Annotated in this window: 44 protein-coding genes and 2 tRNA genes (1 of these 46 only partly in view); 23 read left to right on the forward strand and 23 right to left on the reverse strand. The window is 69.9% G+C overall.

All coding sequences use genetic code 11. The features are described 5' to 3' along the window. Positions 1-99 precede the first annotated feature (99 nt). Together NXI30_21455 and NXI30_21460 are read left to right on the forward strand one after the other, a co-directional pair. Positions 100-2,544: a bifunctional aminotransferase class I/II-fold pyridoxal phosphate-dependent enzyme/GNAT family N-acetyltransferase gene (locus tag NXI30_21455; protein MCR9096797.1), complete on the forward strand. Its 2,445-nt coding sequence runs from the start codon at positions 100-102 to the stop codon at positions 2,542-2,544. Continuing rightward, on the forward strand, positions 2,541-3,518 hold the full coding sequence (locus tag NXI30_21460) for a c-type cytochrome (protein MCR9096798.1): 978 nt from the start codon (positions 2,541-2,543) through the stop codon (positions 3,516-3,518). The genes NXI30_21455 and NXI30_21460 overlap by 4 nt, the downstream gene beginning before the upstream one ends. Positions 3,519-3,842: 324 nt before the next feature. Here NXI30_21460 and NXI30_21465 read toward each other — a convergent pair. The 4 genes from NXI30_21465 to NXI30_21480 all read right to left on the reverse strand — a co-directional run bounded on the left by NXI30_21465 (position 3,843) and on the right by NXI30_21480 (position 6,509). Continuing rightward, a tRNA-Leu gene (locus tag NXI30_21465) sits at positions 3,843-3,929 on the reverse strand. Positions 3,930-4,038: 109 nt separating this feature from the next. Continuing rightward, a complete protein-coding gene (secG, locus tag NXI30_21470) occupies positions 4,039-4,449 on the reverse strand; it encodes a preprotein translocase subunit SecG (protein MCR9096799.1) in 411 nt (136 codons plus the stop codon). A gap of 78 nt (positions 4,450-4,527) precedes the next feature. Further along, entirely contained in the window at positions 4,528-5,322 is a 795-nt protein-coding gene (gene tpiA, locus NXI30_21475; protein ID MCR9096800.1) for a triose-phosphate isomerase, read from the reverse strand. Further along, positions 5,319-6,509, reverse strand: coding sequence for a phosphoglycerate kinase (locus NXI30_21480; GenBank protein MCR9096801.1), 1,191 nt, complete (start codon positions 6,507-6,509; stop codon positions 5,319-5,321). Before NXI30_21480 ends, tpiA begins: the two co-directional genes overlap by 4 nt. A gap of 255 nt (positions 6,510-6,764) precedes the next feature. Here NXI30_21480 and NXI30_21485 point away from each other — a divergent pair, with 255 nt between their 5' ends. From NXI30_21485 to NXI30_21510, 6 genes are all read left to right on the forward strand, one after another. Further along, positions 6,765-9,278 carry a penicillin acylase family protein gene (locus NXI30_21485; GenBank protein ID MCR9096802.1) on the forward strand — a complete coding sequence of 838 codons (2,514 nt, stop codon included), beginning with the start codon at positions 6,765-6,767 and terminating at the stop codon, positions 9,276-9,278. Continuing rightward, positions 9,278-10,345: a hypothetical protein gene (locus NXI30_21490; GenBank protein MCR9096803.1), complete on the forward strand. Its 1,068-nt coding sequence runs from the start codon at positions 9,278-9,280 to the stop codon at positions 10,343-10,345. Before NXI30_21485 ends, NXI30_21490 begins: the two co-directional genes overlap by 1 nt. Before the next feature lie 139 nt (positions 10,346-10,484). Next, the gene (locus NXI30_21495; protein MCR9096804.1) at positions 10,485-10,841 is read left to right on the forward strand and encodes a PilZ domain-containing protein; all 357 of its coding nucleotides are present in this window, start codon (positions 10,485-10,487) and stop codon (positions 10,839-10,841) included. 167 nt (positions 10,842-11,008) lie between these two features. Beyond that, positions 11,009-12,244: a glycosyl transferase gene (locus NXI30_21500; GenBank protein ID MCR9096805.1), complete on the forward strand. Its 1,236-nt coding sequence runs from the start codon at positions 11,009-11,011 to the stop codon at positions 12,242-12,244. A 128-nt stretch (positions 12,245-12,372) separates the two neighbouring features. Then, complete coding sequence (locus NXI30_21505; protein ID MCR9096806.1) at positions 12,373-13,836, forward strand: hypothetical protein; 1,464 nt, start codon at positions 12,373-12,375, stop codon at positions 13,834-13,836. A gap of 127 nt (positions 13,837-13,963) precedes the next feature. Further along, positions 13,964-15,346: an undecaprenyl-phosphate glucose phosphotransferase gene (locus tag NXI30_21510; GenBank protein ID MCR9096807.1), complete on the forward strand. Its 1,383-nt coding sequence runs from the start codon at positions 13,964-13,966 to the stop codon at positions 15,344-15,346. Positions 15,347-15,400: 54 nt separating this feature from the next. Here the strand turns inward: NXI30_21510 and NXI30_21515 are convergent, their stop codons facing one another. The 3 genes from NXI30_21515 to lon form a co-directional block, all read right to left on the reverse strand. Continuing rightward, positions 15,401-16,567: a DegT/DnrJ/EryC1/StrS family aminotransferase gene (locus NXI30_21515; GenBank protein MCR9096808.1), complete on the reverse strand. Its 1,167-nt coding sequence runs from the start codon at positions 16,565-16,567 to the stop codon at positions 15,401-15,403. Beyond that, positions 16,567-17,733, reverse strand: a complete 1,167-nt coding sequence (locus tag NXI30_21520) for a glycosyltransferase (protein ID MCR9096809.1) — start codon at positions 17,731-17,733, stop codon at positions 16,567-16,569. The genes NXI30_21515 and NXI30_21520 overlap by 1 nt, the downstream gene beginning before the upstream one ends. A gap of 120 nt (positions 17,734-17,853) precedes the next feature. Further along, positions 17,854-20,310 carry an endopeptidase La gene (lon, locus tag NXI30_21525; protein MCR9096810.1) on the reverse strand — a complete coding sequence of 819 codons (2,457 nt, stop codon included), beginning with the start codon at positions 20,308-20,310 and terminating at the stop codon, positions 17,854-17,856. A gap of 222 nt (positions 20,311-20,532) precedes the next feature. Here lon and NXI30_21530 point away from each other — a divergent pair, with 222 nt between their 5' ends. Continuing rightward, complete coding sequence (locus tag NXI30_21530) at positions 20,533-21,423, forward strand: aldo/keto reductase (protein ID MCR9096811.1); 891 nt, start codon at positions 20,533-20,535, stop codon at positions 21,421-21,423. A gap of 47 nt (positions 21,424-21,470) precedes the next feature. Here NXI30_21530 and NXI30_21535 read toward each other — a convergent pair whose 3' ends face one another. Continuing rightward, the gene (locus NXI30_21535; GenBank protein MCR9096812.1) at positions 21,471-22,298 is read right to left on the reverse strand and encodes an enoyl-CoA hydratase-related protein; all 828 of its coding nucleotides are present in this window, start codon (positions 22,296-22,298) and stop codon (positions 21,471-21,473) included. 274 nt (positions 22,299-22,572) lie between these two features. Further along, positions 22,573-22,659 (reverse strand) — tRNA-Leu (locus tag NXI30_21540). A 63-nt stretch (positions 22,660-22,722) separates the two neighbouring features. On the opposite strand from NXI30_21540, the gene NXI30_21545 reads away from it, so the two are divergent. After that, positions 22,723-24,927 carry a VacB/RNase II family 3'-5' exoribonuclease gene (locus tag NXI30_21545; protein ID MCR9096813.1) on the forward strand — a complete coding sequence of 735 codons (2,205 nt, stop codon included), beginning with the start codon at positions 22,723-22,725 and terminating at the stop codon, positions 24,925-24,927. On the opposite strand, the gene NXI30_21550 is transcribed toward NXI30_21545, so the two are convergent. Continuing rightward, positions 24,924-26,891, reverse strand: coding sequence for an ABC-F family ATP-binding cassette domain-containing protein (locus tag NXI30_21550; protein MCR9096814.1), 1,968 nt, complete (start codon positions 26,889-26,891; stop codon positions 24,924-24,926). The genes NXI30_21545 and NXI30_21550 overlap by 4 nt on opposite strands. 117 nt (positions 26,892-27,008) lie before the next feature. On the opposite strand from NXI30_21550, the gene NXI30_21555 reads away from it, so the two are divergent. The 9 genes from NXI30_21555 (at position 27,009) to NXI30_21595 (ending at position 36,128) form a co-directional block, all read left to right on the forward strand. After that, on the forward strand, positions 27,009-27,473 hold the full coding sequence (locus NXI30_21555) for an Rrf2 family transcriptional regulator (GenBank protein MCR9096815.1): 465 nt from the start codon (positions 27,009-27,011) through the stop codon (positions 27,471-27,473). Positions 27,474-27,580: 107 nt separating this feature from the next. Then, positions 27,581-28,090: a M67 family metallopeptidase gene (locus NXI30_21560; protein MCR9096816.1), complete on the forward strand. Its 510-nt coding sequence runs from the start codon at positions 27,581-27,583 to the stop codon at positions 28,088-28,090. Further along, positions 28,087-29,169 (forward strand): hypothetical protein, encoded by a 1,083-nt coding sequence (locus NXI30_21565; GenBank protein MCR9096817.1) that lies wholly within the window; start codon positions 28,087-28,089, stop codon positions 29,167-29,169. The genes NXI30_21560 and NXI30_21565 overlap by 4 nt, the downstream gene beginning before the upstream one ends. 95 nt (positions 29,170-29,264) lie before the next feature. Continuing rightward, positions 29,265-30,521, forward strand: a complete 1,257-nt coding sequence (locus NXI30_21570) for a sulfate adenylyltransferase (GenBank protein MCR9096818.1) — start codon at positions 29,265-29,267, stop codon at positions 30,519-30,521. A 160-nt stretch (positions 30,522-30,681) separates the two neighbouring features. Beyond that, entirely contained in the window at positions 30,682-31,794 is a 1,113-nt protein-coding gene (locus tag NXI30_21575) for a dimethylsulfonioproprionate lyase family protein (protein MCR9096819.1), read from the forward strand. Positions 31,795-32,120: 326 nt separating this feature from the next. After that, positions 32,121-33,554: a wax ester/triacylglycerol synthase family O-acyltransferase gene (locus NXI30_21580; protein ID MCR9096820.1), complete on the forward strand. Its 1,434-nt coding sequence runs from the start codon at positions 32,121-32,123 to the stop codon at positions 33,552-33,554. A gap of 5 nt (positions 33,555-33,559) precedes the next feature. After that, positions 33,560-34,207, forward strand: coding sequence for a TetR/AcrR family transcriptional regulator (locus NXI30_21585; GenBank protein ID MCR9096821.1), 648 nt, complete (start codon positions 33,560-33,562; stop codon positions 34,205-34,207). 27 nt (positions 34,208-34,234) lie between these two features. Then, positions 34,235-35,710: a wax ester/triacylglycerol synthase family O-acyltransferase gene (locus NXI30_21590; protein ID MCR9096822.1), complete on the forward strand. Its 1,476-nt coding sequence runs from the start codon at positions 34,235-34,237 to the stop codon at positions 35,708-35,710. A gap of 37 nt (positions 35,711-35,747) precedes the next feature. After that, positions 35,748-36,128, forward strand: coding sequence for a hypothetical protein (locus tag NXI30_21595; GenBank protein MCR9096823.1), 381 nt, complete (start codon positions 35,748-35,750; stop codon positions 36,126-36,128). 19 nt (positions 36,129-36,147) lie between these two features. Here NXI30_21595 and NXI30_21600 read toward each other — a convergent pair whose 3' ends face one another. From NXI30_21600 to NXI30_21630, 7 genes are all read right to left on the reverse strand, one after another. Then, a complete protein-coding gene (locus NXI30_21600) occupies positions 36,148-38,448 on the reverse strand; it encodes a GAF domain-containing protein (protein MCR9096824.1) in 2,301 nt (766 codons plus the stop codon). Beyond that, complete coding sequence (locus NXI30_21605; GenBank protein MCR9096825.1) at positions 38,448-39,503, reverse strand: ADP-ribosylation factor-like protein; 1,056 nt, start codon at positions 39,501-39,503, stop codon at positions 38,448-38,450. The genes NXI30_21600 and NXI30_21605 overlap by 1 nt, the downstream gene beginning before the upstream one ends. Positions 39,504-39,505: 2 nt before the next feature. Beyond that, positions 39,506-40,579, reverse strand: coding sequence for a hypothetical protein (locus NXI30_21610; protein ID MCR9096826.1), 1,074 nt, complete (start codon positions 40,577-40,579; stop codon positions 39,506-39,508). A gap of 124 nt (positions 40,580-40,703) precedes the next feature. Then, on the reverse strand, positions 40,704-41,504 hold the full coding sequence (locus NXI30_21615) for a type III pantothenate kinase (GenBank protein MCR9096827.1): 801 nt from the start codon (positions 41,502-41,504) through the stop codon (positions 40,704-40,706). A gap of 135 nt (positions 41,505-41,639) precedes the next feature. Then, on the reverse strand, positions 41,640-42,662 hold the full coding sequence (locus tag NXI30_21620; protein MCR9096828.1) for a biotin--[acetyl-CoA-carboxylase] ligase: 1,023 nt from the start codon (positions 42,660-42,662) through the stop codon (positions 41,640-41,642). After that, positions 42,659-43,555 carry a carboxylating nicotinate-nucleotide diphosphorylase gene (nadC, locus tag NXI30_21625; GenBank protein MCR9096829.1) on the reverse strand — a complete coding sequence of 299 codons (897 nt, stop codon included), beginning with the start codon at positions 43,553-43,555 and terminating at the stop codon, positions 42,659-42,661. The genes NXI30_21620 and nadC overlap by 4 nt, the downstream gene beginning before the upstream one ends. Positions 43,556-43,768: 213 nt before the next feature. Beyond that, the gene (locus NXI30_21630) at positions 43,769-45,997 is read right to left on the reverse strand and encodes a response regulator (GenBank protein ID MCR9096830.1); all 2,229 of its coding nucleotides are present in this window, start codon (positions 45,995-45,997) and stop codon (positions 43,769-43,771) included. 252 nt (positions 45,998-46,249) lie between these two features. On the opposite strand from NXI30_21630, the gene NXI30_21635 reads away from it, so the two are divergent. Beyond that, positions 46,250-46,981 (forward strand): Stp1/IreP family PP2C-type Ser/Thr phosphatase, encoded by a 732-nt coding sequence (locus NXI30_21635; GenBank protein ID MCR9096831.1) that lies wholly within the window; start codon positions 46,250-46,252, stop codon positions 46,979-46,981. A gap of 401 nt (positions 46,982-47,382) precedes the next feature. On the opposite strand, the gene NXI30_21640 is transcribed toward NXI30_21635, so the two are convergent. Together NXI30_21640 and NXI30_21645 are read right to left on the reverse strand one after the other, a co-directional pair. Continuing rightward, positions 47,383-48,177: a FliA/WhiG family RNA polymerase sigma factor gene (locus tag NXI30_21640; GenBank protein ID MCR9096832.1), complete on the reverse strand. Its 795-nt coding sequence runs from the start codon at positions 48,175-48,177 to the stop codon at positions 47,383-47,385. 624 nt (positions 48,178-48,801) lie between these two features. Beyond that, on the reverse strand, positions 48,802-50,250 hold the full coding sequence (locus NXI30_21645) for a sigma-54 dependent transcriptional regulator (GenBank protein ID MCR9096833.1): 1,449 nt from the start codon (positions 50,248-50,250) through the stop codon (positions 48,802-48,804). 202 nt (positions 50,251-50,452) lie between these two features. Between NXI30_21645 and NXI30_21650 the strand changes: the two genes are divergently transcribed. Then, positions 50,453-52,513, forward strand: coding sequence for an ATP-binding protein (locus tag NXI30_21650; protein ID MCR9096834.1), 2,061 nt, complete (start codon positions 50,453-50,455; stop codon positions 52,511-52,513). Next, on the forward strand, positions 52,510-52,887 hold the full coding sequence (locus NXI30_21655; GenBank protein ID MCR9096835.1) for a response regulator: 378 nt from the start codon (positions 52,510-52,512) through the stop codon (positions 52,885-52,887). The genes NXI30_21650 and NXI30_21655 overlap by 4 nt, the downstream gene beginning before the upstream one ends. A gap of 6 nt (positions 52,888-52,893) precedes the next feature. Here NXI30_21655 and NXI30_21660 read toward each other — a convergent pair whose 3' ends face one another. Beyond that, a complete protein-coding gene (locus NXI30_21660; protein ID MCR9096836.1) occupies positions 52,894-54,192 on the reverse strand; it encodes a hypothetical protein in 1,299 nt (432 codons plus the stop codon). 78 nt (positions 54,193-54,270) lie between these two features. Here NXI30_21660 and NXI30_21665 point away from each other — a divergent pair, with 78 nt between their 5' ends. Next, entirely contained in the window at positions 54,271-55,071 is an 801-nt protein-coding gene (locus NXI30_21665; GenBank protein ID MCR9096837.1) for a methyltransferase domain-containing protein, read from the forward strand. Here the strand turns inward: NXI30_21665 and NXI30_21670 are convergent. The 3 genes in view from NXI30_21670 to NXI30_21680 are tightly spaced (at most 10 nt apart) and all read right to left on the reverse strand, a layout consistent with a single transcriptional unit that may run on beyond the window. Beyond that, positions 55,068-56,357: a glycosyltransferase family 4 protein gene (locus NXI30_21670; GenBank protein ID MCR9096838.1), complete on the reverse strand. Its 1,290-nt coding sequence runs from the start codon at positions 56,355-56,357 to the stop codon at positions 55,068-55,070. The two genes, NXI30_21665 and NXI30_21670, sit on opposite strands and share 4 nt — an antisense overlap. A 10-nt stretch (positions 56,358-56,367) precedes the next feature. After that, complete coding sequence (locus NXI30_21675) at positions 56,368-57,129, reverse strand: class I SAM-dependent methyltransferase (GenBank protein ID MCR9096839.1); 762 nt, start codon at positions 57,127-57,129, stop codon at positions 56,368-56,370. Continuing rightward, positions 57,098-57,671 carry the 3' portion of a glycosyltransferase family 4 protein gene (locus NXI30_21680; GenBank protein ID MCR9096840.1) on the reverse strand. Its footprint extends 719 nt past the window's final position, so 574 of the gene's 1,293 nt are visible here — the last part of the coding sequence; its start codon lies beyond the right edge, outside the window; it ends in the stop codon at positions 57,098-57,100. Before NXI30_21680 ends, NXI30_21675 begins: the two co-directional genes overlap by 32 nt.

The raw sequence follows: 57,671 nt of genomic DNA on the forward strand, positions 1-57,671 counted from the left end.
TTTCACTCAAGAGATTTCTGTCACCTCCGATGAGGCTGACGAAGGCTCCGCGGCCCCTGATCCCGCGATCCGGAGATTCGACGCAAGGGGGTGAACGTCATGCGCCAGAACGGCGACCGCTTCGAGTTCCTGGACCGGCTGGTGGGCGAAGCCTATTCGGCCGGCGTCGCCGGGTGTCGCTCGGAGGACGAAAAGACCGACGGCCGGGAGGTCACGATCTCGGGCCGTCGGCTCGTGAACTTCGCTTCCTGCAGCTACCTCGGGTTGGAGCTCGACGAACGCCTCAAGCAGGCGGCGGTCGACGCGATTCACGCCCACGGAATCCAGGTGAGCGCGTCGCGCGCCTACCTCTCGTCGTCGCTCTATCTCGAGTTCGAAACGCGAATGGCGCAGATCTTCGACGGGCCGCTCGTCGTGGCGCCGACCACGACCCTCGGTCACCTCGCGGCCATCCCGACGCTGGTCGATCCCGAAGACGCGATCCTGCTCGACCATCACGCGCACTCGAGCCTCCAGATGGCCTGCAAGGTCGTGGCGGCCGACGGCGTACCGGTCGAGCTGGTGCCGCACAACGATCTCGAGCGGGTCGCCGACCGAACGACGACGCTCTCCGAGAAGCACCGTCGTGTGTGGTACGTCGCCGACGGCGTGAACAGCATGACCGGGCACCTCGCGCCGAACGCCGAGATCGCCCGCACGCTCGACGCCCACCCGGATCTGCGGCTCTACGTGGATGATGCCCACGGCATGAGCTGGTGCGGCACCCACGGCTCGGGCAGTGTGAAGGACGACCTCGGCGGCCATCCGCAGGTTGTGCTGACCACGGGGCTGGCGAAGGGCTTCGGCACGGGCGGTGGGATCATCGTGCTGCCCGACCAGCGCACGCGGGAACGGGTGCAGCGCTACGGCCCGACCATGGTTTTCGGGGGGCCGCTCCAGCCGGCGATCCTGGGGGCGGCGCTCGCCTCGGCGCAGATCCATCTGAGCGACGAGATCGAGCAGCTCCAGGCGGACCTGCGTCTGCGTATGGCGCACCGGAACGCGGTCGCTGCGGCGCAGGGTGTCGTGATGACGTCGTCGCCCGAGACGCCGGTCGGGCTCGTCGCCCTCGGTCCCGTGCGGGCGGCCCACGCGCTCTGCCGCCGATTGATCGACGAGGGCTTCTACATCAATCCGGCGCAGTTTCCGGCCCTTCCGGTGCGTCGCAGCGGTGGCCGCTTCCTGCTCACCCGCCACCACACCCTCGACGACATCGAATGCCTGATGACCGCGATCGCCGCCCACTGGGAAGCGGCGGTCCGCGAGGGCGGCTCGAGCCCCGAAGAGGTCTCGCAGACCTTCGGCCTCGAGATCCCGGAGCGCGCGCGCAGGCGGCGGCCCCGCGAGACACCGGCCGAAGAGGAGGGCGAGGGTGCGCTTCGTCTCGAAGTCGCCGACACGGTCGACAAGCTCGACCTGCGGGAGTGGGACCGGCTGATGAGCGATCGCGGCTGTCTGACGTCGGCCGCGATGCGCTGCTTCGAGAAGGCTTTCGCCGGCGCCGGCAAGCCCGAGGAGCGCTGGGAGTTCCGCTACTACCTGGTGCGGGACGCTGCCGGGGAGCCCGTCCTCGCGACGTGCTTCACCAAGGCGCTCTGGAAGGCCGACATCCTTTCGAGTGCCGAGGTCTCCGAGGAGGTCGAGCGGCGTCGCGCCGAGGATCCCTACCACTTGACCCAGTGGGTCTACGCGATGGGTCATCTCCTGTCCGAAGGCGAGCACCTGTGGCTGCGGGACGACGTGACGTCGCCCGCGTCCCGAGAGGCGCTGCGCCTCCTGTTCAAGACCGTCCGGGAGGACGCCAAGGTCCTCGGCTGCGAGATGCGCGTCCTGCGCGACTTCTGCGAAGTCGATGAGGAGACGACGAGCGTACTCGAGGAAGAGGGCTGGCTCCGGATGTCCGGGCCGGATTCGTGGGTCCTCGAGGAGCCACCGGCGGACGACGAAGCGCTCCTCGCGCGTCTGAGTGCGAAGGGGCGGCTGCACCAGCGGCGCGCGGTCCAGCCCTTCGACGAGACCTACGAAGTCGAGGTCCTGACGGGGGAGGCCGCGAAAGCGGTCGACCTCGATCGTCTTCACGCGCTCTACGACAACGTGCGCCGACGTTCGCTCGAGATCAACACGTTCCCGATCCCGCGCGCGCTCTTCGAGGCGCTGGTGGGGGCGCCCGACTTCGAGCTGTCGATCTTCCGCCCCCGCGGCGTTCCCGAAGCCGAGATCGTGGGCTTCGGGTTCGGATACACGGGGCAGTCGGTCTACGTGCCGCTCTTCCTGGGCATGGACTACGACTATGTGGCGGATCGCGGTCTGTATCGTCAGATGCTGCGCGACGTGGTTCGCTGTGCGAGCGCTTCGGGCAAGTCGGCGGTGCACTTCGGCTATGGCGCGGGGCTCGAGAAGCGTCGCTTCGGGGCCCGTCGGGTCGAGACGACGATGTACGTCGAGCTCGACGATCACTTCGCGACCGATGCGGTGGCGCAGGTCTCGATTCGCGCGGCGTCGTGACGGCCCGCCGCGTTCGGCGAGGGATCGCGATCGCTGCGGTCGTCCTCGTTGGCTTGGCGGCCGGCATCCGTTGGGCGAGCGATCGCGCACTCGGGCGCCGCTACGACCTCGACGCGGTCGAGTCCACGCTCGGGCGCCGCTACGACCTCGAAGTGGTCGAGCCCACGCTCGGGCGCGCGGACGCGAACGATCCTCGCGCCCGCGGTCGTCATCTCGTCACGGCCGTCGCCCAGTGTCCGTTCTGTCACGGGACCGACCTCGGCGGCCGCGAGATCGCGGACGATCCGCTGCTCGGGCGGATCGACTCCGCCAACCTGACCCCCGGGCGGGGCGGGATCGTCGGCCGCTATTCCCGTGCCGACTGGGTGCGGGCGATGCGGCACGGCATTCGCCCCGACGGCAGCTCGCTCGTGCTCATGCCCGCCATCGGCCTGTCCCAGGCCACCGACGAAGACCTCCTCGCGATCATCGACTATCTCGCGGAGGTCCCGCCGATCGACCGCACGCCGCGGGCAACCCGGTTCGGTTGGATGACTCGGCTGATCGTCGCGCTCGGTGCCGCCGACGACATCTTCGCGGCAGAGGAATCCCGCGCGAGCCACCGCCTGAACGGTCCACCCGGAGTGTCGGTCCACGCCTCGCCGACCGCCGAGTACGGCGCCTATCTCGTCGCGCTCGGAAACTGCCGCGTCTGCCACAAGGCGGATCTCCGGGGTGGCCTGCATCCCCTCGCGCTGCCCGAGGAGCCGCCGCCGCCGCCGCTCGTCGGGGAAGACGCGATGGAGGGGTGGGGCGAGATGGACTTCGCCCGGGCCATGCGCGAAGGGACGACGCCCGACGGCCGCGCGCTGGATCGCGACTACATGCCCTGGCCCGGCTTCGCCGCCCTCACGGACCTCGAGACCCGCGCCCTCTGGCGCTACCTCCGCTCGGAACGCGAGCCCTCACGAGCCGCCGCCGTCGCGTCCCGCTGAGACCACCAGGCGAGATGCGAAACCAAGGCGCCTCGGACAAGGGGTAAACGCAGCGCCCGGGTCATCACATCCAGGCAGGCGATGCGCTCCCTCGCTCCGCAAGGCGCTGGGAAACCAAGGCGCCTCGTACAAGGGGCTAACGCATCGCCCGGGTCAGCACACCCAGGCAGGCGATGCGCTCCCTCGTCCCGCACGGCGCTGGAAAACCAAGACGCCTCGGACAAGGGGCTAACGCAGCGCCCGGGCCAGCACATCCAGGTAGGCGATGCGCTCCCTCGTCCCGCACGGCGCCGGCGAACCAAGGCGCCACGGACAAGGGGTAAATGGTGCGGCGAAGAAGACTCGAACTTCCACGGGCCGAAGCCCACCAGCCCCTCAAGCTGGCGCGTCTACCAATTCCGCCACCGCCGCACCGGGGGCGCGCATCATACCGAAGGTTCGCAGACGCGCACAGGGTTCCGGGACCGGAAATCCGGGCGCGCAAGCCACCGGCAACGCGCGGGATTCGGGCCCCTGGGATCTACTCGGACGGAACTTCCGCCGCCGGGATTTCCTGGAGGCCGCCGGTCTCGGCGGGGATCTCCTGGAGCCCCCCGGTCTCCGCCGGAATCTCCTCGAGTCCGCCTGCTTCCTCGATTGCGGCGTCGGTCGGGACTTCCACGTCGAAGGGCTGGGTCTCGTCGAAGAGCCGGACGTCGGAGCTCTGGTAGCCGAGGTAGGCGAGGGTCAGGCTCGTCCCCATGAAGACGATCGCGCTGGCGGTCGTGATCCGGGTCAGGAAGTTGCCGGCGCCGCGGCTGCCGAAGATCGTGTTCGCACCGCCGCCGCCGAGGCTCGCGCCCAGGTCGGCGCCCTTGCCGCGCTGGAGCAGGACGACGCCGATCAGCACGAGGCAGACGATGAAATGCAGGGCGTAGATGAAGGTCTCCACGGAAACTCCAATCGGGGGGCGATCTTGTCGGTTGGGCGCCGCGCCGTGCGAGGGGCGGCGTCGTCGAAAGGCTCGAGGTCAGGAAGCTCGGGGGATGGAAAGCGTGGCGAGGGCGATGTGGGCGAAGTCCTGGGGGTCCAGACTGGCTCCACCGACCAGGGCGCCGTCGATGTCGGGCTGCGAGAGTAGCTCGGCTGCGTTCGATGGCTTCACCGAACCGCCGTAGAGAAGGCGAATCCGGGTCCCGACGTCGCCGAGGCGCTCGACCAGGGCCGCGCGGAGGGCCGCGTGGACTTCCTGGGCGAGCTCGGGCGTCGCGGTCTTGCCGGTTCCGATCGCCCACACCGGCTCGTAGGCCACGACCAGCTCGTCCCCGAGCCCCGTCGCGCGATCCAGCGCGGCGCCGAGCTGGGTCTGGACGACGTCGAGGGTCTTGTCGTGTTCGCGCTCGTCGAGGGTCTCCCCGACGCAGAGGATCGGGCGGACGGAGGAGGCCTGGAGACGCTCGGCCTTGGCGGCGATTCCGGCGTCGCGCTCGCCGAAGAGCTGGCGGCGCTCGCTGTGTCCGATCAGCGCATAGCGGCAGCCGAGATCCTCGAGCATCGCGACCGAGACCTCCCCCGTGAACGCGCCGCTCTCGTCGGCGTGCACGTTCTGCGCGGCGAGGGCGATCGCGGATCCGGCGAGGGCCCGCCCCAGGCGGTCGAGGACCGGATGGGCCGGGGCGACCGCGATCTCGCAGGCCGCGTCGAGCTCCGCGCGGCGTGACTCGATCGCCGCCACGAAAGCACTCGCCCAGGCCTCCGCCTCGCTGGCGGTCTGGTTCATCTTCCAGTTCGCGCAGACCAGCGGCGTTCGCGAGTTCCCACTCATGCCGGTCGATCCAGCGCGGCGACGCCGGGGAGGGTCAGTCCCTGCACGAACTCGAGGCTCGCGCCGCCTCCGGTCGAGAGGTGGCTGATCCGGTCGCCGACGCCCGTCTTGTTCACGGCGGCGAGGGAGTCGCCGCCGCCCACGATGCTCCGCGCGTCCGAGTCGGCGACGGCATGGGCCACGCCTTCGGTTCCCTTCGCGAAGGCGTCGATCTCGAACACGCCCATCGGGCCGTTCCAGAGGATCGTCTTCGCGCCCGCGGCGGCTTCGGCGTAGCGGGCCGTGGTCGCGGGGCCGATGTCGACGCCGAGCAGGCCGTCGGGGATCGACTCGACGACCTTCGCCTCGGCGCCGTCCTCGACGCGATCGCTCACGACGTGGTCGGTCGGGAGGAGGAGGTCGCAGCCGCGCTCTTCGGCGCGGGCCATCATGCGTCGCGCATCGTCCTGGCGGTCGTCTTCGACGAGGGAGTTGCCGACGGGCTCGCCTTTCGCCTTGAGGAACGTGTAGGCCATCGCGCCGCCGACCCCGACCGTGTCCGCGCGCTCGATCAGGGCCTCGAGCACGCCGAGCTTGTCCGAGACCTTGGCACCGCCGAGGAAGCAGACGAAGGGGCGCTCGGGCTCGAGCGCGACGGCGAGGGCGTCGAGCTCCTTCTGGAGCAGGCCGCCGGCGACGGCGATGTCGACGTGCTCGACCATGCCGGCGGTGGACGCGTGGGCGCGGTGGGCGGTGCCGAAGGCGTCGTTCACGTAGACGTCGGCGAGGGCGCCCAGCGCAGCAGCGAAGTCCGGATCGTTGTCCGTCTCGGCCTTGTGGAAGCGCAGGTTCTCGAGAAGCGCGATCTCGCCGTCGCCGAGCCCCGCGGCGGCCTCCTCGGCGGGGGTGCCGACGCAGTCCGACGCGAACGCGACGCGCACGCCGAGCGCCTCGGCGATCGGCGCGGCGACGATCTCGAGGGAGAGCTCGGGCTTCCGCTCGCCCTTCGGGCGGCCGAGATGGGAGGCGAGCAGCACCTTCGCCCCCGCGTCGACGAGTCGCTTCAGGGTGGGGAGGGACGCGCGGATGCGGCTGTCGTCGGTGATCCGGCCGTCCTTGTGCGGGACGTTCAGGTCGGCGCGGACGAAGACGCGGCGGCCGGCGAGGGATTCGGTGGCGAGCAGGTCGTCGAGGGAACGGATCGGCAAGCGGGTCCACCTGGTGGCAGGGCGGGGCCGGCTCGGGGAGCGCCGACTCGCGGGCGAGGAAGGATAGGAGAGGAGCTTTCGGGGAGCGCCCGGGCCCCGGGCGCGCGCAATGTACCGGCCCTCCGTTATGCTCTCAAGTGCTCGACTTGACTTCTCTTTTTCCGGTTCTGGAGGGCCACGGACTCGATCGACGGGTCGGGTCCGCCGATGAGGACCGGGGGGCGTCGTCGCGGGCGTCATGGGGGGAGCGCAGGGATGTCGGTGGGCGAGGGGCCGCAGTCGGAGGGCGGTGAATCCGGGCTGCCCGGACTCGCGCTGCGCCTGCTTGCGGGCGCCCTGATGATCGTCGCGGTGGTGATCGTGACCCAGCAGTGGGGGGCGGGAGAGCGCGCGGCCCGGGAGCGCTTCGCGCCCTCGTCCGGGACGGTTCGGCTGGCGGATCTCGCGACCCCCGTCGAGATCCTGCGCGACGGGCGCGGGGTGCCGCACGTGATTGCCGAGGGCGAGGCGGAAGGCTGGTTCGCCCTGGGCTTCGCCCATGCCCAGGACCGTCTCGCTCAGATGGAGTTCCTGCGGCGGCGCGCGGCGGGACGAAGCGCCGAAGTCGAGGGGCGCGACGCCTTGCGCTGGGACCGGCTGGCGCGTCTGCTCGAGATCGGACGGACGGCGAGCCGCGTCGTCGAAGGCCTGCCCGAGTCGTCGCGCACGGTCCTCGAGGCCTACTCGGCGGGTGTGAACGCTCGGATCCGGCGGATTCGCGAGGGCCGGGTCGCGCCGCCCGCCGGCCTGGCCCAGGACTTCGACCGGGTCGGCGACTGGCAGCCCGCGGACTCGATCGCCGTCGTGAAGCTCCTCTCGTGGTGCATCGGCGGGACCCTCGAAACCACCCTCGTGCTCGACGACTTGATCCAACGCCTCGACAGCGTGCCGGCGCGTCCCTTCTTCCCCGGCCGCGCGAGTGTCGACTTCGGGGTCGCCCCGGAAGTCCCGCGGCATGCCGTTCCGTCCGCCACCGTCGCGGGACCCCTCGCCGACGCCGTGATGGGCTCGACCCGAGCGCTCTGCGAAGGCATCGGTGTGCCGACCGGCGGCGCGTGGGTCCTGGCTGGCGCCCGGACCGAGAGCCGCAAGCCGGCGGTGGTCGCGGATTGGCACTTCGAGCCGACGGTGCCGGGCCTGCTCTATCAGGCGCACGTTGCGGCCGGGGATCTCGATCTCGCGGGCGCGACGCTCCCGGGCTCGCCGATCTTCTGGGTCGGGCGGACCCCCGGCTTCGCGTGGGCCGCCGTCCCGGCGAGTGCGCCGGTCTCGGATCTCTTCATCGAGACGCTGCGCGAACGCCGTGGCCTGTACCAGAACGGGACGCTGTGGGTGCCGATCGAGGAGCGCGACGAAGTGCTCCGGTATCGCGATGCACGGGGGCTCCTGCAGGAGGACGAGTTCCACGTCCGGTCGACGCGGCACGGGCCGTTGATCGACTCGCTCTGGCACGATGGCGACGCGCGCCTACCCGCCTCGGAGGCGCCGCCGGCCCATCGCGCCGCGAGGGCGCTGTCCTGGACCGGGGCCCGCGACGGCGACGGTCTGACCTCGATGCTCGCCCTGGCGCGCGTCGAATCCGCGAGCGACGTGCCGGTGGTGCTCGAGAACCACCACGAGCCGGTGCTGGCGTTCGCGTACGCCGACGCGGCGGGGGAGGGAGGCATCCAGGTGGCGGGCTGGCTGCCGAGTCGGCCGCTGCCGACCGGTCTCGTGCCCGTCCAGGGGCGGCTGCGAAGCTTCGACTGGCGCGAGCCGGTGGCGATCGACGCCTTGCCAGGCCAGCAGATCGGCGAGCGGGGACGCCACTGGGCGCTCGCCCTCGACCAGCCGTGGCCGGGGCGCGGCGGACTCGACCAGACCGAGTGGCTGTGGCGGCCCGGGGATCGCGCGACGCGCCTCGAGCTCGTCCTGGACGAGCGTCTCGAACGGGGCCGCCTGGATCTGCGGGGCGCGGCGGATCTCCTGGCGGACGCGCAGGCGCCGCGGTCCACGCGGGTCGTCACCGCGATCGTCGGTCTCGCACGCCTCGGCGGCGACCTGCCGGTGGAGGCGGAGGAGATCGCCGGCCTGCTCGAACGCTGGGACGGAAAGCTGGCCGCCGACAGCGCGGGGGCCGCCGCCTACCATCTCGTGATCGAGCACCTGCTCGAACGGCTGCTCGCCGCCCCGCTCGGGGACGGACTCTTCGAGCGCTATCTCGAGGCCCCCCACGTCCGGCCCCAGAGCGCCGTCGAACGACTGGTGCTCCGGGCGGCGAAGCTCCGGCAGCCGGGAGGCTGGACCGACGAGGAAGAGGTCACCGCCGCCGCCCGGGCGAGCCTGCGTGACGCCTGGGTCAGCCTGAACCACCGACTCGGGCCGACCCGCGAACGCTGGGCCTGGGGCGAGCTCCACCGGATGCCGCTGCGTCGGTTGGGCGGGTCGGACGAAGTGTTGCGGCGGTTCGCCGTCGCCGGCAGCGGACAGACCCTGGCCTATACGCGCCACCGTCCCGGGGTCTCCTTCGACGTCGAGCGCGCCGCGCTCTACCGGGTCGCGATCGACCTGGGCGCGCCCGATCGTTTCCTCTCCAGTCTCGCGCCGGGGCAGAGCGAGCACGTCGGACACACCCACGAGGCCGACGGCCTCGGGCGCTGGCGCAACAACGATCTCGCGCTCCTGGCGACGAGTCGGCTCGTGATCGAGGAGGAGAACGCCGAGCGCCTGGTGCTGGAGCCGGCGCCCTGATGGGCCCCGCGACCCTTCCTCCCGTCGGCTTCGCCGAGGTGCCGGAGTTCCACGTCGCGGTCGCGCGCCGGGACCACCCCGCGCTCTCGGATCAGCCGGTCGTCGTCGGGGGCGATCCGGCCAAGCGGGGCAAGGTGGTGGCGGCGAGCAGGTCGCTCCGGGAGCGGGGGATCGTCGACGGGATGGGTGTCGCGGAGGCGCTCGACCGCGCGCCGGAAGCGCGCTGGGTCCGCACCGACATCCGCCGGGCCCGCGAGGTCTCCGGAGTGTTGCGGGCGGCGGTACGCCGCGAGGTCGAGGCGGTCGAGGTCGAGGGGCTGGCCGGGTTCTACATGCGCGCCCCCGACGCACGACCCGAGGCGCTCGCGTGGGCGGCGCGGCTCGAGGCGTCGGTGAAGGCCGCGACGGGGCTTCCGCTCCGGCTGGGCGTGGCGCCGGCGCGCTTCGCGGCCCGGCTCGCCGCGGAAGACGCAGGGGAGGCGGGGGCGACGATCGTCGATGCCGCGGCGTTCGAAGCCTACCTCCTGGCGCTTCCGATCGAGCGGTTGCCAGGGGTGGGGCCCAAGACCGCCTCGCGGTTGGCCGAGCTCGGTGCCGTGGACGTGCCGGGTCTCCGCGCGCTGGGGCTCGAACGGCTCGACGTCCTGCTCGGCAACCACGGACGGACCCTCTGGCAGCTGGCGGCGGGGGAAGACCCGAAGCCGCTGCGCACCCGGCGGCATCCCGCATCGCTCTCCCGCGAGGAGACCCTCGAGGTCGAGGGCGCGGACCGCGCGGCGCTCGAGTCGGCCCTGCTGCGACTCGCGGAGAGCCTCGAGGCGGCTCTGCGGCGGGACGGCCTCTCCGCCGGACGGCTCGCGCTGCGCCTGGCGGGCCCCGGCGAGCGGACCGTCACCCGGAGCTGCAGTCTGGGCGAGGCGGCCTCCGGCGCAGCGGCCCTGGCTCGGACGGCCCAGGGGCTCCTCGATCGGATCGAGCTGGAGGGGCATCGCTTCCGCCGCGCAGGTCTGATCCTGAAGGGGCTCGAGGCCGCGGGCGCAGAAGACCGGCAGCTCGACCTGTTCTGAACGCATCCCGGGAGCCCGACTGGAGGCGCTCCAGCGCGGCTGCAACCGCCGGGCCGAGCCCGGTGGGGCTCAAGCCACCCTGGCGCGGCGCCGAAACGCTGGCGTGGACACGGGGAACCCGTGTCCGCCGGAGGGACGGATGCCCGAAAGCCGCAGCGGCGCCGAGCGCCGAAAGTACCACCGGATCGCCACCGATCAGGTCATCTCCTTCGCCGAGGTCGACCGGTCGGAGCAGCTCGCCGTCTCGAAGAACCTCTCGACCGGCGGCATCAGCTTCGAGGCGGTCGGCATCGAGATCAACCTCGGCGACGTCCTCCGCGTCACCTTCAACGTGGGCGACCAGACCGTCGTCGCCACCGGGACGGTGGTCTGGGCGACCGATACGGATCCGATCACCCAGGAAGTCGGCATCGAGTTCCAGGAGATCGACCCGGAAGCGGTCCGCCTCCTCGAGGAGTTCATCGAGCCGGCCCTCGAGCCCGTCGGCCTCTTCTAGGCCGAGGGGGCGGCCCCCCGGATCGCCGTGGCGACCGCTCCGATCTCTCAGAGATCGCCGGAACGATCGGTCGAAAGCATCCGGATTGCGTGCGTTTTGCATGTGCCGGGAGTCTCGCAGCACGGCCTTGCTTGACCCTCGGGAGCCCGGATGCGACCGTCCCGGCCATGGCGGATTTCCACCAGACGGGCGTGATCACGTCGCTGCACCGGCTCGGCGCGCCCGACCTCGCGCGCCTTGAGCGGGAGCTGCTGTCCTTCGCCTCCGAGCGCCCGATCGCCCTCGTCCTGCCCTCGCTCTACTCGGAGATGCACGGCCCCGCGCTCAAGCGGATCGTCGAGGAGCTGTCGCAGGTTCCCTACCTGACCCAGTGCGTGCTGAGCCTCTCCGGGGACGCGGATCTCCGCCAGTACCAGGAGATGTGCGCGCTCTTCGAGCGGGTGCGCTGTCTCGACGGTTCGCCGGGGACGGTGATCTGGAATCAGGGACCGCGGATCCAGCAGCTCTTCGAGCGGCTGCGAAGCGAGGGACTCGATCCGGGCGACGAGGGCAAGGGCCGCGCCAACTGGCTGGCCTACGGCTACGTCCTGGCGACCCATCGCGCCCGCGTCGTCGCGACCCACGACTGCGACATCCTCGACTACCGCCGCGATCTGCTCGCGCGCCTCGTCTATCCGACCGCGAGCCCGAACATGGGATACGAGTTCGCGAAGGGGTACTACAGCCGCGTGTCCGACCGGATGCACGGCCGCGTGACGCGCCTCTTCATGACGCCCCTCATGCGCTCCATGAAGTCGGTGCTCGGGCCCGTGCCGCTGCTCGACTATCTCGAGTCGTTCCGGTATCCGCTGGCCGGCGAGTGCTCGATGACCATCGAGCTCGCGCGGGCGAATCGGATCCCGGCGGACTGGGGACTCGAGGTCGGCGTCCTCGCCGAGGTCTATCGCAACTGTTCCCTGAAGCGCATCTGTCAGGTCGAGCTGGTCGAGAACTACGACCACAAGCACCAGGCGCTCTCGGAACACGACGCGAACGCCGGGCTCCACCGGATGGTGCGCGACATCGCGGCCAGCTTGATCCGGAACCTCGCGAGCTACGGCGTCGAGTTCGACTCGGGCTTCCTCAACACGATGATCGCCGCGTACGTGCGGACCGCGCAGGATGCGATCGCACGGTACAGCGACGACGCCAAGCTCAATGGGCTGATCTTCGATCGGCACGAGGAGGAGGTCGCGGTCGAGACCTTCTCGGGGGCGCTGCGAGCCGCAGGACTCGACTTCGTGCGTGATCCGATGGGGGCGCCGCAGATCCCGAACTGGAGCCGCGTCGTCTCGGCCATGCCCGAGTTCCTGGACGATCTCGCCGAGGCGGTCCGGGACGACGCGTTGGAAGCGGCGGCCTGAGCGAGACCGCGACGCAGGCGGAGGGAGACGCGAGCGCAGCGGAGACGCCGGCTCGGGTCGTCCTGGCGTTCGGCGCCCTCGCGCTGCTCGCGGTCGCCGTGCGCGTGTGGGCGGCCGGTCGGACCCATGTGATCTTCAACGACGGGCCGGTCTTCCTTGCGCTCGCCGAAGCGATCACCGAAGGCCGGTGGGACGCGGTCCTCGCCCATCCGTTCCATCCGCTCTATCCGGCGACGATCGCCGGCGTGTCGCGGCTCTTCGGCGTCGGCTTCGAGGCCGCCGCGATCAGCGTCTCGATCGCCGGCGGAACGCTCTCCGTCCTCGGGGCGACTTGCGCTGCCCGACGGGCCTTCGACTCCGGGCTCGGCTGGCTCGTCGGGATCACCGTCGCGCTCCATCCCTGGGCGGTCGACTTCTCGAGCGACGTGATGAGCGACGGCCTGTACGCCGGGCTCTACCTGTCCGGGGTCGCGGTCCTCGCTGGCCTGGTCGCACGCCCGACGATCGGACAGGCCCTCGCGTGCGGCGCGCTCTCGGCGGGGGCCTATCTCGTGCGGCCGGAGGGCGTCGGGCTCGCGATCGTCGCCGTGTTCCTGCTGGTCGCGCGGGGAATGCGCGACCGCGCCTGGCTGCGCGCGTCGCTCGTTGCATGCGTGGCGCTCGCGCTGGCGACCGGGATGCTGATGGCGCCGCTGCTCGGCGCGCTGTCCGAGGCGCGCGGCACGTTCACGTTGACCCAGAAGAAGAGCGTGGTCGCGCTGGCGGCGGGGGAGTCCGGCGCCGTCGATGTCGCCTCGGACACGAGCTCGCCGGCGGTGCGGGCGGCACTCCCCCTGCCACGATCGTCGGAGCGCGTGGGCGGGCGGATCGAGCGGCCGCCGACCCGCGATCTCGCGGGGGTGCTCGACGCCTTGTCCCGGGCCGGTCGGACCTCCCTCGCGAGCTTTCGGTACGAGATGGCGGTCTTCGCTTGTCTCGGTGTCTTCGCGCTCCGGCGTCGCCTCGAGCCGGTGCGGGAGGCGACGTTCCTGCTGCCGGCGGCCGCCTACGTGGCGGTGCTCGTCCTGCTCGTCTGGGGTGCGGGCTACGTCGCACGACGCCACGCGCTCGCGCCGCTGCTCCCGCTGACCGTCTATGCCGCCTGGGGCTGGCGCGCGCTGCACGGATGGATCGTCGACCGGTTCGCGCCGGATCGTCCCGACCTGAAGCGCGGCGTCGTCGTCGGGCTGGTGCTCGCGCTGACGCTCTCCGCGGTCTGGGGCGCGCGCGACCTGCGAGATCGCCGGATCGATCGTGTGCCCGTCCGTCGTGCCGCCGAGTGGCTCGCGGAGACCGAGGGGAGCGGCCACTTCGTCGCTGCGCAGAAGCTTCGCGTCGCGTACTACGCGCGAGGTCGATTCGTTCCGTTGCCGTCCGGAAACGGTGCGCCGATTCGCGAGACCCTGCGCGCTCAGGGCACCGAATGGCTCGTGATCGACGAGGCGCGTCTCGATCAGCACGTCGGTCTCGCAGCCGGTCTGGGGGATTGGCTCCAGCTCGTCCACGTGGAAAGTGGCGCCGGGCGTAGGGCGTTGGTCCTCGCGGTTCGCTGAGCGTCCGGAAGGGCCGATTCCAGCCGCAGGAGGCCTTCACGGGGAACCGATTCGAAATCGGTTCCGGCGCTGCGATTCGAGTGAAGATGCGGCACCCTCCGGTCCCGGGATCGGGGGGACCGGGCGCATGCTCTACCGCTACAGCGAAGTCTTTCGGACGCTGATCGCCGTCGCGGATGGCGTGCTCGTGGCGTCCGCCTGGCTCGCGGCCTACTGGCTTCGCTTCGAGACCGGGATGCCGGTGCCCCTGGGTGTCCCCGAGATCGACGGTTACGTCTGGGCCCTCGCGGTCATCGTCCCGCTCTACTTCGTCCTGTTCCAGACCCACGGTCTCTACGAGGCGCGTCGGATGGATTCGCGGCTCGGCGAGACGTCGGCGGTCCTGCGCGCGACGTTCATGGGGCTGCTGCTGCTGACGGCGGCTTCGTTCTTCGCGCGGAACTATTCGTACTCCCGCGCGGTGCTCGGGCTCTTCGCGGTGCTCGCGCCGACCTTCGTGATCACGCTGCGCTCGTCGATCCGCTTCGTGCTCCGGCGGCTGCGCGAGCGGGGCTTGAATCTCCGCTTCGTCGTCGTCGTCGGAACCGGACCGCTCGCCGAGACGATCGTCGCGCGGATCGCGGGGCGACCGGATGCCGGTCTTCGCGTGCTCGGTGTCGTGTCGGAAGGGGGCCACGGCGGCACGGTGGCGGGGGCGCCGGTGATCGGTAGCGTGGCTGCTCTCAAGTCGATCCTGCACGGCCAGCGCGTCGATCAGCTGATCATCGCGCTCGGCCGAAACGAGTCCGAGACCTTCGAGAAGGTGACCGCCGAGCTCGCCGACGAGGTCGTGAACGTGAAGGTCGTTCCGGATCTGCTCCATGGCTTCAGCCTTCGCAGCACGGTCGAGAGCCTGGACGGCATCCCCGTGATCGGCCTCCAGGAGACGGCGCTCTCCGGCTGGGGAGTGGTGGCCAAGCGGACCTTCGACGTGGCGGCGAGCACGACGCTCCTCGCGCTGGGGTCTCCGGTCCTCGCTGCGATCGCCGCCGGCGTGTGGGCGAGCTCCGGGCGCCCGATCTTCTTCTCGCAGCAGCGCGTGGGGCACGACGGGCGCGTGTTCGAGATGTGGAAGTTCCGTTCGATGCGGCGGGGCGCGGACGCGGAGGGGCCGGCCTGGACGACCCGGGACGATCCGCGCCGCACGCGATTCGGTCGCTGGCTGCGGCGACACAGCCTGGACGAGCTGCCGCAGCTCTGGAACGTGCTCCGCGGCGACATGAGCCTGGTGGGACCGCGGCCGGAGCAGCCCGCCTACATCGAAGAATTCCGCCGTGAGGTCCCCGGCTACATGCTTCGCCACAAGGTGCGCGCGGGCATGACGGGCTGGGCGCAGGTCCACGGCTGGCGGGGGGACACGTCGATCCACGAGCGCGTCGAGCACGACCTCTACTACGTCCAGAAATGGTCGTTCTGGCTCGACCTGCGGATCCTCGCGATGACCCTGGTCCTGCGCGAACGCGGCGAATAGCCGTGGATCCGGCGCCGCGATTCCACCGCGGACGCGCGCCGAGACGAACGCGGCTCAGCCGCTCAGCACGCGCGTGGTGACCCCGACGACCCGCTCGATCGACTCGACCGGGAGTTCGGGATAGAGCGGTAGTGCGAGGACTTCGTTCGCGGCGCGTTCGGTCTCGACGAGCGGCGACGTGGGGGCGAATTCCGCGAGCGCCGGCTGCTCGTGGAGCCCGCGCGCGTAGTAGACCTCGGTCGCGATCCCTTCCTCGGCGAGGGCGGCGACGAGCTCGGCCCGGCGGGCTGCCTCCACGCGAATCACGTAGCGATGGTAGGTGTGGCGGCCGGGCTCGAGGAGCGGCGCGGGGGTCTGGAGGGGAAGGGGGCCTTCGCCCATCGGCACGCTCGCCGGGGTCGCGCCCCGCTCGGCGAAGAGGGCGTCGTAGTGGAGGGCGCGCTGTCTCCGCGCGCGGGTCCAGCGTACGAGGTGGCGCAGCTTGATCGACAGGGCGACCGCCTGGAGTGCGTCCATGCGCGAATTGAGACCGAGCGAGGTGTAGACCCCGGGCTCGGTCTCCCCGTGGACCCGGAGCGACGCGACCCGCCCGGCGAGCGAAGCATCGTTCGTCACGAGCGCGCCTGCGTCACCTAGGGCGCCGAGGTTCTTCGTCGGATAGAAGCTGAAGCAGGCGAGGCTCGCGCGCGCACCCACCGGGCGCCCGTCGGGGTCCACGGCGCCGATCGACTGGGCGGCATCTTCGATGATCGGCACGTCGTGCTGGAGGCACCAGTCCTCTAGCGGGCCCAGGTGGGCGATCCGACCGAAGAGATCGACGGTCAGCACCGCCCGTACGTTCGGCAACGCTTCGGCACGTCGGATCGCATCCTCGGGATCGAGGTTCAGCGTGACGGGGTCGATGTCCGTGAAGACGGGCGTGGCGCCCGCGCGAACCACCGCGGCCGCCGTCGCGAAGAACGAGAAGGCGGGACAGAGCACGGCGTCGCCCGGGCCGATCCCGAGCGCCTTCATGGCCAGCCAGAGCGCGTCGGTCCCTGAGTTGCAGGAGAGGGCGTGGCGGATCTCGCAGAGCTTCGCGAGCTCGGTCTCGAAGGCCGTGACCGGCTCGCCCAGGATGAAGCGCCCCGAGGCCATCACCTCGGCGAAGCCCTGCAGCAGCTCCTCCTCGATCTCCGCGTGCTGAGCGGCGAGGTCGATCATCGGGATGGCGGTTCGCATCACGCCTCCCCTCCGGAAGAGATCCGAGCGGAACTCGGGCGGGTCGCGCGGGACTCTCCGAGCGCGATCGCGAGCTCCGCATCGAAGGCGCGGTCGAAGCGCGCCGGCGAGAAGCGCTCGGCCCAGCGTCGCAAGGCGCGTGGGTCGAAGCGGGCCTCGAACTTCTCGAAGCGCTCGATCGCTTCACAGAGTGCCTCGGGAGTCTGCTCTTCGAAGTAGACGCCCGTGGCATCGACCGGTGAGGCGCCGTCCGAATCCGAGAGCGGCACCACCGTGTCGAGCAGTCCGCCGCGGCCGAATCCGATCACCGGCCGCCCGGCCGCCTGGGCTTCGACGGCGACCAGCCCGAAGTCCTCGTGCTGCGGATAGACGAGGGCGCGGGCGTCCCGGTAGAGCCGGGCCAGTTCCGCGTCGGGAACGCGGCCCACGAAGCGGACGTTGGGTGGGGCGTTTCGTTCGAGCTCGGCGCGTGCGGGACCCTCTCCTGCGACGACGAGCGGGCGACGATTGCGTCGGAAGGCCTCGATCACGAGGTCTTCGCGCTTGTAGGGGACGAAGCCGCCGACCAGCAGGTAGAAATCGCCGCCCGGTGCCTCGGCCGGCTCGATCCACGAGACGTCGACCGGGGGCGGGACGACCCGGGCGCTGCGGCCGTAGTGGCGGGCGATGCGGTCGGCGACGTCGGTCGAGATCGCGATGAATCGCGTCACGCGGTCGGGGCCGCTGGTTCGCACGTCGAAGTCGCGTAGGTGCCGCACCAGCGGGGATGCCATCGTCCGGCGTTTCCCTTCGCCGAGATAGGCATCGATCCGATCCCACACGTACCGCATCGGCGTGAAGCAGTAGTCGACGTGCGGTACGCCTTGCGGCACGCGCACGCTCTTGGCGACCGCGTGGCTCGTCGAGATCACGAGGTCGTAGCCCGCGAAGTCGAAGCGCTCGATCGCCCAGGGAAACAGGGGCAGGAGCTTGCGGTAGTGGCGTCCGCGTCCGGGGATCCGATCGAGCACGCTCGTATGGATCGTGCGGGCTTCGATCGAGTCCGGCACGCTTCCCGGTTCGTGGATCAGCGTGAAGAGGTCCGCCTGCGGATAGCGCCGGGCGAGATGAGCGAGCACGCGCTCCCCACCCCGATAGCCGGTCAGCCAGTCGTGTACGAGCGCCACTCTCAACGGCCGGATCCTAGCCCAACCGATCCGAGTCCGAGTGGCCGACGCGCCTGATCCTTCGTCGGAAGTGCGTGCTCTCGCTCACCGGCCCGGGGCGCGTGCACGCGTTGGGTCGGTTCAAGCGGAGGTGGGTGTCTCGCTCTCGGGCATTCCACCCAGGGTGAGCGCCAGGGCTTCGTCGATCGTGTCCACCAGATGGATGCCGAGCGTGTCGCGGACTTCTTCCGGCACCTCTTCGAGATCCTTCGCGTTTCGCTTCGGAATGACGACCGTGTCGATCCCCGCGCGACTCGCGGCGAGCAGCTTGCCCTTGATCCCGCCCACCGGCAGGACCCGACCGCGCAACGAGATCTCTCCGGTCATCGCGACGTTGCTCTTCGCACTCCGGTTCGAGAGCAGCGAGACGAGCGCCGTCACGAGGGCGACCCCCGCCGACGGTCCGTCCTTCGGGGTTGCGCCGGCGGGCACGTGCAGGTGGATCTCGCCGGGGGCGAGGGCGTCCTCGCCCAGCCCCAGCTCCTCCGCGTGAGCGCGGACCCAGGACAGCGCCGCCTCCGCGGACTCGCGCATCACGTCGCCGAGCTGGCCGGTGAGGCGGAGGCGGATGCCCTTGCCGCCGCGATTGCCGGCGGCCTCGACGAAGAGGATGTCGCCGCCGTGGGCGGTCACGGCCAGGCCGACCGCCACGCCCGGGATGGACGTTTCTTCCGCGGTCTCCGGCAGATGGGGCGGGGCGCCGAGGGCCTCGCCGACGAAGTCTGCGTCGACCCGGATCACCGCGTCGCGGTCCTCCGAGACCTTGCGCGCGCACTTCCGCATGAGCGTGGCGATGTTCCGTTCGAGGTTCCGCACGCCGGCCTCGCGGGTGTACTCGACGACGACCTTGTCGATCGCCGCCTCCTCGAACACCACCTGTTCCGCTTCGAGGCCATGCGCTTCGAGCTGGCGGGGCACGAGGAACTCCTCGGCGATCACGCGCTTCTCGTTCTCGGTGTATCCCGAGAGCTCGATGACCTCCATCCGGTCGAGGAGGGCCGGAGGGATCGTCGACAGGGTGTTCGCCGTCGCGATGAAGAGGACCCGGGAGAGGTCGAAGGAGGCTTCGATGTAGTGATCCGCGAAGGCGTGGTTCTGCTCGGGATCGAGCACCTCGAGCAGCGCCGACGACGGGTCGCCCCGGAAATCGGAACCGACCTTGTCGATCTCGTCGAGCAGGAAGACCGGGTTCTTCGAACCCGCGCGCTTCAGGCTCTGCAGGATCCGACCCGGCATCGAGCCCACGTAGGTCCGGCGATGGCCGCGGATCTCGGCTTCGTCGCGCACGCCGCCGAGACTCGCTCGGGTGAAGTTGCGGCCCATGCAGCGCGCGATCGACTTGCCGAGACTCGTCTTGCCGACCCCGGGCGGACCCACGAAGCACAGGATCGGCGCCTTGGCGTCCGGAGCGAGCTTGCGGACCGAGAGGAACTCGAGGATGCGGTCCTTGACCTGGCCGAGGCCGTGGTGATCGGCGTCGAGGATCTCGCGGGCCTGGTGGAGGTCGAGATCGTCGTCGGTCTCGATGTTCCAGGGAAGATCGGTCATCCAGTCGAGATAGGTGCGGATGAGATGACGGTCGGGCGCGTGCTGAGGGAGCGACGACAAGCGACGCAGCTCCCGGTCCGCGAGGATCTCCGCCTCTTCGGGCAGCTCGAGGGCGTCGAGCTTCTCGCGCAGCTCGTCGATCTCTCTCGCGCCGGCGTCGGTCTCGCCGATCTCCTTCTGGATCTCGCGCATCCGCTGGCGGAGCATCTTTTCGCGTCGCTTCGGGTCCGTCTCGCCGCCCGCCTCGTCTGCGAGGCTGCGCTGGGTCTCGGCGATCGTCACCTCCTTTTCGAGGTGTTCTTCGACCAGGGCCAGGCGGGCCTCCGGGTCGGGCTCGGCGAGGATGTCGATCTTCTGTTCGGCCGTGAGCGCGATGTTCGAGGCGACGAGGTCGGCCAGGATGCCCGGCGTGGGGATCCCCTGGATGAAGGCCTTCCACTCGTCCGGCATGTCCTCGCGGAGCTCGACGATCCGCTGGGCGAGCATCACGACGCGCCGCCAGGCCGCTTCGAGCTGGGGCGAGGCTTCCTCGGACTCGACCAGGGGCTGGACCTGGACGCGAAGGGTGGGCCGTACATCGACGGTCCGACTCACGACGGCGCGAGCGAGTCCGACGACGAGGGCCTGCTTGCCTTCGCGTCGGGCGTCGATGATCCGCATGACGCGAACGATCGTCCCCACCTCGTAGAGGTCGTCGAGGCCGGGGTCTTCGGTCATTGGGTCGCGCTGGGACAGGACGAGCAGGAACCCGTCCTGGCCGGCCTCCTCGAGGGCCGCGAGGGAGCGCTCGCGACCGATCGCGAGCGGCATCGTCACGCCGGGGTAGACCACGACGTCCCGCACGGGCAGGACCGGCAGCACGGCGGGGACCTCGACGATCTCCGATCCCGGCAGCTCGACCACGAGCTGGGCCACGTCGGAGGCGGATCCGCTCTCGGCCCAGGTGCCGGTCTCTTCGTTCTCGTCGTTGGAGCGGTCGTCGTCGGCCACGGATCTCCGATCAGGGGTGCGGGCCCGGCTCTACCGGCCGGGCGTGCAATTGGACGCCGCGCAACATAAGCATGCCCAGCGCCCGGTCAACCGGCGGTGTCGAGCGCGTGGGGGATTCCTCAGAGCTCCACTCGAATCGCGGAATTCGATGTAATCCGCTGAACTGAAAAGGGAATTCTGGTCGAGAACAGGGCTCATTCCTTGGCCCGCTAGAATCGGCGCATGATTTCCACCCTGCCTTTCGGATCGACCGGTTTTCACAGCACGCGGATCCTGTTCGGCGCGGCCGCCGTCGCCGGGATGAAGCCCGCCCGGGTCGAGCGGACCCTCGAGACCCTGGAGCGATTCGGCGTCAACCACATCGACACCGCGGCGCGCTACGGCGACTCGGAGCTCAACCTCGCCGGCTGGCTGCGCTCGAGGCGGGACGCGGTGTTCCTCGCGACCAAGACGGGGGACCGTGACGGTCCCGCGGCGCGGGCGAGTCTCGAGCGTTCCCTCGAGCGGATGGGCGTCGATCGGGTCGACTGCATCCAGCTGCACAACCTGACCGACGAAGCGGGGTGGCAGCAGGCGATGGGCAAGGGCGGGGCGCTCGAAGCGCTCATCCAGGCGCGGGACGAAGGGCTCTGCCGCTTCATCGGAGTGACCGGCCATGGCACCTTCGCCCCGGCGTTCCACCTCCGGAGCCTCGAGGAGTACGCGTTCGCCTCGGTGCTGGTGCCGTACAACTACTCGATGATGGCGCAGCCGGAATACGCCTCGGACTACGAAGCGCTCGAGCGCGTCTGCGCCGAGCGCGGGGTCGCGCTCCAGACGATCAAGTCCGTCGCGCGGCGGCGTTGGCGGGACGACGACGAATCGAAACGGTTCAGCTGGTACGAGCCGATCCGCGACATCGAGGCGCTCACCCGCGCCGTCCACTGGGTGCTCTCGCGCGAGGGCGTCTTCCTCAACACGTCGAGCGACGGCGGGATCCTCGAGGCCACCCTCGAGGCGGCGGTGTCCTTCGAAGGGAACGGCATCCAGCCGACGGATGCGATGATGCAGGCCGACGCGAGCGCGATGGCGATCGAGCCGCTCTTCGAGCGCGGCGTCAGCGACCAGATCTAGTCAGCGACCAGATCTAGTCAGCGGCCAGATCCAGTCCGCGACCCGGTCTAGTCGGCGTCGGGCCAGTCCGGCCAGTCGCGCGCGACGCGGCCCTTCCACTCGGGTGCGCGGCGCTGGACGTGGGAGACCGGGCCCTCGATCGCGTCCGGGTGGGGCATCACGACCTTGTGCAGCTCGGTCTCCTTGCGCTCGACCTGGGCCGCGGTCAGCTCCGTCGATTCCCAGAGCAGCTTCTTCGAGACCGCGATCGAGAGCGGCGCGGCATGGATCGCGGTGTCCCGCGCGATCGCGAGGGCCGTGTCGAGGACGTCGGCCGACGGCACGACCTCGTTCGCGACGCCGAGACGTTCGATCTCTTCGCCCGTGAACGTCTTGCCCGTCAGCATGATCTCGGCCGCCTTCGCGAGGCCGACCATGCGCACCATCGTCCAGTGCGAGTAGGCGTCGCCCATCACGCCGCGCCGGACCTGCACGATCCCGTACTTGCCTTCACGGGCGAAGATGCGGAGGTCGCACTGCATCGCGAGGGTCATCCCGAGCCCGATCGCGTGCCCGTTCACCGCCGCCACGACCAGCTTCCGGATCGAGAACGCCGGGACCGCGCAGCCGGCGGCGCTGAAGTCGTCGAAGCCGCCGCTCCCGGACACGTCGAAGGTCTTCTCGGCATCGCTCATGTCCGCGCCCGCGCAGAACGCGCGCCCCGCGCCGGTCACGACCACGGCACGGATGTCGTCGTCCTCGTCGCAGCGCCGATAGGCGTCGGCCAGTCCCTCGAGCAGCTCGCCCGAGCACGCGTTCATCACGTTCGGACGGTTCAGCGTGATCAACGCCACCCCGTCCGAATCCACCTCGAAGAGAAGGTCCGCTTCACTCATCGCGCGCCACTATAGCCACCGGCGCGGAGCACTCGGGCAGGATCCCGCCGTCGGGCAGAAGTGATCGATCGTGCGATCAGGGAGCCGACGGCGTGCGGACCGGGTCGGCATCCAAGTACGACAGAAGCACCGAGCGACTCGGCGTCGCTGAGCTGCAATCCGCTACGCAGGCGCTCAACGGGAACTTGTCGTAAAAAGTGGCGCCGATCGCGCTCGGCGTCGCTGCGTGCCCCTGCGCAGCGCAGGCGCTCAACGGAAACTTGTCGTAACAAAGTGGTGCCCGGGACTGGAGTCGAACCAGCACGTCCTTGCGAACACTGGATTCTGAGTCCAGCGCGTCTACCAATTCCGCCACCCGGGCAGCGCGCCGCAGGGTACGGTGGGTCTCGGATCGAGTCAAACCGGAATCGGGGGGTCGGAAGCGGTGGCGAAGGGCAGGGGGCGAAACGGCGGTCGGCCGCGCGGTCGCTCCGGGCGTGCACCGCGACCGGGACGACGGGAGCGGTCGGCGCCGAAGGCCGGGAACGGGGCCGGTCCGCGATCGCCGCGCGGGCGATCGTCCCGGCCCGCGCGCGACGAGGAAGGGCTCGTCCTGACGGCGGAGGACCCGACCTCGGCGGGCCAGTGGCTCGAGGTCGAGACCCGGGACGGCGGGCGCGTCCGCGTGGAGTGTCTCGGAGAGCCGGTCGCGGTCGGCGCGCGGATCGGATTCGTCCCGACCGGCGAGGGCCACACCCGCCAGGGTGTGCTCACGAGACTGATCTCCGGCGAGCGAACCACCTGGGTGGCGCGGGTCTTCCGGACCGGCCGGGGAGGCACGCTCCTGCTCGCGCCCTTCGCGGGGCTGGAGGCGCCGCGCTTCGAGCTCCACGAGCGGGATGCGAAGGGGGCGCGGCCCGGCGACCGGGTGCTGGTCGCGCCGCTCCCGAACGAGCGCGCCGGGAAGCGGGGTGGGCGCCGCGTGTCTCGCTCGCGTCGTCATCGGGGGCAGTCCGAATCGGGCCTGCGTGTCCGGGTCCTCGAAGTCTTGGGCCCGGCCGGGGCGCCCGATGCGGACCATCGCGCCCTGGTCTGGAAGCATCGCCTGCCCACCCAATTCTCGCGCCGAGCGCGCCTCGAAGCCGAGGAGCTCGACGAGGCGCCGCGGTCGGACGAGGCGAAGCATCGGATCGATCTCCGCCATCTTCCCTTCGTCACCATCGATCCGGCCCGGGCGCGGGACCACGACGACGCGGTCTTCGCCGAAGCGGCGCCGCCCGCGCCGGTGCAGCCGGTCGACGGTCCGGCGAAGCGACCCGCCTTTGCGACGCGACTCTGGGTGGCGATCGCCGACGTGGCGCATTTCGTCGAGGCGGGGGGCTTCCTCGACGCCGATGCGCGGCGCCGGGGGAACAGCTTCTACTTTCCGGATCGGGCGCTGCCGATGCTGCCCGAGCGGTTGTCGAGCGATCTCTGCTCGCTTCGGCCGGACGTCGACCGCCGCGCGATGGTCGTCGAGCTGAGGATCGATCGCGCGGGGCAGGTCGTGGACGCGCTCTTCCACGAGGCATGGATCCGGAGTCGCGCGCGGCTCGCGTACGAGGACGCGGCGGCCTGGCTCGACCGGGGCACCGCGGATGGAAAGGACGCGCCCGATTGGGGCCCGTCGCTCCGCCTGCTGGACGAGATCGCCCGGGATTTCTCGGCGGCCCGTCGCCGGGAGGGCGGGCTCGAGCTGCTGCTGCCGGAGGTGGAGCTCGTCGTCGACGACGAGGGGCGGCCGGTGGATGCGCGGCTTCGCGCGCGCAATCGGGCGCACGTCCTGATCGAGGAGGCGATGCTGGCGGCGAACCGTGCGGTGGCGCGTGCCCTCGTCCGGGCGGATCGTCCGGCGCCCCACCGCGTTCATCCCCCGCCTTCGGCACGCAAGCTCGATGAGCTCGCGCGACTGCTCGAGCGCTACGGGATCGAAGCGCCGGTCGACCTCGACGAGCCCGGTGCCCTGGCCCGGGTGCTCGAGGAGGCGGAGGGCGCCCCCTTCGAGGAGCGGCTGCACACGGCAGTGCTTCGGTCCATGAGTCAGGCGCGCTACGAGGCCGAGAGTCGCGGTCACTACGCGCTTCGCTTCGAGCACTATCTCCATTTCACCTCGCCGATCCGGCGCTATGCGGACCTCGAGGTCCATCGCGCGCTGCGTCGGCTCATGCGGGGACTGGAGCCGCCGCTCGAGCGGGCCGGCGAGGGCGGGGCCGTGGTCGCGCTCTCGGCGTGGCTCTCCGGACGTGAGCGGGTCGCACAGGAAGCGGAGCGGGACGCCGACGCGCTCGCGTCCTGTGCACTGATGGCCGGCCGGGTCGGGGACACCTTCGGCGCAGAGATCACCGGTGCCAGCGAGTTCGGCGTGTTCGTGCGACTCGATCGGCCGTCGGTGAGCGGGCTGGTGCCGATGCGACTGCTGGCCGGAGACTGGCGCTTCGACCCGGCGGAAGACGCGATCCTCCAAGGCGGCGGACGCGCACGCCTGGCGGCGGGCGAAACGATCCAGGTGCGGCTAGCCGACGTCGATCGCGATCGCGGACGACTCTCGTTCTCGATCGTCGGCCGCCTCGCCGCAGAAGACGGTCGGCGAGGGCGAACGCGCCGACGCTAGTCGGCTTCGAGCTCGGCCAGCTGCTCCGAGAGTCGTTCCCACTCCTCGTAGCCGGTCGCGATCTCGGCCTCGATCGAAGCCTCCTCCGCCTGGACCTCCTGCACGCGGGCCGGTTCGGCATAGACCTGCGGATCGGCCAGACGCGCGGTCACGGCTTCCTTGCGCGTCTCGTCCTCGGCGATGCGCTCTTCCAGCTTCGAGATCCGCCTCGCGACGCGGTCGCGCTCCTTGCGGCGCTCACGGTCCTGCATTCGGGCGGCCTTGTCGGGGCGGGGCCCGGAGTCCTCGGCCGGAATCGCGCGTGGGGTCGCCCGCGCGCCGTCCGCCGCGGTCGGATCGACGCCGTCGCGACGACGTTTGCGCTCGAGGTAGGCGTCGTAGTTCCCCAGGTGGTCTTCGAGGTGTCCGTGTTCGACCTCGACGACCCGGGTCGCCAGCGCGTTGATGAACGAGCGGTCGTGGGAAACGAAGAGCAGCGTCCCCTCGAACTGCTGGAAGGCGTCTTCGAGGACCTCGCAGGCCTCGATGTCGAGGTGGTTCGTCGGCTCGTCCAGGATCAACAGGTTGGCCGGACGCAGCAGCAGCTTCGCGAGGGCGACCCGCGCCTTCTCGCCGCCGGACAGGACGCTGATCTTCTTGTCGACGTCGTCGCCGGTGAAGAGCAGGGCGCCGAGCAGTCCGCGCAGGCGGGGCACGTCTTCGGTCCGCGCATCCTTCGCCACTTCTTCATGGACCGAGAGCGAGGCGTCGAGGGATTCGAGCTGGTGCTGGGCGAAGAAGGCCGCCTCGACGTTGTGGCCCAGGCCGCGCTCGCCCTCGTCGAAGTCGAGGGCGCCTGCCGCGATCCGCAGGAGCGTCGACTTGCCCGCGCCGTTCGGGCCGGCGAGGGCGACCTTCTCGCCGCGCTGGACGTGGAAGTCGATGCCTTCGTAGACCGGATCGTCGCCGTAGCGCTTGTGGATGCCCGCGAGGGTGAGGACCCGTTCGCCGGAGCGCGGCGGCTCGGGAAGGGCCAGGCGCATCGCTCTGCGTCCCTCCGGCTCGATCTCGATCCGCTCCATCTTCTCGAGGGCCTTGATCCGGCTCTGGGCCTGACGCGCCTTCGTCGCCTTGTAGCGGAATCGCTCGATGAAGCGTTCCTGCTCCGCGATCACACGGTCCTGGTTTGCCTTGCGCGCAAGGAGCTCTTCGCGGCGCAGCGCCCGCTGTTCGAGGTACCGGTCGTAGCCGCCTTCGTACGAGGCAAAGCCCCCGCGGCCGTCGAGCTCGACGATCCGGTTCGTCTGTCGACGCAGGAACGTGCGGTCGTGGGAGACGACGACGACGGCGCCGGGGAAACGTTCGAGGGTCGTTTCGAAGAACTGGATCGACGGCAGGTCGAGATGGTTGGTCGGCTCGTCGAGCAGCAGGACCTCGGGCTGCCCGAGGAGCAGCTTCGCGAGCTCGACGCGCATGAGCCAGCCGCCGCTGAACGACGAGAGCGGTCGGTCGAGGTCATCGGTCTCGAATCCGAGCCCGGCGAGGACCTCGTCGACCCGCGCGTGACGGGCGAATCCGCCACCCTGCTCGAAGCGCAGGCCGAGCGCGTCGTAGCGTTCCGTGAGCGCGCTGGGCAGCGCTTCGCCGGCGGCGCCGCGTTCGCTCATCTCGGTCTCGATCCGGCGGAGCTCCTCCTCGAGCGCGTCGAGCTCGGCGAGCGCCGTGCGAGCTTCCTCGCGCACGGTGTGACTCGCGCGGGGGTCGATCTCCTGGCGCAGCAGACCGATCCGGACGTCGCGGGCGCGGTGGATCTCGCCTTCGTCGGGGGGCTCCTCGCCGGTCAGGGTGTGGAGGAGGGTGGTCTTGCCGGCGCCGTTCGGGCCGACGACGCCGATCCGATCTCCGGCGCGAACGACGATCGACGCGCCGCCGAAGAGCAGGCGCGCCCCGATGCGCTTCGACAGATCTTCGAGACGCAGCAGCAAGCAGGAACTCCGGGTGGGCGGGAGGCCGGGCAGACCTCGAGCGGGCGGTAGCATGACCGCCACGCCGACGGCGGGCAAGCGCGCCCCCGCCGATGGCAGGGGCGACGCCCCTCGTGCATGCTTGGCCTCGCCATGCGCCTCTCGCGACGTGCACGCTATGCCCTCTGCGGGATCTTCGACCTCGCCTACAACGGGGGTGGTCATCCCGTTCGCGTCAAGCAGATCGGCGCGCGCCAGGGCATCCCGCACCGCTTCCTCGAGCAGATCTTCCAGGATCTGCGCCGCGCCGACCTGGTCTCGGGCAAGCGAGGTCCGGGCGGGGGCTACGTGCTCACACGCTCGCCCGAGGACATCTCCCTCCGTCAGGTCGTCGAGGCGGTGGAGGGGCCGGAGGCCTTCGCCGCGGAGGCGACGACGGAGGGCTGGGCGCCCTCGGAGCATCGGCCCGACTTCCTGTGGGTCGAGCTGGCCGAGCGGATGGCGGCGACCCTCGACGGGGTCGCGATCTCGGATCTGTGTCGGGAGGCGGCCTCGCGGTCTCTGGACCGCGAGCTGACGGCCGTGCTCGACTTCCAGATCTGATTCGGCGCGCCTGGCTGGGCGTGCCCCCAGGGCACCTGTCCATTAGACTCCTGTCGGTCGAACCCCCCGTTCGAGAGAGGCCCGGCGATCCGGGTGGGGACGAGAGCGTGTCCGATCGCGTCGACCTGAAGGCCGAGCTCGAGAGCCGGTCGATCCCGAACGACATCCTGCACGAGATCTGTCAGCACGCCCTCGACGTGGTGCCGGAGGAATGCTGCGGCCTTCTGCTCGGTGACGAAGAAGGCTGGGCACGAAGGGTCGTGCGCATCACGAACGTCATGACGAAGATGCACGTTTCCGATCCCGAGGCCTTTCCGCGCGATGCGCGTCATGCCTACTACATGTCCGAGGTCGAGTACCTGAAGGCGGTCCAGGAGGCCGAGGCACGGAGCGAGCGCGTGACGGCCGTCTACCACTCCCACGTCGGGCACGGCTGCTACCTGTCTCCCGACGACGTGGCTTTCGCGACCCATCCGCTCTTCCCGTTTCCCGAAGCTGCCCAGATCGTCGTCTCGCTGCTGGACGGGAAGGTCAAGGAGGCGGGGGTCTTCGAGCCGCGCACCACGGCGACGGGCGCGCCGGGCTTCGTCGGACGCTTCCTCGAGGCGGTGCCGTGAGTCGGACGAGCGTATTGCAGGCGGCGGCGGCGCTCGCGGGCTCGGGGCTTCTCGCGGCCGCGTTCATGGCCTGCGCGTCCGCGCGACTTCAGGTCGACGACTTGCCGGAGGAGAAGATCGCGCTCCTGCATTGGGAGGACCGCGCCGGGCAGAAGCGGATGGAGATCTTCGGGAAGCTCGCCGAGATCCCGCCGCTGCCGGAGGACGAGGACGATCCCGAGCGGCAGGAAGAAGCCCAGGTTCGCGCCTACCTGCGCGCCGACGAGCTCCTCCAGATCCGCCCGCAGACGGCGAAGTACCCGGGACGCGTGATGCTCCTGGACCCGCGGACCGCGGAGCTCGAGCACGTCGAAGAGGCGCCCCGCGACGCGATCCCGCTGGCCTGGTCGCCGGATCGGACGCGACTGCTCCTGGCCTCGAGCCATCGCGGGGGCAAGGAGCAGCTCTACGAGCTCCACCTCGAGCGTCGGGACCTCGCCCCTGTGACGTTCGGCCCCGCCGAGCATCCGCGGGGCGGCTACGGCCCGGACGGGACGATCTATGCTCACCGGGTCCGGCGGACGAAGGCGATCGGTGCTTCGGCCAACACCCTCCACCGGATCGAGCCCGGAGGTCGCGCGGGTCCGGCCCTCGCGAAGGACGTCTCGCCCGGGACGGTCCGGATCCTGGCGGATCCGGCCCTGGCGGTCTTCGAGCAGGTCGTTCCGCGCCCCCGGCGCAACGGCCCGACCGTCTTCGAGTCCTTCATTGCGACGGCACCGCTGGCGGCGCGGGGAGAGAAGACGCTGTTGCTCAAGGGACGGGAGCCGACGCTCACCCCCGATGGGCAGTGGATCGTGTTTGCATCGCCGTCCACGGCGGGCTATCGACTGCGGCGCATGCGGCCCGACGGCACCTCCCGGGTGCCGATCGGCCCCGGGGGCACCGAGGAGCGGATGCCGACCGTCTCTCCGGACGGCGACTTCGTCGCTTTCGTGCAGACAGGCTACGGACGCCGCCGATTGACGGTGCGGCGCTTCGACGGCAAGGACGAGCGCGTCCTGCTCACGTCGGGATGGTCCGAGTATCCGGTCTGGTAGCCGAGCCCCCGACCCCGCGCAGAACCGACAGACCCGAAGCAGACGCCCAGGCGCCCGGTGATTCTCCGGGTGGCCCAAGGAAGGATATTCGAATCATGAGCCAGAACGATCTCGTCCCGGTCCACGGCGGCCTCGAAGAGCCGGTGGATCGCCTCGTGCCCTTCAAGGACAAGGCCGCCTTCCTCTCGGAGGCCGAGGGCCTGCCCGCGATTCGGGTGACCGACGCCGACCTGGCCACCGTCTACCGGATCGCCGATGGCGCGCTCTCGCCGCTGACCGGTCCCATGAAGAAGGCCGCTTTCGATCTGGCCCTCGACGAGAAGGTCGTCGAGTCGAAGGGCGGGCGGTACGCCTGGACGATTCCGATCGCGCTGCCGCTGACCGATGCCGAAGCCGGCTCGCTCACCGCGGGCGGCGCCTGCGCGGTCAAGACCGAGGACGGCCAGGTCGTCGCGATCCTCTCCGACCTCGAGGTCTTCGACTGGGACAAGGCGAAGTACCTGACGAGTGTCTACGGAACCGAGCGCGTCGACCATCCGGGCGGTCGGATCGTCGACAACGACGAGCGCACGAAGCTGATCGGCGGTGAGCTCCGCGCGCTGCCCCAGCGAGCGAACAAGGAGTACGGCGAGTTCATGCTCTCGCCGAAGATGTGCCGCGCGTTCATCGCGGACAAGAAGTGGGAGCGCGCCCTCGCGTTCCAGACGCGCAACCCGCTCCACCGCGCCCACGAGTACGCGCTGGTCTACGGCGTCGAGCAGCTGACCGCGGCGGGTCATTTCGCCGGGGCCGTGCTGAACCCGCTGATGGGCGAGCTCAAGGGCGACGATGTCCCGGCCTCGACCCGGATGCTCTGCTACCGCAAGCTGCACAGCGAGCGCCTGCTGGGCGAGGGCGACAAGGACGAGGCGATCTGGGAGAAGGCCGGCTACGACATCTCGGACGTGTTCGAGCTGATCGGTCTGGACATCAAGATGTTCTACGGCGGTCCCGCCGAGGCGATCATGCACGGCATCTACCGCCAGAACTACGGCTTCTCCGACATCGTGATCGGCCGCAAGCACGCCGACGCGCCCTTCGAGGACGGGGAGGCGATCTGGGGCGACTTCGACGCGCATGACATCTTCGATGCGCTTCCCGGTCAGCTGGCGATCCAGCCCTGCAAGGTTGGCTTCGCGGCGTTCTACGAGAGCCTGGGACGCGTCGACCTGACCGAGCGCCACCCGGACGAGAAGCCGTTCTCGATCTCGGGCACGAAGGTCCGTTCGATGCTGCAGGAGGGCGAGCGCCCGGATCCTCGGATCATGCGGCCGGAGACCTCGGACGTGCTGATCGAGGCGTACAGAAACTAGTCGGCGCTTGCGCGCCGCTCGACGCGTCCTTTCTGGACGCGTCTTGCGCTGAGGGCTCTGGTCGGGGTCGGCCCCACCGAAGCGCTCGAGGAATCGACGGGGATCGTCCGGGAGGGCGGTCCCCGTTTGCGTTTCGGTGTCGGATGGCGAGAATCGGGTCATGCGCTTCCTCGGACTTCGACCGATCTTCATGGCGGCCGCGCTCGCGGCGGCGGCTTGTGCCGGGTCCGAAGGGCCCGTTCGACTCACGCATTCGAGCGAGACACCCTGGGTCGAGCTGCGCAGCGCCCGCGGCTATAACGGGTCGGCCGCGGTGAAGGCCATGCCGACCGAGGTCGAGCGGATCGACCGGGTGCTGCGCAACCGCGCCGTCTATCGGGAGCCGGGCTTCGGGTTCGGGCACCTGATGCTGGGGTCGGGCGCGCTCTATCCCTATCACGCGCACGCGGCGCCCGAGGCCTACCACGTGCTGTCGGGCGTCGCCGAGTGGAGCGTGGACGGCGAGACGCGACGCGTCGGGCCCGGCACGACGATCTATCACGCGCCCTACGCGGACCATCGCTGGGTGACGGTCTCCGAAGAGCCGCTGCGCGTGGTCTGGGCGCAGTGGGTCCCGGACGGGGATCGCAGCGGCCTGATCGCGGACGCGGTTCGCCGGCGCGGAGGATCGACGACCGGCAATTTCTTCGAGGGCGAGCGTCGTTCGGTGTCGCTCCTGCCGACGAAGCTCGCGGCGCCCGTCGCCGACGTCCCGCCGGGCACCGTGCTCGACGAGATGCGTCGCAAGCGCCTCGAGGCGCGGCACGTGGAGCCGTCCCGGCCGGCGGTCCGCATCTTCGTCGACAGCTTCGGGATCCCCTGGAACACCGAGCAGGACGGCGTGCGCTGGCGGGCGGTCTTCGGGACGCCGGACCTCGAGTGGGGACACGTCGAGATCCGCGGTCCGGGGCAGCGTGAGCTTCCGGCCTCCTCCGCGCCGTGGCTGCTGCACGTGCTCTCGGGCGAGGCGCGGGTGCGGATCGCCGACGGAGGCGATCTCCGCGTCTCGGCGGGCTCGTCCGTCGTCGTGCGTCCCGGCGAGCCGCTCGAAGTCGAGTTCGAGAGCGAGGACCGTGACGCCTGGGACCAGGTCCCGCCGCTGCGCGCGCTCTTCACCCGTTGGGCTCCGGATGGCGACATGAGCTACTGGGCGCGCGACTACTTCCTCGTCGAGCCGATGCCCGAGCCCCCCGCCGAGGCGACACTCCCGAAGGACGTGTCGTTCTTTCCCTAGGCGCGCGGCAGGGTCGCTTCGCCCGCGCGCGGGATCGCGCGGGGAACGCGCGGTTCGAGGCGCGTCGTTGACACGCCCTGGTGTCGCTGTACTCTGGGAAGGCGCTACTGATAGATCTATCAGTAGCGCTGGGTGGTCCGATTCTCCCGACTCGGATCGCCTGCCTGCCTCGAGACGGTCGGTCGGCCGTCACCAACAGGTCTTCACGCCCATCGACCCGAAGCCGCGCTGCGGCAAGGCGGTGAGGTCCACGTGGACGGCCTTCGGATTGCGAGCGACGCCCGAGCGGGCGCGAGCGCGCGATCCGGTACCAGGGGAGACGCGCGATGAGCGACGTGAAGACGAACGGGATCGAGTTCGACGAGTTCATGAGTGAAGCCGACACGGTCATGTGGGTCGGCGAGCGGGACCCGCGCCTGCGTTCGACGATGGTGAGCGTGTGGGTGCTCGATCGAATGCCTGCGATCGAGGACTTCGAAGCGATGCTCGCGGATTCGGTCGAACAGATTCCGCGCCTGCGTCAGCGCGTCGTTCGCGACGCCTACGAGATCGCGCCGCCGCGATGGGAGTTCGATCCCAACTTCGACCCCGGCTTCCACTTCCGGAGGTCCCATCTCGGCGGGGAAGGCGAGCTCCGCGACCTGCTCGACCTCGCCGAGCCGATCGCGATGCAGGCCTTCGACAAGGATCGTCCGCTCTGGGAGTTCTACCTCGTCGACGGGCTCAGCGGCGGCCGCGCCGGCGTGATCATGAAGCTCCACCACGCCGTGTCGGACGGCGTCGGTCTCGTGAACATGACGAAGAGCATGATCGAGCGGACTCCGGACGAGGGCCGAAAGCGGCGGACCGGGCGACGCCTGGCCGACCTCGAGGTGCCCGAGCCGGCGACCCGGCGGGAGCTCGTTCGCGGGGCGATCAAGCACCGCGTGCGCCGGGCGACGGAGAACGCGGGGCGGGTGCTTCGCGGTGCAGCGGATCTGGCGGCGGATCTCGTGACGAAGCCGTCGGAGACGGTCGGTCGCGCGAGCGACATGGTCGGTTCGATCGGACGGCTGCTCGAGCCGATCACGGAGCCGAAGTCGCCGGTCATGCGCGATCGCGGCATGGCGCTCTCGCTCAGCGGCTTCACGGCCTCGCTCGCCGGCATGAAGAAGACCGGTCGCGCGATGGGCGGGTCGGTCAATGACGTCTTCGTGACGGCCGTGGCGGGTGGCCTCCGGCGCTATCACGAGCACTTCGGCGCGAGCGTCGACGAGCTCAACATGATGATGCCGATCAACATGCGAGCGAAGGACGAGAGCGGTCGGAAGGCCGGCAATCAGTTCGTGCCGTCGCGCTTTCTCGTTCCCGTCGGGATCGAGGATCCCCTCGACCGGATGGAAGCGATCCAGGACCGAATTCGGGAGCAGCGGGGCGAGTCGGCCCTCGGCTACGTCGAAGACATCATGACCGTGATGAACCAGCTCCCCGACGCCGTCATGCAGGGCGTGATGGAGGGGATGACGACCGCCGTCGATTTCGTGACGAGCAACGTTCCGGGCCCCCGGTCCGCGACCTACACCGCCGGCGCGAAGATCGAGCAGATGTTCCCCTTCGGCCCTCCCGCCGGTGCGGCCGTCAACATCACCCTGTTCAGCTACGACGGCACCTGCCACGTCGGCATCAACGCCGACCGCGCGGCAGTCGAATCCCCCGAGCTCCTGCGCGAGTGCATCGAGAAGAGCATGGTGGAGCTGCTGTCGAACTACCACGAGGAGTAGCCGCCTTGGCAGCGCGTCGTACGAAGAGGAAGAAGGCGGCGTCTCCGCGGACACGGATGTCGCCGGATCAGCGTCGCGCGCAGCTGCTGCGCTGCGCGCTCGAGGTGTTCGCGAACAAGGGCATCCGGCGCGCCGGCCACGCCGAGGTGGCGAAGCTGGCGGGCTGCGCCGTGTCGACCGTGTTCCTCTACTTCGACACGCGGGAGGCGCTCGTCGACGCCGTGCTCGACGAGGTCGAGACCTTCTACACCGACCTCGCCGGCCGCGCGCACGCGTCCGCGCGGCCCGCGACGGAGGTCCTGCTCGATCACGGGCGCCGCTTCCGCGCCTCGATCGAGTCGCATCCCGAGCACGCGCTCGTCCTGCTGAACTGGGCGGCGAATGCGCGCAGCCGGGTCTGGCCCCGCTACATCGCGCTGATCGAAGACATGGTGGAGAACCACCGCAAGACGATCGAGCGCGGGATCGCCGAGGGCGACCTCGACCCCGCCGTCGATGCCGAGTCCGCAGCGCGCATCATCATCGGGTACGCGCACATGACGATCCAATTGCGCCTCGCGGACTTCGAGCCGGAGCGCGCAGAGCAGATTTCCCAGAGGATGGTCTCCGCCGTCCTGTCTCCGCCCAACCCCCTGAAGGACGCCGCCGCCTGACGCGCGTCGTCGAGGAGTCCGCCATCCATGGATCAGCTCACGGGTCTCGACAACAGCTTCCTGCTGATGGAGACCGGCGCGGCCCTCGGCCATGTCGGCTCCTACGCGACGTTCGATGCGTCCGATCTCGCCCAGGGCGAGTTCTACGCCGCGTTCCGCAAGACGCTCGAGGAGCGCCTCCACCTGCTCCCCCCGTATCGCCGCAAGCTCGCGGAGGTCCCGCTCGGGCTCGATCGGCCCTACTGGGTGGAGGACGAGGACTTCGACCTCGACTTCCACGTCCGACACATCGCCGTCCCGGCGCCGGGTGATCGCGAGCAGCAGGCGGCGCTCGTGGCGCGCCTCCACAGTCGTCCCCTCGACCGCGCCCGACCGCTCTGGGAGGTCTACGTGATCGAAGGGCTCGCCGACGGCCGGGTGGGGTTCTACTCGAAGGTCCACCACGCCACCATCGATGGGGTCTCGGGTTCGCAGATGATGGAGAAGCTCCTCGACCGCGATCCGAACGGGGATGTCGTCGAGCCGCCGAAGACGCCCTGGGTGGCGGATGCGACCCCGAGCCAGGGAGAGATGCTCATGCGGGGCGCCGCCGGCGCCGCGACCCATCCGGGCCGCATGGCGCGGACCCTCTACCGGACGGCCCGCGGCGTGTGGGAGAGCAACGAGCTGCTCGCCTCCGCGGCGCAAGGGCTCGGCCTCGATCGGCTACCGCTGACCCGGTCGATTCTCAAGCGGCGTGGGGCCGAGATCGACGCCGATCGGATCCCGCAGGCGCCGGCACCGCGGGCCCCCTGGAACCTCTCGATCACGCCGCACCGACGCGTGGCCTGCTTCTCGCAGCCCCTCGCCGACTACAAGCACGTGAAGAAGGCCTTCGGGACGACGCTGAACGACGTCGTCATGGCCGTGACCGGCGGCGCCCTGCGGCGCTACCTCGAGTCGCACAGCTCGCTCCCGGAGGATCCGTTGAAGGCGATGGTGCCGGTCTCGGTGCGCAGCGAGTCGGAGGCCGAGGTCTACTCGAACCGGGTGGCCAGCGTGATCTCCGAGCTCGCGACCGACGAGAAGGACCCGGTCGAACGGCTGATGCGGATTCATCGCGCGATGCAGGCGGCGAAGCGCATGCACGCGGCGACGCCGGCGACGTTGCTCCAGGACTGGACGGAGTTCGCGATGCCTGCGCTCCTCGGGCAGGCCCAGCGGATCGCCGCTCGGACCAAGATCCTGGATCGGCTGAACCCGCCCTTCAACGTGATCATCTCGAACGTGCCCGGGCCGCGAGAGCCGCTCTATCTGGCAGGCGCCGAGATGAAGGACTACTTCCCGGTCTCCGCGATCACCGACGGTCAGGGTCTCAACGTCACGGTGATCAGCTACCTCGATCATCTCGACTTCGGGCTGATCGCCTGTCGCGAGCTCGTCCCCGATCTCCACGACCTGGAGTCGGACTTCGACGAGTCTCTCGCCGAGCTCGTGCGACTCGCGGGCGAGGCCCGGAACTGACATCTTCTCGACAACGCCAACTGGAGAGGAACCCACCATGGCCGTACGCAAGAAGGCCGCCCGCAAGGCGGCGAAGAAGAAGACCACCCGACGTTCGCGCATCGGCGCCGACGCGATCGACGACGCCCTCTCCGGCCTCGAAAAGGAGATTCCGCGCTTGATCCGGAGGCTCCGGAAGAATCTCCGGGACCTCGAGAAGCAGGCGGACCGCGCGCGCAAGGACGGCGAGAAGCGCTGGCGCGACGCCGAGAAGCAGTTCCGATCGGATGCCGACGAGCTCCGGAAGCGGATCGAGGAGCTCGTGGGCGTCTCGAGTGGTACGAAGCGCAAGGGGGCCGCGAAGAAGAAGAGCGCCAAGCGGAAGGCAGCGAAGAAGTCGACGCGGAAGGCGCCGAAGAAGCGCGCGTCCGGCCGCTAGGCTCGGGCCAGGCGGTCGCCTAGACCATCCGGATCCGGGGCTCGCGGGCGTGGGCGAGGAGCGCGTCTCGCTCGTCGCCATCGGCCGGGTGGACGCCGTACCCGAACGCGAGGCCGATGCGGACCGGCTGGTTCAGGTTCTCGTCCTTCGACACGACGTCGGCCACCGCGCGAGCGAGCTCGAAGACGCGCTCGCCGGGGGTGCGCCCCGGTTCCGGCATCAGGACCGCGAACTCGTCGCGATCGATTCGAGCCAGCACGTCGAACTCGCGCAGGTGGGTCTGGAGCGCTTCGGCGAGCAGGCGGGCCACGTCGGACGCGTGGTCCGCGCCGGCCTCCGCGGTCAGCTCTGCCCGGTTCTCGAGCTTGCAGACGCAGAGGGCGAGGGCGTCCTCACGACCCGCCGCGCGCGCGATCTCCTCGCCGAGGCGCTTGTCGAGGTAGGAGACGTTCGGGAGCCCCGTCTCGTCGTCGAAGTTCCGGTTCTGTCGGTTCTCGCGGTGGCTCATCGCGTGGTCGAGCGCGCGCTCGACGTAGGACACGAAGCGACCGAAGACCTGCAGATCCTCGTCGTCGAAGCGGCTCGCGAAGAAGCGGTCGAGGGCGACCTTGTCGTAGATGGCGATCGAGCCGATGACCTCGCCGTTGCGCTTGAGGGGCGCCGAGAGGACGGAGCGCATCTCGTCCACGTGCTCCGAGAGGTTCGGGTCGAGGCTCGCGTCCTGGGTCAGATGAGCCGTCCGGCGGCGGATGGCGTCGACGGTGACGGCCTTGTCGAGGCGAAAGAGCGCCTCCTGCGCCGGTCCGTCGGCGGCTCCGAAGTACGAGCGGATCGAATAGCGTCGGGTCGTGGGGTCCTGAAGGCGCAGGATCGCGTGATCGGCCTCGAGGATCATCGACGCCGACGAGGTGGCGAGCCTCGCGACTTCGTTGGGCTCGGTGCACGAGAGCATGCGGATCGAGGTCTCGTTGATCGCGTTCACGCGCTCGGCCTGGCTGGCCATGCGCGCTTCCTTGTCGCTGGCCGCGATCGTGTCGGCGGCTGCGGCGGCGATCTCCTGCCAGCTCTCGAGGTTCCGGTGGCTCGGGCTGCTGCCGGCTCCCGAGGCGGCGGGCTTCGCGCCCATCTGCAGGGAGAGCAGACCGACGAGGTGGTTCCCGGCGAGGAGGGGCAGGGCGGCGTAGCCGATCCGCCCGTCTTCGTGCCGGAGAACGGCGGCGCGCTGGTTGCGGAGGGCTTCGCCGTCGACGCCGATGCCCGCCTCGAGGCGGTACTCGCCGCCGAAGCCGCCTCCGGTGAGCGAGGTGGCGACCATGCGGAGTCCGCCGTCGGCCTCGCGGAGGTAGAGATGGGCGATCCCGCCCGCGGCGCGCTCTGCGACGAAGCGGCAGAACTCCTCGAGACGGTCGTTCAGGATCGCGGGGCCGCGCAGGATGCGCTGGACCTCGCGGACCGCGTCGTAGCGCGCGGCCTGGGTCCGCAGGCTCTCGTGCTCCTGGGCGCGGGCGATGATCTGCGCGTCGAGGCTCGCGAGCTGCTCCATGAACTGGAGATCTTCGTCGCCGAAGACGTCGGCACGATGGGAGTGGTGGACGTTGAGGACGCCGAGGACCTTCCCGTGGTGGATCAGCGGGACGCAGAGCGCGGACTCGACGTCGACGCGCTCGCGCACGAGGTCGTAGCTCGAGGGCTCCGCCTGGCCGCGGATGTGGATGGGCCGCCCTTCGGCGGCGACGCGACCCGAGATGCCCTGACCGAGCGCGACGCGGATCTTGGGCCAGAGCTCGGGCTCGACACCCTTGGCGACGCGGATGCGGAGCACCCCGGCTTCGGGATCGAGCAGCATCAGACTGCCGCCTTCCGCCCCGGTCACGCCGACGGCGATTTCGAGCATCCGCTCGAAGAGCTCGTCGGCTTCGACGGTCAGGTCGACGCTCTCGACCACTTCGTGGAGGGCCTGGAGCAGCTCCGCCTTGCGGTCGCGCGGCGCGACGCCGTAGCCCCAGAGGAGACGGGCGGTGAGCGGCGTGACCACCTGGAGGGCGGTACGCGGGCCGGCGGGGACGTGCGCTGCGAAGTCTCCGCTCGAATCGATGATCGCGTCGAAGTCCTGCTCGGCGAAGAACGCCGTGGCGTCGTCGACGAGGAGCGGAGCCACCGCGTGGGCGAGGGCGGTCCCGATCCCGCGCGCGCGCTCGAGGGCGTCGGCCGCGTTCGGATCGTAGATCCGCGAGACCTCGACTCCGGGATTGCCCGACAGGAGGCGCAGGAGTCGCAGGGACTCCTCGCTGGCGCCCCAGATGCCGAGCCGGCGCCGCATCAGTCGGTGCCGTCCTGGCTCGCCAGCGCGTCGAGTCGCAACGAGAGAACGACGCTTCGCGAAGTCCCGTCCTCGTCGCCGAGCACGAGCGGCAGGCGAACGCCGCCGTCGGCCTCGACCGTGGCCTGGCCGACCGACACGACGCGCAGAGCGCCTTCGGTGGGCTTGGAGGCCGACGCATCCTCGGCCCATTCGGCCTGCCCCCCGTCGAGGTCGAGCTCGACGGCGGCCAGCGTCTGGAAGTTCTGGTCCTCACCTTCCGCGAGGATCGCGCTCTCGAGCAGCTCGGCCGTCGAAGTCGCGTTCGGATCGTCGTCGAGCGCCACGGCCTCGAGGGTGGGTTCGAGCTCGAGCGCTTCGACCTCGGAGGATTCGTCGATCGCGATCTCTTCGATCTGGGGCAGGGCCTCGGGCTCGGGGGGCGCGGCCGGCCTTTCCGGGGCCGCGGCGCCCTGCGCCGCCTCGGCCGCCACCTGCGGATCGATTTCGCCGCTGCTGCCGCGGCGCGCGCGCACGACATGCTTCGAGATGGTGGTCAGCGTCGGGAGGATGCCGTGGCCGGTCGTCGCGATGGTCTCGAAGACGGCGGCCTGATCGAGTCCGATCTGGCGATGGAGGTCTTCGATCGCGAAGGGATCGGCGACGTCGCGCTTGTTGTATTGGAGCACCAGGGGGAACGCGTCGAGTCGCCGGCCGTAGGCGGCGAGGGACTTCTTCAGCTCCTCGAGGGCCGGGCCGTTCTCCCGGATCTTCTCGGGCGAACAGTCGAGGACGAGCACGATCCCGTCGACCTCGTCGAGGAGCTGCTTGCGGGTCATCGCCTGGTCCGGCGCGCCCGGGACGGCGACCAGCTCGATCTGGGTGCCGACGCCACCGACCTCGCCGAGGGTGATCGGCAAGGCTTCGTATTGGACGGTGGGGTCGAGGCGGGTGGGCTCGCGCCGCAGCTCGCCGCGAAGGTCCTCGCGGAGCTTCGCGTGGATCGTCTCGAGGGTCGTCGTCTTGCCCGAACCTTCGATGCCCCAGAGCAGGATGCGTGCGTTGACTTCGGACATCTTCAGACCTTGCCCTTCTTCGTGAGAATGCGGCGCGCCTGGGCGCTGATGTTGCTGGACACGTCCTTGCTCTTCATGAGCGTGCGAAGGTCCTTGTCTTGGAGGTAGTTGATGAACTTGATCGCGACCGGCTGCGGCGTCTTCGGGTTCGTCACGAGCGCGACCTTGATCTGGTAGTTCTTGGTCCAGTCCCGGTTGCCGGAGATGATGCGCAGGAGCTCCTCTCCGATGGAGCGGTTCTGGGCGAAGCCGATGACCTCGGTCTCGGTGATCTTGGGGCTGCCGAGAACCGAGGTCGAAACGATCTTGTTGCGGTCCTTGATGAGCAGCGCGCGGGCTTCCTTTCCGCCGACCCGGGAGAGCTTGATCTTCTGCATCACGGTCATCTTCTGGACCGCGGCGTAGAGGCTGCTCTCGAGCTCTTCGTCCTCGAGGTCGTCGTCGTTCTCCTGGGCGAGGAGCTTGGCGACGTCGCTCATGCCCTCGCCGAGCATCTCGAGGACGGCGGCCTCGGCGTCGGCCTCGTCGATCTCTTCCTCTTCGGTGGTCTCGCGTTCCTCGAGTCCCAGGAAGGTGAGGATCCGTTCGATGACGGCGCGTCCGGTCAGCGGGTTCGCGCCGAGGGCGTCGACGATCTCCTCGCAGCGCATCATGCGCTCCTGGTTCTGACTGATGATATCCACGACCCGGCTGTGGGGCAGCGTGGCGAGCCAGGCGATCGTCGTGTCGTCCGTCGCCGGATTGAGCGAGAGCGCTTCGCACCACTGCTCGTTCTCCTCGTGGACCCGGGCGAGGACCGAGAGCAGGGCGGGGTGGGCGGGGCCGGAGACCACGGTGCCGAGGACGTGCTCCGGGAGCTCCTCGAGGCTCTTTCGTGCCCTGTCCTTGACCGAGGTATCGGGATCGTTCGCGAGCACGAAGAGGACCGTCGCGAGCTCGATCGGCTCGAGGGGCAGGGCGCCGCGTGCCGCCATCTGGCGGGCCTCGAGGGGCGCGTCCCGCCGGGCGTACTTCTCCGCCTGGGCGGAGAGCTTGAGCTTCACCTTGACCGAATGGTCCTGAGTCTCTTCCGACAACGCGCGTCACTCCCGACCGCGTCCTCCCGGAGTCCGCGGCGATCCGACGCCACGGAGTACTCCGCGGCGCATTCGTCCGGAGAGTGCATCGGTCAGGCAAGAAGCCGACTTGATGGCGAGGGGATCAACCCTCGGGTCGGTTCTTCTCGAAGAGGATCCGCAGGCCGTCCAGGGTCAGGAAGGGCACGACCTGGTCGATGGCCTTGCTCTCCTCCGCGATCCGCCGGGCCAGGCCCCCGGTCGCCACGACCCGGGCGTTCGCCCCGAGCTCCTCGCGGATCCGCCCGATCATGGAGTCGACGAGCCCCGAGTAGCCGTAGAGGAGGCCCGATTGCAGTGCGCCCGTCGTCGTTCGACCGATGACGGACTTCGGCCGCGCGATCTCGACCCGGTGGAGCTTCGAGGCGCGCTCGAAGAGGGCCTCCATCGAGATGTGGATGCCCGGCGTGATCACGCCGCCGAGGTACTCGCCGCGCTCGGAGATGCAGTCGAAGGTGGTCGCGGTCCCGAAATCGACGGCGATGATCGGACCTCCGAAGAGCTCGTAGGCGGCGACCGCGTTCACGATCCGGTCGGCACCGACCTCGTGCGGGTTCTCGTAGCGGACCGGCATGCCGGTTCGCATGCCGGGGCCGACGATCTGCGGGGGCTGGCCGAAGAGCTTGGCCGAGACGCGCTCCCAGATCGGGACGACGGGCGGGACCACGCTCGAGAGGATCACGTCGGTGATCTCGCTCGTCCGTCGGTTCTCGGTCGCGAAGAGCGCGGAGAGGGAGATCACCAGCTCGTCGGAGGTCTGCTCGCGATGGGTGGAGACGCGCCAGTGCTGGGAGAGTGTGCCTTCCCCCTGCTCGTCGTAGTCGTAGACGCCGAGGGACACGTTCGTGTTGCCGACGTCGATCACCAGGAGAACGGGGGAGCTCACGGGATTTCCTCTCGCGGGGCGTGTTCGGGAGACGGGGCGCGTTCCGGGAAGGGGCGAATCGGGGGGACGGCGCCACCGGGCCGGGAGTTTTGCGGGCCAGGGGGGGCTTCGCCAGCGGCAGCCGAGAGAGCCGTCTCAGGCGCCGCCGGAGCCGCGCCGGCGCTTCGAAAGGGTGACGTCCCCCGCCATCACCCGGATCGTTTCGCCGGTTCGGGGCCCCTCGGTGATCTCGACCTCGAGCGCACCGTCCGGCGCGATCCGCCGGGCGAGCCCCTCCACGCGACCGCCGCCGATCTCCTCCACCCCGATCGCTTCGTCGGTCATGCGGAAGAAGGCCTCGAAGCGCGGCCGGATCGCTTCGAAGCCGCCGCGGGCATGGAGCTCGAGCTGGGCCTCGAGGCGCTCGAAGAGGTGGCGCGTGAAGGCGACCCGGTCGACCGGCGCGCCGATCTCACTCGAGAGGCTGGTGGCCAGCTCGCGGAACTCGTCGGGGAAGGTCTCGCGGTCGACGTTCAGGTTCACGCCGATGCCCAGGACCGCGAAGGCGATCCGCGTCCCTTCGGCGCTGCTTTCCATCAGGATGCCGGAGGTCTTGCGTCGGCGGATGAGCACATCGTTCGGCCACTTGATCTCGACTGCGTCCTCGTCGCCGAGGAAATGCGCCACGCTCTCGGCGACGGCGACCGCGGCGCAGAAGATCAACGTCGGTGCATCGGCGATCGAGCCGGTCGGCCGGAGCAGGATCGAGGTGTAGAGGTTCTGATTCGGCGGCGAGTAGAAGGTGCGGCCGAGGCGACCGCGGCCCGCGGACTGGGCCTCCGCGACGACGACGGTCCCGGCCCGAGCGCCCTCGCGCCCGAGATCGAAGGAGACCCGGTTGGTCGAGTCCGTGTCGTCGAGGTGCTCGTAGGTCCGGCCGACCCAGCGCGTGTCCAGGCCCCGCTGGACTTCGTCGGCGAAGAGTCGGTCGGGCACGCCCGTCAGCCGGTAGCCGCCGCCACGCTCGCCCTCGATCGCGTAGCCTCGCTTGCGCAGCGCGCCGACGTGCTTCCACACCTGCGCTCGGGTCACGCCGAGCTGCGTCGAGAGCGTCTCGCCGGAGAGCGGCTCGTCGCCCGCTTCCCGAAGCGCTGCGAGCACCGATTCCGCACCGGTCATCTCGTGCCGCCGTCCTCGTCGACGAGGTCGATCTCGAGGGCGACGTCCGCGGAATCGACCGAGTGGGTGAGGGCGCCCATCGAGATCCGCGCGACACCGGTCTCGGCGTAGGCGCGCAGATTGTCTTCGTGGATGCCACCGGAGGCTTCGAGGACGACGTCCTTCGCGTGCTTCTCGACGATGCGTCGAATGGTGTCCGGGTCGAGGTTGTCGAGGAGGAGGAAACGCGCGCCGAGCTCGATGGCCCGGTCGGCCATCGCCTCGCTCTCGACCTCGATCTGGACCGGAACGCCGGCGGGCGCCTTTCGGACGGCGCGTTCCACCGCGGCGTCGAGGCTGCCGGCGGCGGCGATGTGGTTGTCCTTCACGAGCAGCGCGTCGAAGAGGCCGATCCGGTGGTTCACGCCGCCGCCGACCGCGACGGCGTACTTCTCGAGCATCCGCCATCCGGGCGTCGTCTTGCGGGTGTCGACGAGATCGACGGGACAGTCGGCGACGAGATCGACCAGTCGGCGGGTCTGGCTCGCGATCCCGCAGAGGCGTCCCATGAAGTTGAGGGCGGTCCGCTCGGCGGTCAGGATCGATCCGTAGCGTCCATGGATCCGCAGCAGCGGCTGTCCGGGCGAGGCGAGGCTCCCGTCCTCGACGTCCGGGGCGACGATGACTTCGAGATCCCCGTCGACGCGACGGAAGACCTCGCGCGCAACGTCGAGGCCGCAGACCACGAGCGACTGTCGGGCCTCGATCCGAGCACGTCCTTCGCGGGCCGCGTCGACCGTCAGCTCGCTCGTGAGATCGCCGGAACCGACGTCTTCGGCGAGCGCGAGGTCGAGCAGCACGGACCAGTCGTCGACCGACGGCGGCGAGGGGCGGGGATGCGCGGGGATGGACAAGGGACGGGCTCTCCGTGCGACCTGTCGTGATCGCGCGGCGAGTCTATCGCAGGCCAGCGGCCATTCCCGCCGAGCGCGAGCCCCCTTCGCCGAGCGCCCGCAGGCGAAGCACGAAACCTCCCGAGCAGGAGCCCCCTTCGCCGAGCGCCCGCAGGCGAAGCACGAAACCTCCCGGGCGGGAGCCCCCTTCGCCGAGCGCCCGCAGGCGAAAACCTAGTCGCCTTCGCCCTTCATTTTGCGGATCTCTTCGCGGACCAGGGTCTCGGCCATCTCGGGGATGACCTCCCACGCGATCTGCTCCACCCGGCCGATGACCTGCTTCACGATCGTCTCGGAGAGGTCCGAGAACGCTTCCCAGGCGACCTTCTCGAGGGTCTCCTGGATACGCTGCTCGACCATCGGCGAGAGGTCGGCGATCCGCGCGTCGGGCGCCGTCGCCGGCGGCGCGCCGATGGCGAAGTCGTCTCCGGCCGGCTCCTCGTCCGCGTCGATCGCGGGCGGCGTGAAGGGTTCCGCCTCGAGGGGCGAGGCGTCTTCTTCCTCGATCTCGAGGGCGTCGGTCGGATCCGCCGCCTCGGACTCGTCCTCGAGATCCGACTCGAGATCGGGCGCGAGCAGATCGTCGTCGACGTCGAGGTCCTGGCCTGCGCCGAAGGTGATGTCGGCCGGATCCGCCGTGGCCGTCGGAAGCTCGTCCAGCGGCGAGCCGGTGGCCAGGTCATCGAAGAGGTCGGTGTTCCCCGTGATCGGCGCAGCGGACCTGGATTCGGCCGGCGTCGCGACGGCGGGCCGATAGGCCTCCGGAAGCTCCGGGACCTCGACGAGGGCCTCGGGCTCCGGGATCGGCGCGGGGCGGGCTTCGTCTTCTTCATCGGCCGTCGGCGCCGTGGCGAGGTCGCTCGACGAGACGTCGTAGCCGGCGACGATCGTCTCCGCGGCGGCTTCGCGCGCGACGGCGGCGGGTTTCTCGGTCGGGGAGTCGATCGCGTCGTCGGGGATCGGCGCCTCGGTCGCCCCGAGGATCGCCGACTCCGAGATGTCCATCAGCGAGGAGAACGAATCTTCGCCGATGTCCGCGGGCGGCGGCTCGGCGGCCACCTGCTCGGAGACGTCGAAGGCGAAGTCGACGGAGCCGCCGGTCACGCTCGAGGGCGCGAGTCCCAACGGATCCTCGTCGTCGAGGCCCTGGACGACCGTCGCGTCCGGCTCCGGCGTCTTCGGCAGGTCGAAGGGGTCGCGGGCGGGCGGTGTCCCGAAGTCGGGCGCCTTCCTCGAAGAGGGGGCTTCTTCTTCGAGGGCCGCGTCGAGATCGGCCACGACCGTCGTGTCGGCCGGAATCGCGGTGTCGGAGATCACATCCGGCGAGGGCGCCGTTGCGCGATCCTGATCGATGTCCGCCGAGGGGACGTGGACGGTCAGGTCCTCGAAGCCGCCGGACGGTTCGTCGCCCGCCGCATCCCCGAGATTCGGGGAGGTCGAGGCATTGAGCTCGTCGGTGGCCACGAGGATGGTCGGCTCCCCCTCGGTCGGGACGGCATCGAGGGCCGCGTCGAGGTCCACCGGGCGCGCTGCAGGCAGCGGGTCGGCGGGTCGTTCTCCGACGGCAGGGCGCTCGAAGGGATCGGAGGAAGCAGAAGAGGTGGCGGAACGCGGCGCTAGGGGCGCCATCGGCGGGAGATCCTCGTCGGGCAGGACGGCGACGGTCGCGTCGTCCAGCTCCTCGCCGGCGGAATCGCGCTCTTCGTCCATCGACGCGCCGAGCGCCATCGTGCCGCCCGCCTGGTCGAGCTCCTCGGCGGCGCCGTCACCCGGCGCCCCGAAGAAATCGCTTCCGGGGGCGTCTTCGGCATCGAGCTGCGGCGTCAGGTCGAGGCTCGGCGCGGCGGTGGAGGTGTCGCCGCCGAGCTTCCCGTCGTTGGCGCCGAAGAGGTCCTTGGAGGCGGGGGTGCTGCCGAGGGAGGTCACGACCGTCTCTTCGCCGTCGCTTTCTGCGGGGGGCGCGGGCTTGGCCTCGGCCTCGATGACCGGGCTGGACTTGGCAGCCCGAACGGGAGGCGGTGACGGGGCCGCGGCCGCTTCCGTGATGACCTCGTTCACGCGCTCGACGAGGGCCTGGGCCTCGAAGGGCTTGGTGATCTGCCCGTTCGCACCGGCGGCGGTCGCGCGCGCCTCGTCGAACGCCTCGAAGGTTCCTGTCAGGAGGAGGACCGGGGTGCCGGCGAGGGCGGGATCCTGCTTGATCGCCTCGCAGACCTCGTACCCGGACTTGCCGGGCATCACCACGTCCGCGAGCACGACGTCGGGCTGGATTTCCCGGGCCATGGTCACGGCGTCGTCGCCGTTGTCGGTCGAGACGATCTCGATCGACTCGTTGGCGAATGACAGACCGACCAGCTTCTGGATGACGACCGAATCGTCGGCCAGCAAGAGCTTCTTGGACATCAGGACCCCCCCCTAATCGGGCCCTGAGGACCCGAATCCAGCGGCGAGCGTACCGCTCGATGGGCTTATCGTCGCGATGTTGCGCATGATTGAATGGTTTTTTGCCGGTCGGTGAGGGAAAACCTGGGGGCCCCGGACCGATCCGGCCGCGCGAACGGGACGGGGGCTTCTCGGAGTCAAGCCCCTTCGATTCCCCTCCGATAGGACCCGAATGAGCGCCACGCTGCCCGTGGCCCGAGGAGAAACGACCGGATGCTGCTTCGCTCGGCTGCGAGCACCCACGTCGGCATGCGCCGTGAGGCGAACGAGGATCGGTACGCGATCGTGCCGGAGCTCGGGCTCTATCTGGTGGCGGACGGGATGGGCGGCCACAAGGCCGGGCAGGTGGCGAGTCACCTCGCCGCAGAAGGGGCGATCCGCGCAATCGATGCGCTCCAGGGGGCTTCGGTCAGTCTCGCCGAGCGACTTCGCCACGCGGTGGCCTGCGCCAACCGGGAGATCTTCACCGCGGCTCAGGCCAAGCCCGAGCTCGGCGGGATGGGCACGACCTTCGTGGGCATGCTCTTCGGGGGCGAGCGTCTGGCCCTCGCCCACGTGGGAGACAGCCGCGCGTACCTCCTCCGGCAGGGCCGGCTGCGCGGTCTGACCGACGACCACTCGATCGTCGGCGAGCTGCTCCGGCGCCACGAGATCTCAGAAGAGGATGCTGCCCAACACCCCCACCGTCACGTGCTGACGCGCGCCCTGGGCGTTCGCCCGCGCACCGAGCCGGACCTCGCGGAGATGACGCCTCAGGAGGGGGACGTCTTCGTACTCTGCAGCGACGGACTGACCGGGCACATCGACGACGAAGAGATCGCCGAGCGCATCGCGAACGAGGACGACCTCGAGGCCGCGGCCGCGGGCCTCGTCGACGCCGCCAACCGCGCTGGGGGCCAGGACAACATCACCGTCCTGCTCGTCCGCTACGAAAAGGACGACTGAGCGCGCTCTCGCACGGGTGCCGATGGAGGCCGTGCTTCGTCTGGGGGCGGACGGGCACCGTGCTCAAACATCCTCGGCGCGAAGAAAGGCGTGCTCGGACGGGTTTCTCGTCGCGCCTGCGGAACTGCGCGCGGCACCCGTCCGCCCCCAGCCTGCGGGCGCTTGCGCTGGGCGCTGTGGACACGCTCCCTCGTTGGGAATCAGGGGGACGCGCCGTGCCGACTCGACCGCCTGCGATCCCCGTCGGTCGGGGTTGGGGGAGCGCGTGCGCCGCGCGCAGTTTCGCAGCGCGCGCTCGATCGCCGATCAGAGACGGGCCCCCTGCGCGCGAGACTGTTTGAGCACGGTGTGCGTGCTCCCCCAGCGTTGGCACGGCACCCAGCGGCGGTGGGACGCGAGAATCAGCGGTCGACCATGCCCTTGAGCTTGGAGCGAAGCCGCATGACCGCCTTCGTGTGGATCTGGCACACGCGTGACTCGGTGATGCCGAGGATCCCGCCGATCTCCTTCATGTTGAGATCTTCGTAGTAGTAGAGCGAGACCACGAGGCGCTCCTTCTCGGGGAGCGAGCCGATCGTGTCGGAGATGACGTGCTTCGTCTCCATCAGCTTGAGGGAGGCGAAGGGGTTCTCCGAGTTCACGTCCTCGATGATGTCCGCGAAGGTCCCGGCGCGCTCGCCGTCGGAGTTCGTGCCGCGGATCTCTTCCAGGTTGACGAGGCTGATGCCGCGAACCTGGTTGATCAGCGTGTGGAACTTGTCGATCTCGAGTCCGAGGGAGTCGGCCACCTCGTCTTCGCTCGCCTGGCGACCGAGTCGCTGCTCGACCTCTCCGTAGGCGCGTTCGAGCTTGCGTCCCTTCTGGCGAACCGATCGCGGCACCCAGTCGAGGGAGCGGAGCTGGTCGAGGATCGCGCCCTTGATCCGAAACTCCGCGTAGGTCTTGAACTTGCAGTTCTTCTCGTGGTCGTACTTCTCGATCGCGTCCATCAAGCCGATCACGCCGGTGTTGTGGAGATCGTCGAGGTCGATGTGCGACGGGAGCCGGACGGCGATCCGGTTCACGATGTACCGGATGAGCGGGGTGTGCTCGAGGACGATCTCTTCTTTGAGGGGCGGCGGGATCTCGTCGAACTGCTCCCGGGCGTCGCGCATCCGAAGTTCCATTTCGCCCATCTCGACCGTCTTCTCAGTCATGTGCCGCCCGTTTTCTGCTGCGAGGGGGGAGTCGCAGCACCGCCCGAATCGAAACCGAGGCGGAAAATGAATTGGTGAGCCTGCGATCGTTCGCGCTCGGTCTTGCACGAGCGCTGCGATACGGACGCACCAAGAAGCACGGGACGTGCCAACGCATGCGGCTTTCTGGGGGAAAACCTCGATTTCGCAGCCACTTGCACTCGGCTGGAAAGCGCGGACGGGGAAAGCCGAGCGATCCTCGACGCTTGCCGTGGAAAGCGCATTCCGCCGGAGCGCACGTTCGTCGATCGGCTGCCTGCCAATCCGGATGGCGGCTCTCGGCGGCCGCCGGCAGAAGCGTCAAGGACCCGACGATTCGCCGTTTCTTGCATTGCAGATTGATTCAGGGTGAAAGGGCCTTCGGGGTTCGACGAGCCCGGTGGTGCATCGACCCCCGAGGTTCGCCGGAACGTTCCGATCCACCTTTGCTCGCGTCCCACGCGAATGGATCCAATCGGATCGCAAGGCGAACCGGCCGAATCCCATGCCGATGGAGGGGCGGGGGCGTGGGAGGGGCCCGGTGTTCCGGGCTAGAGAAAGCGAAGCGGCGCGGTGCGGGACGAGGAGACCACGGCGGGAGGAGGGCTAGCCGCCCTCGGGCGGGACGATGCCCCGCTTCTTGATCTTCTCGATCAGCGTCGTGCGGTTGAGCCCGAGGAGTCCGGCGGCGCGGTTCTTGTTCCAGTGGGTGTGGTCGAGGGCCTGCTCGATCAGCTCGGTCTCGAAGCGTCCGACGACGGCGTTGAAGTCGACGCCGGTCGACGGCACCCGCGGCGCAAGGGTCTGGGAGATCGGTTCCGCCCGGATCTGGGCGGGGAGGTCCTCGACCTCGATGTCCCCTTCGCCGACGAGGACGGTCAGGCGCTCGGTGACGTTCTCGAGCTCGCGCACGTTGCCCGGCCAGTGGTAGTCCATCATCTGCTGCATCGCTTCGTCGGTGATGCCCGCGACCCGGGTGCCTCGTTCGGACCGGGCCCGGTCGAGGAAATGGTGGACGAGCAGCGGCAGGTCCTCGATCCGCTCGCGCAGGGGCGGGACCTCGACCGGCAGGACGTTCAGGCGGTAGAAGAGGTCCTCCCGGAACTCGCCGGTCTCGATCATGTGCGAGAGGTCGCGATGGGTCGCCGCGATCACGCGGACGTCGACCTTCTGCGTCTTGGACGAACCGACCGGCTCGAAGGTCCGCTCCTGCAGCACGCGCAGGAGCTTGACCTGCAGGCTCGGGCTCATGTCGCCGATCTCGTCGAGGAAGATCGTGCCGCCGTGGGCGAGGGCGAAGCGCCCCTCGCGATGGTTCACGGCGTTCGTGAACGCGCCCTTCACGTGTCCGAAGAGCTCGGACTCGAGGAGCTCTTCGGGGATCGCACCGCAGTTGACGGTGACGAGCGGTCGCTCGGCGCGACGACTGTTGAAGTGGAGCGCACGCGCCACGAGTTCCTTGCCCGTGCCGCTCTCGCCGGTGATCAGGACCGTACTCTCGGTGTCCGCGACCTTCTCGACGACCGAGAGGGTCCGGCCGAGGCTCGGGCTCTTGCCGATGATGCTGTCGAACTTGTGGCGGGACTGGAGCTGGCGGTGGAGTGTCCGGTTCTCGCTCTTGAGGCGGCCGTGCTCGATCGCCTTGTCGACGAGCTTGCGCACGACGTCGAGCCGTTCCTGCTCGAAGGGCTTCTCGAGGTACCAGAAGGCGCCGGCCTGCAGGGCTTCGAGGGAATTCTCGGGCGTGTTGTACCCGGTCATCACGATGCACGGCAGGTCGGGAGCGACGTCATGGATCTGGCGCACGAGCTCGAGCCCGTTGATGCCCGGCATCTGGATGTCGCAGAGGACGAGGTCGATCCGCTCGCTGGCGACGAGGGTCAAGGCCTCTGCGGCGTCGGGGGCCGTGACCACCTGGTGGCCGACGCGCAGCAGGATGCGTTCGAGGGCACGGCGATACAGCTCCTCGTCGTCGACGACGAGGACGGTCGAAGGGGACAGGGACTGCAGGGTGGTTCTCCGCCTGGCGGAGGGGGCTGCCGAAGTGTAACGCAACCGTTTCGCGGGTCACCCGTCCGTCGGAGCGCAGGGGACCGACCCGTCGCGATGCCGCGGCGACGGGGATCGGCTAGTCTGGGCGTCCCCCGCGCAGGAAGCGTGGTCTCCGGACCGACGCGAAGGAGATTCCTGCACCAGCGATGGCATCTGGAAGCCGTCTCGAGAACGTCGAAGCGACGAGGGGGACGCGGTGAGCGTGATGGCGCCGACGGTCCGCGACACGGGTGCGCCCGCGCACGACGGCGTGATCAGGATCATCGTTCTCACACCCGGTGAGGATCCCCTCGGCGGCCCCGCCCCCATGTCCGTCGAGACGACGGCGGCACTCGCGCGCCTGGGCGATCCGGTGGAGCTGCTGCGCGCCCTCGATGCGGACGAGCTCGCCGAGCAGGTTCGCGATCCGTCGATCGATGGCGTGCTCTTCGACCGGCTACCGGCGACCGCCGTCGCGGAAGGCCTCGATCGGATTCCTTCCGAGGGACCGCCGGGCATCGTGGTGATCGAAGGGGACGGCGAGGCCGAGGCGCTCGAGGCCTTCCGGTCCGGCGCCTCCGACTGCGTCCACTTCGGACCGGACTACGAGAACGTGCTTCCGGTCGTGCTTCTCGAGCAGGTCCAGCGTTGGCGCGGGGATCGGCAGCGGCGCTTGTCCGAGGAGCGCATCCGTTTCCTCGAGGACCTGAACACCGGGATCGTCTCGGCGATGCCGGCCGGTCTCGTCGTCGTCGACGGCGGCGGGCTGATCGTCTCCGAGAATCCCGAGTTCGCGCGGCGTTTTCCGTCCCGCTCGCATGGGGGCGCGGCCGAGTTCCTGGCCGCTCGCCTCCCCGCCGAGCTCGTCGAGGCGTTCGATGCGCTCGTTCGCGGCGAGTCGGCGGACGCGCCGCCGCTCCGCCTCGTCCGCGTCTCCGACGAGGACGGCACGGCCAGGGCCTACGAGATCCGGCACCGGATCCTCGACGACGCCGATCGCACGCTGCTCGTCCTTTCGGACGTGACGGAGAGCGAGTGGCTCTCGGAGCGACTCGAAGTGCTGCGCCGGGACACCCGCGACATCATCGAGAACATCAACAGCGCGCTCATCGTCGTCGATCTGGGCGGGCGGATCAGCTTCGCGAATCCGGCGGCCGAGCGGATCCTCGGTGGGCAGGACGGGGACCTCGGAGGGCGCCAGATCGAGGACTGGTTCGGACCGCCGGGCGACGGACCGCATCCGATCGAGGCCTGCCTCCACGACGGGACCCGAAGCCGGGGCGCGGAGACGCTGCTGCGTCGCGCGGACGGGACGTGGATTCCGGTCGGGATCTCCTGCTCGCCGCGACTCGACGGCGCCGGGCTGTCGCGCGGCGTCGTGGCTGTCTTCCAGGACCTGTCCGAGATCAAGGAACTCGAGCTCCATGTCCGGCAGACGGAGAAGATGGCGTCGATCGGTCAGCTCGCCGCCGGCGTCGCTCACGAAGTCAACAACCCGATGGGGTTCATCCACGCGAACCTGCATCAGATGTCGGAGTACCTGACGGACCTCGAGAAGTATTTCGAGGCGACCGATCGGCTCCAGCGCGCGGCGGTCGAAGGGGACCTCGAGGTGGTCCGCGCGGCGGCGGAAGACGTGCAGACGGTCGCTCGGGAGATCGACCTCGAGTTCGTTCGCTCCGACTTCGAGAAGGCGTTGATGGAGTCGGGGGAGGGCGCGGAACGCATCCGCCACATCGTGAAGGATCTTCGGGACTTCTCGCGACCAGACCTGCCCGCCCGCTCCGAGGCCGACGTGAACCAGGCGATCGATTCGACCGCGAACATCGTCTACACGATGATGAAGCACGACGTCGTGCTCGAGAAGGACTACCGCGAGCTGCCGAAGATCGAGGCCTATCCGATGCAGCTCAAGCAGGTGTTCATGAACCTGCTGGTGAACGCGCACCAGGCGATCGAGGCGCGAGCGGATCGCGGCCAGGGCGACCAGAAAGGCATCATCCGGATCGAGACGGAGGAGGTCGGAGCCGAGATCTGCATCCGGATCGCAGACACGGGCGTCGGGATTCCCGAAGACGCTCGCGCCCGGATCTTCGAGCCCTTCTTCACGACCAAGCCCGTCGGGACCGGCACGGGACTCGGACTCTCGACCTCCTTCAATATCATCGAGCGCCACGGCGGTCGGATCACCGTGGAGAGCGAGGAAGGGGCAGGCACCGTCTTCGAGGTCTGGCTGCCGATCGCTCCGCCGGGAACCGAGCGGCGCTCTCCGGCGGACGAGGTGTGAGCGGCGGACGTCCCATCGTGCTCCTCGTCGACGACGAGCCGGGGGTGCTCTCGGCGCTCCGGCGGACGCTCCGGCGCGAAGGCCTCGCGATCGAAACCGCCACGAACGGGACGGAGGCGCTCGACCGCGTGCGCACCGGCGCGCCGGTCGACCTCGTGATCTCCGATCACAAGATGCCCGGCCGGACCGGCGTCGAGCTGTTGACCACGATCCGTGCGGAGTCACCGGGCACGGCGCGCATCCTGCTGAGTGGCTGGACGTCGGAGATCGATCCCGCTGAGCTGCGAGCAGCGGACTGCGCGGCGGTGCTCTCGAAGCCCTGGGACGACGAGGAGCTCAAGACCGGGATCCAGGCGGCGCTCGGGCGCGACTAGCCCGCCTCAGTCTTCCGGCGTGAGCCCGCGCAGGGTCTCCAGGTCGGTCGACTGCGTGTTCTTCGCACCGACGAGCAGGATCCGGAAGCGTCGCGCCTTGCCGCGTCCGTAGTAGATGCGTCCCTTGCCCGCGAAACCGAGCTCGAAGACCTGCACGCGGTCGGGCAGGCCGCCGACCTTGCGACGGACGGCGACGTTCTCGGCTTCGTCGGCGAGGCGCTTGATCGCTTCCTCGGCCCTCAACTTCTGGGCTTCGTCGCCGAGCGCGGCGATCCCGTCGAGGGCGCGGTCGTCGATCTCGATCGTCTTGTAGAGGGTGCGGAAACGGCGCGCGATCCGCTCCGCTTCCCGCGTGCGGCCGCGTCCCGCGCCGCGCGTCACCCGCTTGAGGTTCTGCTCGAGTCGATCGATCTCGCCGTCCTTCGCCTCGAGGTCGGTCGTCGCCTCTTCGAGCAGATCCTCGAGGGCCCGGACCTCCTGGGCGAGGCCGACCGCGCTCTCCGCTTCGGTGCGAAGTGCCTCTTCGCGCTCGGCGAGGGAGGCCAGCCGATCGCGCAGGGACGCGCGCTCCCGCTCGAGTGCCTCGATCTCTTCGCCGTGCTCCCGCTCGAGCGGCTCGACCTGGCCCAGGCGGGCGCGGGTCTCACGAAGCTCGGCCTCGATCTCGGCGGCGCGCCCGGCGGCGGCGTTCCGATCCGAGAGAGCGAGGCCCAGGCGTTCGCGTTCGCGTCCGGTGACCCGGTGGTTCGCGACGTAGACGACGACGATCAGGATCGTCGAGTAGAGGATCAGGACGAGGTTCGAGGCCAGGGCGTTGTGGGGCAGCGTCACGCTCACCCGCGCCGTCGCGGGGAGGAACTCCATCCATTCGCTCGCGGAACCGGTGCCCGGAAGGGTCGGAGTGAGGGCCTCGCGGCCGTAGCCGCCGACGTAGAGCCAGGTCTCCCCGTCCTGAGCGAGGACCAGCGTCGTTACGTCGAGGCCGCCGAGCCAGACCCAGGCGGACGCGTCGACCGCGGCATGGATCCCCTCGGCGAGCTGCGCCTCGAGGGGGCGGGTATGCGAGAGCAGCGCGACGGACCGGTCGACGCGGTTCTGGAAAGCGGTCTCGAGGAACGCCTCGGCGATCCAGACCGTGATCAGGTACGCGAAGAGCAGGGCGAAGAGGCCGACGTAGAACGCATAGAAGGCGCCGAATCGATCGTGCACGCCGTCGACGGCCGGGTCGCGGACCCGATCGGTCGCCGCGAGTCCGCTGCGCGAGGCGGCGTCGTTCGCTTCTTCCCGGGGATCGGTTCGCGGCATCGCGCGCATTGTACCCCCGGGACGCAGGTCCGCCCGGGTCGCGCCGCGAAGCGTCGCCGACCCGCTACCGTCCCGGCCATGCGCGTCGTCGACCTCGACCGAGACATGAGTGACGTCATCCCGACCGGGATGTCGCCCGACAGTGAATTCCTCTTCGATCGCATGACCGAAGCCACGCTCTACGCGACCTGTGCGGATCCGGGGCGGCTCGTGCTCGACGTCGCGAGTGGCGTGGGCCAGGACTCCGTCGCACTCGCGAAGGACGGCGCGACGGTGATCGGCGCGGAGCCGTCCGCTCGCATGACGGAGATGGCGAAGCTCTTCAGCGCCGAGAGAGTCGCTCCGGACGAGGTCGGTCCGGAGTGGGTGAGCGGCTGGGCGGACGCGCTCCCCTTCGCGGCGGACGCCTTCGATGCCTCGTTCTGCAAGGGCGCCCTGGACCACTTCGACGACCCGGAATCGGCGATCGCCGAGATGGCGCGAGTGACGAAGCGCGACGGACGCGTCGTCCTCGCGATCGCGAATTTCGATTCGCTGGCGTGCCGCGTGACGCGCGCGATCGATGCGTTTCGCGAAGACTGGCTCGGCTGGCCGCCGCTCCGCGGACGGCGCGGCTACGACACGCCGAGCGATCACTTCACCCGCTACGAGCTCGCGCTGATGAAGGAGCAGGCCTCGCGACACGTCGACATCGAGACGGCCCTCGGTGTCTCGATCGGCTGGGGACTGCCCGGTTGGGCGACCCTCGTCTGTCACCTGCCGCGCCCGTTGGCCTTCGCGCTCCTGCGCGGTCTGGATGCGCTCGCGCGGCACTTTCCGACCCTGGCGGACGTCGTCGTGATCGTGGGCCGGCCGAGACCCTCGCGGCGGGCGGCCTAGCGGCGTCCGGCGCGGTTGCGATCGACGACTTCCTGGTAGACGTCGGCGGTCGCCGCGGCCACGCGAGGCCAGGACAGGGACTCGAGAACCCGCTCGCGGCCGCGCTTGGCCATCATCGCGCGCGCCTCGGTGTTCTCGAGCAGGGTGCGGACCCCGCGTGCAATCGAATCGGGATCGTCCCGCTCGGCCAGGACTCCACCCTCGGTCAGCTGCATGACTTCCGTCAGCGCGCCCGCGCGCGTCGCGACGACCGGGGTCCCGCAGGCCATCGCCTCCACCGCGGGAAGTCCGAATCCCTCGTACCGCGACGGCACGACCACGACCGCAGCCTCCCGGTAGAGCCGCACGAGCTCGTCGGACTCGACCCGGCCGGTGAGTCGAAGTCGATCGAGTACGCCGACCTCCTGCGCCCACGCGCGGACCTGATTGTCCGGGCTGTCGTCGTCGACCAACGTGAGCGTGACGTGCTCCGGGAGCTTCGCGAGGGACCGGATCAGGGTTCGGATGCCCTTGTTCGGATCCGTCGAGCGGCCGACCGTCAGGAGGTTCGCATCACGCTTCGCGACCGTCGGATCCGGCGAGAAGAGCTCGACGTCGAGTCCGTTGCGCACGTTGCGGAGACGCTCCGGGCGCACGCCGAAGTCCTGGACGATCTGGCGACCGCTCACCTCGGAGGACGTGAAGACGGTATCGAGCCGGCGCGCGACGAAGGCCTGCATGCCGATCGGGTAGAACTTCATGGTCCCGACGGCGTCCTTGAACGTCTCGTCCCGCACGAACGACGCCCGTCGGTCGACGGTCAGCGGGTGGTGCACGGTCGTCACGACCGGCAGCCCCATCGCCTTGAGGCCGAGCAGTCCGTAGCCGAGACACTGGACGTCGTGGACGATGTCGAACTGCCGACCCGCTCGGAGGAGGTCGGCCATCCGGCGGAAGACCCGCACGCTGAAGGCGAAGGGCTCGGGAAGGAAGCCGATTCGACTGGCGGCGAGCTCGTAGAAGTCGAGCGGTCGCAGGATCTGGAGCGGGTCCTTCTCCGGCACGATCTGGTCGAACTGCTCGAGGACCCACTTCGCCCAGAACTGCTGGTTGGGGAAGCGCTCGACGGTGGCCCACGGCATGTCATCGGGATAGGGCGGGCCGACGAGGACGTGGACGTCGTGTCCCATCCGCGCCATCTCGCGGGCGAGGAACCAGAGGTAGATCCCCTGGCCGCCGGAGTTCATGTTGCCGCGGTAGGCGACGAACGCGATCCGGAGCTTGCGGTCGCTCGCTCCCCGGGCCATCGGAGCAGCCCTAGGCCGCGGCCGAGAGCGCGTCGCTCCCGGTCGATTCGTGCCCGGCGGCGACCGTCCCGTCCGCGCGCTTGTCACCGTAGAGGATGATGCTCTTCGGACATACGAAGTTGAGCGCGCGCTCGAGCCTGGCCATCAGCGGCGAGCCCGTCGCCCGGATCAGGAACTCGCGATAGGCACGAACGAGGGCGCTGTCGTCCGCATCGGGGAGGTGCATCACGCTTCGCAGCACCCAGTAGGGGGTGTGGAAGCCGTGGGCGAAGCCACACCCGACGGTGTCGAAGCCGGCGGCGGCCATTCCTTCCGCGAGGTCGCGGGGCCGGAAGATCCGGATGTGGCCGCCCGGGCTCTCGAAATACTCGTCGCCCAGCCGCAGATAGAGGTGCTCGCTGGTCGCGGTCGGAATCGTGATCGCCACCTTCGCGCCGGGCTTCGCCACGCGGTAGAGCTCGCGGATCGCGGCGCGGTAGTCGTGGACGTGCTCCATGACCTCGCTGCAGATGATCCGGTCGAAGGAGGCGTCGGCGAAGGGCAGGTGGAACGCGTCGCCCTGGAGCATCGCGCCCATCCGGCCGTGCTCCTCGCCGCGCTGCCGCAGGTTCTTCGAGGCCTCGCGCATCGCGTCGAGATCGAGGTCGAGGCCGACCACCGTCGCGCCGCGATAGAGCGAGCCGAAGCAGTGGCGGCCTTCGCCGCAGCCCGCGTCGAGCAGCCGGTGCCCCGGCTGGATGTCAAGCCGCTCGAGATCGACGGTCAGCAGCATGGCTCGCCCCTCGTCTGGCTCCGCTTCGCGAAGCGTGGATCACCTCCTCGAAGACGCCGACCATCTCGGCGGCGGCCTGGTCCCACTGGAAGAGCTTCTCGACGCGCGCACGGGCGGCCCGGCCCATGCGTTCGGTCTCGTCGGGGTCGCGAAGGATCTGCCACATCGCGTCGGCCATCGCGGGCGCGTCGCGCTGGGGCACGAGGCGACCGGCATGGCCGTCGGTCCCGACGACCTCCGGAAGCGCGCCGGCGGCGTTCGCGATCACGGACAGGCCACACGCCATCGCCTCGCTGGCCGGGAAGCCGAAGCCCTCGAAGAAGGACGGGACGAGGGCGACCTTCGCCGTCGAGTACTGCTCGACGAGCTCGGGCACGGTCAGCATCCGGTCGATGATCTGGATGCGGTCCTTCAGCCCGTACTGCTTCGTGAGTCGCGGGACGAGGCCGTGGGACGGGATCCGACCGTCGACGATCTTGAGCGTCACGTGCTCGGGCAGCATCGAGAGCGCCTCGAACATCGTGCCGATGCCCTTCTTTCGG

This window comes from bacterium, from assembly GCA_024742285.1.
Lineage (GTDB): Bacteria > Myxococcota_A > UBA9160 > UBA9160 > UBA4427 > UBA4427.

Bases quoted from the DNA above. Each gene is read 5' to 3' on its own strand.
- NXI30_21455 (MCR9096797.1), top strand. From the start codon at position 100: ATGCGCCAGAACGGCGACCGCTTCGAGTTCCTGGACCGGCTGGTGGGC.
- tpiA (MCR9096800.1), bottom strand. From the start codon at position 5,322: ATGAGTGGGAACTCGCGAACGCCGCTGGTCTGCGCGAACTGGAAGATG.
- NXI30_21485 (MCR9096802.1), top strand. From the start codon at position 6,765: ATGTCGGTGGGCGAGGGGCCGCAGTCGGAGGGCGGTGAATCCGGGCTG.
- NXI30_21490 (MCR9096803.1), top strand. From the start codon at position 9,278: ATGGGCCCCGCGACCCTTCCTCCCGTCGGCTTCGCCGAGGTGCCGGAG.
- NXI30_21495 (MCR9096804.1), top strand. From the start codon at position 10,485: ATGCCCGAAAGCCGCAGCGGCGCCGAGCGCCGAAAGTACCACCGGATC.
- NXI30_21500 (MCR9096805.1), top strand. From the start codon at position 11,009: ATGGCGGATTTCCACCAGACGGGCGTGATCACGTCGCTGCACCGGCTC.
- NXI30_21510 (MCR9096807.1), top strand. From the start codon at position 13,964: ATGCTCTACCGCTACAGCGAAGTCTTTCGGACGCTGATCGCCGTCGCG.
- NXI30_21515 (MCR9096808.1), bottom strand. From the start codon at position 16,567: ATGCGAACCGCCATCCCGATGATCGACCTCGCCGCTCAGCACGCGGAG.
- NXI30_21530 (MCR9096811.1), top strand. From the start codon at position 20,533: ATGATTTCCACCCTGCCTTTCGGATCGACCGGTTTTCACAGCACGCGG.
- NXI30_21535 (MCR9096812.1), bottom strand. From the start codon at position 22,298: ATGAGTGAAGCGGACCTTCTCTTCGAGGTGGATTCGGACGGGGTGGCG.
- NXI30_21555 (MCR9096815.1), top strand. From the start codon at position 27,009: ATGCTTGGCCTCGCCATGCGCCTCTCGCGACGTGCACGCTATGCCCTC.
- NXI30_21570 (MCR9096818.1), top strand. From the start codon at position 29,265: ATGAGCCAGAACGATCTCGTCCCGGTCCACGGCGGCCTCGAAGAGCCG.
- NXI30_21575 (MCR9096819.1), top strand. From the start codon at position 30,682: ATGCGCTTCCTCGGACTTCGACCGATCTTCATGGCGGCCGCGCTCGCG.
- NXI30_21580 (MCR9096820.1), top strand. From the start codon at position 32,121: ATGAGCGACGTGAAGACGAACGGGATCGAGTTCGACGAGTTCATGAGT.
- NXI30_21590 (MCR9096822.1), top strand. From the start codon at position 34,235: ATGGATCAGCTCACGGGTCTCGACAACAGCTTCCTGCTGATGGAGACC.
- NXI30_21595 (MCR9096823.1), top strand. From the start codon at position 35,748: ATGGCCGTACGCAAGAAGGCCGCCCGCAAGGCGGCGAAGAAGAAGACC.
- NXI30_21600 (MCR9096824.1), bottom strand. From the start codon at position 38,448: ATGCGGCGCCGGCTCGGCATCTGGGGCGCCAGCGAGGAGTCCCTGCGA.
- NXI30_21605 (MCR9096825.1), bottom strand. From the start codon at position 39,503: ATGTCCGAAGTCAACGCACGCATCCTGCTCTGGGGCATCGAAGGTTCG.
- NXI30_21620 (MCR9096828.1), bottom strand. From the start codon at position 42,662: ATGACCGGTGCGGAATCGGTGCTCGCAGCGCTTCGGGAAGCGGGCGAC.
- NXI30_21630 (MCR9096830.1), bottom strand. From the start codon at position 45,997: ATGTCCAAGAAGCTCTTGCTGGCCGACGATTCGGTCGTCATCCAGAAG.
- NXI30_21635 (MCR9096831.1), top strand. From the start codon at position 46,250: ATGCTGCTTCGCTCGGCTGCGAGCACCCACGTCGGCATGCGCCGTGAG.
- NXI30_21640 (MCR9096832.1), bottom strand. From the start codon at position 48,177: ATGACTGAGAAGACGGTCGAGATGGGCGAAATGGAACTTCGGATGCGC.
- NXI30_21650 (MCR9096834.1), top strand. From the start codon at position 50,453: ATGGCGCCGACGGTCCGCGACACGGGTGCGCCCGCGCACGACGGCGTG.
- NXI30_21660 (MCR9096836.1), bottom strand. From the start codon at position 54,192: ATGCCGCGAACCGATCCCCGGGAAGAAGCGAACGACGCCGCCTCGCGC.
- NXI30_21665 (MCR9096837.1), top strand. From the start codon at position 54,271: ATGCGCGTCGTCGACCTCGACCGAGACATGAGTGACGTCATCCCGACC.
- NXI30_21670 (MCR9096838.1), bottom strand. From the start codon at position 56,357: ATGGCCCGGGGAGCGAGCGACCGCAAGCTCCGGATCGCGTTCGTCGCC.
- NXI30_21675 (MCR9096839.1), bottom strand. From the start codon at position 57,129: ATGCTGCTGACCGTCGATCTCGAGCGGCTTGACATCCAGCCGGGGCAC.